Consider the following 57,671-nt stretch of genomic DNA (forward strand, 5'->3'; position numbering starts at 1 on the left):
TTTTACCAATACACATCCAACCGGAGGATTCGGGCGACAAGCGGGAAGAGCTTGATGCGATAAGGCTAATGCGCGCTGCATAAAACCCATTTCTTGCGCTAAATCTGTCATAACACCCTTCACTTTCATAATCACTGAACGATTATTCTATACCGAAATCAAGCTTAACCGTTATGTTAACACCATGAATGATACATGAATTAACAGCTCACTCTCGATTCAGGTGCAATAGGATTAAATACCCTCTCTGAATAACATGAGGTTTTCATGAAACGATTAATCATGACATTAACATTATCACTAGCACTGCATTCATTATCAGCATTCGCATCAATGCCAAATACTAGTCCATTAGTCACACAGAATATGATTGAATATATCGATCATACCCATCAATTAACGACAACAGAAAAAGTCCAAACTGATGTGGTAAGCTCGATCAATAAAAATAATTATTTGCAAATAAACTCACATAAAGACGCGCATTTAGAACGACGCGAGATAGATCGACGCCCAAAGAAAAAATACACGTACATCGACTACAAACATACCCATGCTGACTCATAGTCATCATTCAAATAACAACCGTTATACTATTTATATTTAACAAGAAAGAGCCACGGTTCTTGCTATTATCCTCCCTCTCGTCCAGCTTAACTTTGATTTTCCTTGCTGGACGAAACTGCGACTTCTACTCAACTGACAGATAAAATATCGCATAACAATCATTTGTATACTTTCTACACGTAATCACCGAAAAATTAAGCAAAAAAATTACTTGAAAGGTATTAATTCATTTAAGGTTCAGAAAAGTTATGTTTTCATACATATCGCTAAATAAGCCAAGTGCAAACGCACGCACTCATTAAAAACAAAAGAACTGACGAGCATTATGCCTACGTTTAAAACGACAGTACTAACTAATTTTGTAAACTACCGCCTTATCAGCCTTATTGGGCTATCTCTTATTACCACTGCTGCCGTATTCTCAATTAACACCACACCTTCAGCACACCATAAAGAGATACAGCTACCTCTAATTACAGCCCCTCACGTTGTATTAAAAACGCTCACACCTGCGGCGGTCATCAAAAATATTGTGTTGCCACCAACGTATGAATACCAAGTAAAAAAAGGTGATACACTCAGCGGAATATTTGCACAATTAAACTTACCACAAGCTGATGTGAAAGATATCATGGCAGCTGATTTAAATAGCTTACAAATCGATAACTTGCGCCCCAATGATATTTTACGTTTTTGGGTAGCAGATAGCGATCATCGGTTAAACAAAGTCCAATTACAATTTAATGTCGCGCATATGATTAACTATACGCGCGAGAAAAATAATGACTTTGCGGTTAAAGAAATCACTTTGCCGGGTATATGGCATGAAAAAGTCATCCGTGGTGAGATTCATGGCAGTTTTAGCTTATCTGCACAAAAAGCAGGGCTAAGTTACACTGATATTCATGAAATTATGGCTATTTTTAAAGATAAATTAAATTTTGATCGTGACTTAAAAACAGGTGATCGATTTGAAGTTGTTAGCAAAGAAAAATATGTCAATAATCAAGCCAGCGGTGATACTGAACTCCAAGCTATCCGTCTATATACCAATAACCAACAATTGTCGGCTTATTTAAGCAGTGATGGTAATTTTTATGACCAACATGGTGAAAGTTTACAACGGGCATTCTTACGTTACCCAACTGCAAAACGGTTCCGTATTAGTTCACCGTTTAATCCTCACCGTCGCCACCCAGTAACTGGACGCATTCAGCCACATAACGGGGTTGATTTTGCCGCACCAGTAGGAACGCCAGTGTTAGCAACAGGTGATGGCGTAGTAACACGTGTTACAAATCACCCATATGCAGGCCGTTATGTTGTTATTAAACACAGTGCCAATTACAGCACTCGTTATTTGCATAACAGCCGTATCCTCGTCAAAGTGGGTCAACGCGTGAAACGTGGACAAGAAATTGCATTATCAGGTAAAACAGGCCGTGTTACTGGGCCGCATATCCACTATGAATTATTAGTTCGTGGTAAGCCGGTTAATCCTTTGACAGCTAAGATCCCATTAGCGTCATCGGTTTCACATCAACAGAAAAAAGCTTTTGAGCTTGATGTGGTGCAATACAATCGCTTAATGAAACAACCATTAGTCCATAAAAATAGTAATATTCAGATAGTAAAAAACGAATCTAAAACCTCGTAATTATCAGTATCAAGGCACTGCTACATAATTGCAGTGCCTTTTCAAAACCCCACGCAATCCTTTACTCTCATACTTGATACAAATTGATACATTTCCGTTACTTTAAATCTAATTAAACGTGATATTGTTCTAGTTTTAAAATGGAATTTATGATTATTCTCAATATGTTATAACGTCATTATTATCTTTACGTAAACATAACTAATCATCATATTCCAATAGCCCATATACAGGACGTATTTATGGCCACAAAAAATACCCCATTTGAATTTGCAGATTTAATGGTTGAACCAGGAAACCATGCTAATTGCGAACTCGAAATTGCTCGTCTTTATACTCACTCCCCTTTATCGGTGTCCGTTGATATTCTGCATGGAAAACACCCAGGCCCCGTATTACTGATCAATGCGGCTATTCATGGTGATGAGCTCAATGGCATTGAAGTTGTCCGTCAAGTTATTGAAAAAATAGATTTATCAAAACTTCACGGCACCATCATTGCAGTACCTGTGGTTAACGTGTTTGGTTTTATTCATAAATCACGTTATTTACCTGATCGTCGTGATTTAAACCGTTGCTTCCCAGGAGCAGAGCGTGGCTCTATCGCTGGACGCATGGCTTATCAATATTTTAATCACGTTGTACGCCGCGCGACACACGTGGTCGATTTACATACTGCTGCCATTTATCGCACTAACTTGCCACAAATTCGCGCTAACCTTGATAACCCACAAGCAAAAGCAATGGCGATGGCGTTTGGCTCTCCCGTTGTGGTTGATGCCAGCTTACGTGAAGGTTCACTGCGTGCTGCCGCTGAAGAGTTTAATATTCCGGTGATCACTTTTGAAGCAGGTGAAGCCCTGCGCCTTGATCCCCATGCCGTTGGTTCTGGCGTACAAGGGGTATTAAAAGTGATGCAGCATTTAGAAATGGTGCGCACTAGCCGCAGTAAAAAAGTCATTGAGCCAATGGTGCCAAAAGCAACACGTTGGGTACGTGCTGACTCTGATGGCTTACTACGTTCACACGTTGCATTAGGTGAAAAAGTCGATAAAAACCAAGTCATTGCGACTATCAGTGATCCTGCTGGCAGCAATCAAGTAACGGTAATTGCGCCACAAGGGGGCATTGTCATTGGTCAGCAAACATTACCGCTAGTAAACGAAGGTGATGCTATTTTCCATATCGCTTTCTTTGAAGAACCTGACGGCTTAGTCGAAGAGCAAGTTGAATCTTATCTTTACGATGCCATTGAAGAGCTTGATGATGATTTAAAATGGGGCATGACCAGTTAAGTTAGCTTTATTATTAAATTAAACCAAACATAACAAAAAAGAGAAGTTTTTAGCTTCTCTTTTTTTATGGAGTTTATTTTAAGACCGGCTATTTATGGGTCTGAATTAATTGCTGATACTTTTCCGGGGTATCAATATCATGATAAATACCACTCGCAGCGTTTAGCTGTAGGTAATGTTCAGTGCCTGTTTGTAATACTTGCTTCATTTTAGCAGTAATGGGTAAGGCTAAAATTTGAGGAATTAACGCGGCATCAATCAACACCGGATGCCCTGTTTGATGTTTGTTACCAGGAAATATCACTCGCGTATGATCTACTTGCAATAACATCCTAAATACCTGCGGATCAATACACGGCATATCAGCATGAGTGATAAAAAACCGTGAACTGGTTACCGCTTCAATGCCCTTTTGAATTGAGCTTAACATCCCCTGCTGATAGTCAGGATTCACCACCACCATAATATGTGGCTGATGCTGATATCGCTGTACCAATTCATCGGCTCGATAACCCGCAACCACTATCACTTTTGAACAAAACAGTAATGCATGTTCGATTGCGACATCTAATAATGTACTGCCTTGATAGGCTAACATCGGTTTCCACGTTCCCATCCGTGATGACAATCCCGCTGCAGGTATCACACAATCAACCATGGCGATAATGCCATGAATCACATCTAATCCCATTTTTAGTCGCAATAACCTCAGCCATAATAGCGATAGCAATTTCAATCGGGGTTTTACTGCCAATAGCCACCCCAATCGGGGCATGCAGTCGTGATAACTGCTGTGGTGTATATTCACCAATCCGCATTAATCGTTCTCGACGACGATCACTGTTAGCTTGTGAGCCTAAAGCGCCGACATAAAAAGCAGAAGACTCTAATGCTCCCATTAATCCTAAATCATCAACCCGAGGATCATGTGCTAATGCTAATACCGCCGTATAATCATTGGCATAACGCTCAACAAAATCATCGGCACAACACCACTCAACATCAATACCACCATCAGCAGCTGTCCAACGCCAGTTTTGTTGATAATTATCACGCATATCACACAATCGAACCGTAAACCCAGCTCTTACTGCTAGCCGCGCAACTTCTTCACTAACCTGACTAATTCCCAGTAATAATAGCTGCCAATGTTGTTGATAATGAATAGTTAACCAAGGTGTAATAAAAGGATGATCATCAACATCAGTCGCGATACAACGCTGTTCTAATTCAATATTGACGGCACGTACAAAGGCATTGTTTGTCATGGTAATCGTCAACCATTCATCAAGCCAATGATGGTCAGCATCCGGTTGTAAATATTCAATCAACAATGAAATATGACCACCACACGGCAATTCATATCGACTACCATCAATGGCTAAATGACTACCATAATCAAATATCTGCATCGGTTTATCTAACTGATGTTGTTGAATCAAAGAGATAAAAGCATCTTCAATACAACCCCCAGAAACGGAGCCAGAACGAATATGTCCTTCTGTCGCAAATAATGACCCAACCGGACGTGGTGCTGATCCATACGTGGATAAAATAGTGCATAGCCATACAGCTTTCCCTTGCTGTAACCATGCCTGACAATCTAACAATACCTGTTTATCTAATGCGTTCATAATTCATCTATCACTTTGTTTACTATGACAACAATAGCGAAATTAGCCTGTAATAATACAGGCTAATTCCATGATCAATCGTTAGCCAGTTGCTTTTTAATATCAGCGACTTGCTTCGCGGTTGTGGTCGTCATCTGTGTAGAAAAACTCTTTTGTAAATAGGTAATCAAATCAGCCATTTGTTGATTGTCTAAGCTGTCTTTATAAGCAGGCATCGCATAATAAGATTGCTCCTGACTGTAACTCTGGCGCTTAATACCATTATTCAATATTGCTACTGTATTGAAAATATTACTGTTTCCAATGGTGGCATTATCTTTTAACGCAGGGGCAACATTCGGGATCCCTTGTCCACTTTGACCATGACAGCCTGAGCATTTATTCATATACGTACCGTACCCTGACAACGTAGTATCAAATTGTGATGCTGCTAATGATGTCAACGTAGATTGTGGTTCAACATGTTGAGATGGTTGGGATTGATCTAATAAATAGCTGGTGATGGCAGCAACATCATGATCATTAAGGTGCGTTAAACTGTGCTTTTCAACAATATACATGTCATCAAACGCAGTACCTTTCGATGATTGACCTGTTTTTAAGAACTGGGCTAGATCATGGAATGTCCAATGCGTTTGCGTCAAATGTTTTGCTGTAATATTAGGCGCATTAAGGTAGTTAACCACCGCACCTTCAAGTGCATGATCTTGCTCGGTTGCCATCATAAAATTACGCGGTGTATGGCATTCACCACAGTGGCCTAGCCCTTGAACTAAATATTTACCACGATTCCATAATGGGCTTTTATCGGCATTTGGCGTAAAGGTCGCTTTATCAAACGCCACTAAATTCCATACTTTTAAACCCATACGAATATTGAAAGGAAAACCAATCCCATTTTCTCGATTGGGCTGTGTCGCGGGTTTTGTGTGCATGAAATACGCATACAACGCTTGCATATCATGGTCGTTAATACGGTGATAAGACGCATAAGGCATTGCGGGATATAAATTACCTTTAGGTGCCACGCCATTACGTACCGCATCAACAAATTGCTGATAGCTATACTTACCAATACCGTGTTGTTTATCACTACTAATATTGGTTGAATATAAGGTGCCAAACGGTGTTGCGAATGCACGCCCACCACCATAAACTTGCCCACTCTCAATCGTATGACAACCACTACAATCGCCAGCAGCCGCTAAATATTTACCTTGCGCGATTAATTGTGCCATATTTTCGGGTGATGGCGCTTGCGCAGAAGCTGATGGTGCTTGCGCATAAGCCGCACTGGTACTCAATAATAAGCCACAAATAGCACTGATTTTTACACTCGGTTTCATTTGACTAACCCCGGTTGTGACAACACTAAATCACGTAAACCAACATAATATTTACGGTAACCAGAACAACGGCAGATGTGTTTTTTTAATGCGTTTTCAATCACATCTTCAACCTGTGCTTTATCAATAGGTTGTTTAGTAAGTTGCTCAACTAACACTGTGGACTCATTAACAAACCCTGATGTACACCATCCACATTGAAATGAAAAGTGATCAACAAATGTTTGTTGTACCGGGCTTAATGCGGTGATTTGTCCCATTAAATTACGTTTAGCGTGACCTTCGACTGTGCGCAGTTTTTTACCGTTAAAATCGCCCACCCCGTTGATACAAGTACGCTCAGTGTGTGAGCCACCATCGGCATCATCAACAATAATGGTACACGCATGACAAACACCAACACCACAACCAAACTTAGTACCTGTTAACCCTTGATATTCATGCAAAAAATCAATCATTTTCACTGTTTCGTCGATCTCAACCGGACCTACAATATTGCCATTAATTGTCATTTTTACAGTGATCATGCGAGTGCTTCCTTAATATCAGTGGCGGTTACGGGTAAATGGTAAAAACGTTTATGGGTTATTTGGTAAAGGGCTTCGGTGACAGCAGCGACAATTGGGATCATCACCACTTCCGCAATGCCTTTACGTTGATCTGAGTTATTAAATGGCGGCAAAATAGTATGATTCATCTGCCATACACCAACGTCAGTTGCTAAGGGCACCTGATAGCGATTCAGGTTCCACGTACCATTACCCGGACCTTCTTCACCTGGTGGTAAGTATTCGTGCAATACATGCCCGATACCCATCACTAAACCACCTTCAATTTGACCTTCAACTAACTCTTTGACGATCACTTTACCCGCATCGAGCCAAGTTTGAGTCGCGACAATTTCAACCTTGCCGGAGCCTTCTTCAACCGCTAATTCAACCAATACCGCACAAGGAGCGTAATACACCACCATCGCATTATTCAGTACCGTTGCAGGATAATTAACATTATTACGATCCAATAAATGCCAGCCACTGCTGGTCATTAATTTTTTCTTATTCGCATCAGCGCCATGACCATATTTCACCGCCATTGCATCTAATTGATAGGTTTGTGTCTGCCCCTCAACGGTAAATTCAGCATCCACCCAACCCCAACGGTTAAATGTATGTACCATTGCTGCGGTCACTAACCCTTTTTGATGGACATGCTGCGCTAACATATCAAGAGGTAATGGTTCCATGCCTTTAGCACTTAACTTACCCTCAACCCAGACGGCATCTTCCATTGCGCCAAAATCCATCGCAGCCAGATCACCGCTGTAGTACAACTTACTCCAAATCGCTTTTGCAGCAGGCCATAAGCCATATTCAAAAATAACTTTGGCTGCATTTTCAGTCGCTTTTGATTGAAAGTAAGCCGATGTCGATGCAGATGATGCATAGGGAATGGTCGGTGTCCAACGCGGATTTTGTTGCATTTTATCTTGGTAGGCTTGGCTCATCGTAAACGGTGATTGAGTATTGATCATTTGGAGCGGATCCCAACCATGCACTTCAGCAAGGTTAATGGTATCGGCTGGACGACCAAAGTAATCAGCTAAAACAGCAGCTTGAGAGGTTTGTGCACCAGTGCCAATTTCAACAGCAGAGATCCCCATCACTAACCGACCACTTTTATCCATCTCAATATAAGTTGAAGGTGCATCATCACCCGCACCATAATCTTTAGTACAGATGGCAAAACCAGTACCAAAGCGTTTATTAGGATGTTTTGCTTCATAGGTTTTGCGACGTTGCTCACGCTGGGTCCACATCTCATGCTGCTGCGCTTGTTTTAATATTTCAGCATAATGTTCAGTACTGGTTGGTACCGCACCTTGGGTATTAAGTTGCCCCGTTTTAATCGCATTGCGCAGTCTTAAATCAATCGGATCAATATTGAGTAATTGCGCCGCTTCATTGACCATCATTTCCATGGCTGACATGGTTTGTAGAGTGCCAAAACCACGCATTGAACCTGAAGCTGGATTTTCAGATACATTAGCAACCGCAGTAATATCGTTTTTAGGGAAATAATAAATTGACTGCAATGCACTTGCGCCCACTTCAGCCACTACAGAGCTGAAGTTTTCACGACCGCCACCATCAAGGATCATGTCACTCACAATACCTTGGAATTTACCGGTAGTTTTATCAATTGCTAACTGATTGTGCATGTTAAAGGGGTGACGTTTTAAACCTGATTGAAATTGTTGAAAGCGATCATTCGCCATCCGTACAGGATGTTTGCTGTACATCACCGCTAGTAAGCCGTAGAAAGGCAATATAGAGTGATCTTTACCACCAAAACCACCACCAATAAAAGGTGAATGCACCACTAAGTTTTTGACTTTTCCAGCAAGAGGCCCATTGTTAAGCATCATGGTTGCAAAACCAAAGAAATTACTTGGTGATTGTGAAGAAGGGATCGTGTGCATGGTCTGTGTTTTAGGATCAAACCAACCATTAAAGCATTCAGGCTCTAAGAACATCGGATCAATAAATTGGGTTTGATAAGTACGATCTAATACAAAATTATTATCATCATGTAAGCTGGCTTTAATATCATTCGCAACTGCCATTTGTTGCTCTAATGCTGAACCTAAAGGATTAGACTGTGGCCAAAATGGTTTATGGTCAACATAGTTAGGGAAGTTAACCCCATTTTTTAGTGGGCTGTATTTATCAGGCAATACACCTTCAGCATTGCCTTGCTCACGCGTAATTCGCCACACACCCCAAGGGTCTTTCTCTGCAGCAACTAAAGGTTGTTGCTTGCCATATTTAATAATTTCACGATTAAATTGCAACGTATTTTTAGCGCGATGATAAGTGAGAAAATCATCAAAAATAAGTAACATCACCGCCTGACCGATATAATCAGGCATTGCGCCCTCAGCCACTAACATATTGGTGCCATAAAATTGCGGTAATTCAATTTTATCTTTGATCAAGGTTGCTGCGGTAACAATATTACTTGGCTGAGCATTCGCCGCTAATAAACTTAAATCAACACCTTGATAAATACGATCAGCGCGATCGGCTCGAATATAAAAAGCCCATGATTGCTCACTTGGCCAACCATCAATATCCGTTGATCGCAAATCACGCCCATAAACTTTTTCGCCAGTCACTTTTGCAATAGCGTCACTACGAAAACGTACTTTAAAATCAGATTTCCAAGATGCGGCTAATTCCGGAGCGACTAAACTATTACTACCATCTAAATTAAGATTAAATCGGGCTAAAGCGGGAACGGTATAAACACAAATACCAGCGATGATACCATGCTTAATAAAACTCCTTCGCGAAAGTTCCATTGACATGATTAACTCCTTTTGATTTTAATTATATTTTTTATAAGTTATTTCAAGACAATAGTTATGTTTATTAGATACACCCCTTAATTAATAACAGGAACATAAAATAACGATAATATTGCCAAAAAACAGCGACTCACACACAACAAACATGCTTTACATTCGTCATTTTATACCCACGCCAAATATAAACAATAACCTATTAAGAACGCGTCAGAGAATATCTATTCAAATAAAAATAACACCAAAGGAAAAACAGTCAAAAACTAACACAATCAAGACAATGCAATTCATATAAGGTATTTTTTCTTATTATTTTAACCCTGAAATTTTCATATTTACAAATACCATGAGATCTTCCTCACAAAAATAAAATAACCTTTATTAATATTGATTTATAAGTTATCAACTTAATCGATGAGAATGGTTCTTTCAATCACGCTTAAATGATAGATAATAAAAAAGGATAAGTGATTAAACTTATCCTTTTTTATTATTTATAAACGAAACAATGACATTCTATCTCGAGATATCAATGACGGTATGATTCATAAAGGAACCAGACACGGCGTTCGGTTTCATCAATCCAATTATCAATCATACTCACTGAAGAAAAATCATTACGTTCATCACATAAAATGTGTGCAGCACGAAGTTCAGCGGCTAACTGTTTATTATCTTCACACAATTCAGCAAGCATATCAGCAGGTTCAACATAATCGGCATCATTATCTAAAATACGCTGCATCCGTGATATTTCACCAATTGATCGTATTGTTCGACCGCCAATTTTACGTGCACGTTCAGCAATGTCATCAGTCATCGCAAATAATTGTGCACTTTGTTCATCTAACATTAAATGGTAATCGCGGAAATGCGCGCCACTCATATGCCAATGGAAATTCTTGGTCTTCATGTAAATAGCAAACACATCAGCTAAAATTGCGGTCAATGCACCACTGATCTCTTTAGTCGCGTCTACACATAAATCGGTAGGTGTGGCTAGAGGACGAGTAAGGTGCTGTTTTGCATCTTCAATTTGAACGTCATTCAAGATTGTAGTACTCATCGTCTTTTCCTTAGTAATAAATTTGTGAACATCATTACTATAGGCCGTTATATTTGTATGACAATAACCTTTGACAGCAGATTAATGCAACATAAATTTACTATCTTACCGCTTAATCAACCGCCACATCCTTCAGTATAATTGTTAATTTATCTATTTCTGTGACCCAATGATTAGATTATATTTGCTTAAATATAATCATCTGTTTACCCTCTAAAAATAAACAAATCAATAACAATGAATAGGTACAGCAATGGATAATTCAGTTGAATACGTAATTGGTACGCCTGGAATAAAATGGGGCGCAACAGAAAAAGCTGCATGGCTAGCACAGACGACCATTAAACGTAGCTATCTCGAGCAAGTTGTCGCCAAAGTTCACGCGTTAAGTGAAAAATTCGATGTTGAACAATATGGTGCATTATCTTATGCGTCAGAAAAATACCCACTGTTTGCGATTAAAACCCATAATTGGGATAAAACTAAACCCACAGTACTTGTTACTGGTGGTATTCATGGTTATGAAACCAGTGGTGTTCATGGCGCATTAGCTTTTCTAGCACTCAAAGCCGAACAATACAGTGCTGACTTTAATATTCTCGTTGTGCCTTGTGTTAGTCCATGGGGATATGAAACGATTAATCGTTGGAACCCAAATGCAGTCGATCCTAACCGCTCATTTTATGCGAATAGCCCAGCAGAAGAATCGGCAGCATTAATGAAGCTCGTTCAAGCTCAGAATACACATTTCCTGGCTCACCTTGATTTACATGAAACTACAGACAGCGATGAAAGTGAGTTTAGGCCTGCACTTGCAGCTCGTGATGGTCAAGAATATATAGCAGATATCGTACCTGATGGTTTTTATGGCGTTGGCGATACTGAAAACCCTCAAGATGATTTTCAAAAAGCCATTATTGATTCGGTACGTCATGTTACTCATATTGCGCCAGCAGATAGTGACGGTAATATTATTGGTGAGCCGATCACTCAAGAAGGGGTTATTAATTATCCACTAAAAGCATTAGGGCTATGCGCTAGCGTAACGGATGCTGAATACACCTCGACGACCGAAGTCTACCCTGATAGCCCTCGCGTTACCGATAATGAATGTAATTTAGCCCAAGTTGCTGCGATCGTCGGGGCACTTGAGTATTTAAAACTGCACCAGTCGTAAGCTCTTTTTATCCATTTTTAAACGCGCTAGACTGACTATTTAGTGTAGCGCGAAGGTTTTTATTATGTGCATTTACTTCCATACGATGGATTCACCCATTGGATGCTTAACACTGTACGCTACTGACCATGCGTTAACAGCTATCCTCTATCAAGATCAAACACCACAACCTGAAACAGCAACTTACATGCCACAACACCCATTATTAGTTGAATGTAAACAACAATTACAACAATATTTCGCAGGGACTCGCCAACAATTTGATTTACCCTTAGCACCTAAAGGTACTGATTTTCAGCAACGAGTATGGCAATCGTTAGGCACAATCCCATATGGTGTGTGTTGGAGTTATCAGCAACTCGCTATCTCAATTGGTAATATTAAAGCTTGCCAAGCGGTTGGAATGGCAAACAGTAAAAATCCATTATCTATCATTATTCCCTGTCATCGAGTGATTGGGAAAAATGGAAAATTAACTGGTTATGCTGGCGGTTTAGATAAAAAACAAACATTACTAGAACTTGAAAAAAATAATGTTTAATTCCAACCAATCAGCCATGTTTGATCGTCTTTTAAATCTTGCCACTCAATATCATAAAGTCGATTGGTCATTATTGCTTGAATAACACACTTTTCGACTTGTTGATTATCATTAAATAATACCGTGACTATCTCAAAATGCTTTTCTTTATTATCCACAACCACTTTCGTCCATTTGCTATGAAGTAATGCTTTTGGGTTCACTGGATTAGCCATCATTAATTTCCTGACTGGATACAAGACTCTACCCTATCATGCTCTTGCGACAACAGATATGCTTGTTCACGTAAAATCTGTGTCAAGCCACCTAACCGTTGAACCACCATTGAGGCTTGCAGAGTAAATGGTAAATCTTCACCATTGGTCACTAAACACGATGGCATATTAGCGCGAAAAGCCGCATCTAAATCATAAACATAATCACCAACATAGAGTATATTTTGCGGTGCTAATTGCCATTGTTTAGCAATATCGAGGAGTGCATCAGGAGCGGGTTTAGGGGGAAACTCTTCACGTGAAACAATACGTTCAAATTGCAGTTGATGATGATTTATTTTCAACATTGCAGCTTGCGCGCAATTACGTGTTACAACGGCAGTGGGGATTTTTTGTTGGTGCAGATAAGCCAGTAAGCTTTTACATTCAGGCATAATCGTTGATTGACGGGCATCGGCTAATTCATGCTCAATCACTTTATTTTCGAGCTGTGTTCGTAATGAAAGATCAGAGATATCATCAATATACCCTAATAAATCAGTATCAGCTGTACAGCCTAATTGCTGACGTAACCAATCAAAATCTAATGCGGAACTCACCAGAGTATTATCTAAATCAAAAATAACACCATTAATCATATTACAAGGGATAGGCGTGTACATCTCATTCTCCATCATCAACAAAACAACCCTAACCAGTGTAAGAGCATATGCACTTAATGGCAACGTTGAGCAGTGAATTCAGCGAGTACGATCACGTCTTCTGTTATACATCAAGCTACTTTATAAAACAGTAGCTTGACGTTAAAGTTATCACCAGATTAATCGATAATACTCACATCCGATTGCTCATAACGTAACATATACACTTTCGATTGTGGTTTACCCGTGGCATTTTCTCCACCGACCATTAACACCCCAGCAGGAGTAGAGAAAGATGCGCCATATGCTAACCCTTGTGGTAATTTTGTGGACGCTAACGCCCATTTATCACCACGATAAGTATAAATATCTTCACTCCAATGTTTACTTAAACCATCATGTGCAAACCAATCACCTTGCTCGGCTTTTCCTCTGGCACCAATAAAGTTTGCGCCACCTGCGACAATCAATGCGCCTTCATTTTTACCAGCATAAGCACCCGCAACACCTTCTTGTAATTGACCATTAGCCGCATCAGGTAATGATGCTAACTGTTGCCAATCGACTTGTGAGCCTTTAATGGTTACCGCTTTCACCATTGGCGTACGTAAGCCTGGTTTAATTTCACCGCTAATTAAAGTAATGCGCTCCCCTTCCCCAACTAATGCAGCACCACAATTAGCTAAATAAGGGCTATTACCTTTTGTTGACCAATTATTAGTATCGGTATTATAAATCTGAATTGCTTGATTCCATTGATAATCTTCTGGTGCTCGTTGCATAAAATCAGTGACTGTTTGTTGCCATTTCTGTGGTTCAGTGTCTTTATCAATGGTTGAAACAGCATGTAAATATTGATCAAATTGCTGCTTATTATAGCCACCAAAAATTGCAATTTCTGTTTGATTTAAAGGATAAGCTGACGCTCCTAATAACCCAACGGGAGTACGGGTGTTTTGTTTGCTCCACGTATTGTTATTAATATCGTAAACATAGACACTATCAAAAATAACCGGGGCTTTATCTGTTGACTCAACTTTTCCAGATCCAGAAAATACATAAATCTTCCCTGCCACAGCAGCAGCCGTTGCCTGATCAGGAACCGGACCGATAAAATCAGCCAATTTTTTCCATTGCGGTTTACTGCTAGCGGTATCCATCGCATAGAATGACTGACCCGCAGCACCTAAACCGACAAAAACCATATTATCAGTCTGGGCGCTGATACCGTTCTTAATCGGTTGCGGTAAATCAGGCCATAACTGCTCAGCCATAACGCTAGTTGATAAAGATAATAAGGAACACACCATTGCGAATCGAGTACATGACTTTTTCATAACATCTCCAATAAATGCAAATAATCATTACAATCACAGCAACACACGGCTTAACTACAAACAATCTTTATGGATTTTAATGACCACCTTCTTTATCGCCGTCGGGGCTGTAATCACGCAACCAGGTTTATGTGGCTGTTGCGGGAAAATAGCTAAAAACATTCCCGGCTTTAATAACAAAGAACTGGTGTTTGGCATCGTCTCAACTAATGCAAAATCATTATCGATGTCATAATCCGTTGCCGGTACACATCCCACTAAATTTAATGACACATCGATGCGTTCTTCACCACTGATTAAATATTGAAAATCGATATATTGTTGGTGTACTTCGCCTTGTTTATTAGCCGCGGCTTGGGTTTCAAAACTCATCACATTGGCAAACATACGCTCACCATCAATTTCATAACGGCCGTTTGCTAATGCCGCTAGATCATGACTATTAATAAACGCTATCGCTTGCTGAAATGCGCTAGGAAACATGGCTAGCGGTTGTTTAATATCACCAAAAATCATTGTGTTATCCTTTTTGAAAGCGGAAAAGTATCAATCTTCTCCGCTTTGTTTTAAGTTTATTGTTAACCGCTCCAGCATTATTCAGTAACTAATGCTAATTCTTCAGCTGATTTATTTTTAAATAATGGTGCAGTTATAAAGCCCACTACTACCACCATCAGCGTACCAATCACGCCATAGAAGAAGAAGTTCAGGTCAGTAAAGCCACGTACAATCAACACAGCACCCACTGCTGCAATTACACCACATAACGCACTACCTGCATTGGCACGGCGGACAAAAATACCCAGCATAAACAGACCCGTCATTGGACCACCCATTAGACCTAGTAAGCTATTGAATGCATCCCATAATTGGCTTTCATTACTTTTAATTAAGTAAACAGAAGCGGCAACACCTAAGACACCGGCAACAACAGTCACGATACGTGCGGTATTAAAGCTTTGCTGCATATTTTTTTCTTCACCAAAACGGTTATAAATATCCATGGTGAAACAAGCTGAAATACTGTTTAAGCTACTTGAAATACTTGATTGCGAAGCAGCAAAGATAGCCGCAATAATTAACCCTGCAATCCCTGCTGGCATTTGTGAAATAACATAGAAAGGTAAGATACCGCCAGTATTAAAATTCTCAGGAATTAACTGTGGATTTTGGGTATAAAAAGCATATAACGCCGAACCAATAGCAAAGAAGAAGATAGGCACACAAGCGACTAATTTCGCATTAGTGATCAAGGTCTTTTTCGTTTCTTCAATAGAGTCAGTAACGATATAACGCTGTACAACATCTTGGCTGGCAGTGAATTGCTGTAAGTTAGCAAATAAGAAACCAATCATTAATACTGGTAAGGTACTATTCGTCCAGCTCCATTCAAAACTTGAACTTGGAAAATATTTATCTTGTTCAGCACTGAGGCGGAAGACTTCGGTAACACCACCATCAACTTGGAAACAAATAGTGATAAAGATAAGAACCGCAGCAACTGACAACATAATACCTTGAATAACGTCAGTCCAAATAACCCCTTCAATACCGCCAAGGAAAGTATAAACAATACATAAAACACCAATTAAAAATACAATGGTTAATGGATCAATATTGACAAAAGGCATTAATGCTAGAGCGGTTAAATAAGTAATAATCGCAATACGTCCGATATGGAATAACATAAATGACATACTCGCGAACAAGCGCATCTTAATATCAAAACGACGCTCTAAATATTCATATACTGAGGTTAAATTAAGCTTTCTAAAGAATGGGATATAAAAATAAAACACTAATGGCAAAATAAGAATAGCTAAATATTGCCCAACAAGGAAAGTCCAATCCGATGTGTAAGCCTTGGCAGGAATAGACATAAAGGTAATTGAACTTAATGTAGTAGCAAACACACTAATACCCGCCGCCCAACCCGGTATGCGTCCCCCAGCTTTAAAATAATCATCTGCCGATTTCTGACGGCGAGCAAAATAAACACCGACTAGCATGACACCAATTAAATATGCGAACAGAACAATATAATTTATCGTACCAAATGCTTGAATTTCCATATAAGCCTCACCATCTAGGAGTTGGGATAAAAAAGAGTATGTAATAACTATTAATAATTTTCTTGTGATGCAAACCAACTGGCTGCACCTAATAACCCTGCATTTGATCCTGCTTGAGCAGACACAATACAAGGTCGGTAATATTCTGGTTTTTCATTAATATATTGTTGAATGTAATCACAATAATGTGGCGCAAGACCGACACTACCGCCAATAACAACCACATCAAGATCTAAGGTGATCGTCAGGTTGGCAATTAATTCAGCCACCGCAGACGCTGAAGAATGAATAATATTGAGGGCATCACTATCGCCTTCAAGTGATTGTTGATAAACGTCTTGCCCGCTACATACACGGTTAAATAAAGACGTTCCAGCCATACCAATAGCAGTACCCGATGCGACTTTTTCAATACAACCTTGACGACCACAACCACACATTGATCCATTCATATCAACAACAGTGTGTCCAATATGACCACTAATACCACGAGTACCCGTTTGTAATTGTCGGTTAAGTACTAATCCACCACCAATGCCCGTTGATATGGTAATAAACAACATATTGGTGGCACTATTATTAGAATTAAGTGAAATAAATTCATACCATGCCGCAGCTTGAGCATCATTAATGGCATGGGTTGGCAATTGTGTGATGCGTTGAATATCATCAACTAATTCAAATCTATTTAGGCCGCCTAAATTATCAGGATTCAGCGCTGTTAAAATACCGTGATTAATAATGCCCGTAGAGGCAACTGCAACAAAATCTGCTTGCGGTGCTAAAGGCATTAATAATGATGTTAACGCCGTAGAAAAAATCGCCGGCTGTTGAGATTGAGGGGTCGCAATTTGATGACGCTCAATAATATGATTAGTCGTACAATCCACTAATGCCGCCGCTATTTTTGTACCACCAATATCAACCGCTAAACAAATACTCATGCGATATCCTTCGTCGGTAATGCGTGAGCAATTGATGCAGTGGTCACTGCTTCTTTAAACCACTGACAAATATATTCAATACGGGTAATCGCTGAACCAACCGTGACGCAATTAGCACCAGCGGCTATCGCTTGAGCTGCCAATTCCGGTGAGTTATAACGCCCTTCAGCCATCACAAAATAGCCACGTTGATGCAAAGCCATCACTAAGGCTAAATCAGGCTGAATCGGAACCTTCCCTCCGGTGTACCCCGATAATGTTGAACCAATAATATCGGCACCCAGCTGATGACACATATCACCATCCGCTAAACTCGCGCAATCCGCCATCACCAAACAGCCATGCTGATGAATCGCATTAATTAAGTTTGCCACGGTTTCAGGCCGTTGGCGTTGAGTACCATCGATAGCGATAATGTCAGCCCCCGCAGCGGCAAGATCGGCAACATCTTGTAAATATGGGGTAATTCTTACATCTGAATCAGTTAAATCTCGCTTAACAATCCCGATAATAGGCACATCAACATAAGGACGTGTTGCACATAAATTTGCAATCCCCTCTATACGTAGACCGGCAGCCCCACCTAAAACGGATGATTGCGCCATTGCTGATACCATCTCAGGCTGATCCATCGGGCTATCATCAATAGGCTGACAAGAAGAAATAAAACCATTATTGATGCGTGCAAGAAGGACTTGTGAATGCTGAACCATGATTGTTCGCTCCAAAAATATCAACGAGGTGAAGTTTGACTCCATACTGTCGTTATCATCGGAGTGATGCAACAATGAACTTTTTAAATAGCGATATATTGCACATTTTTTGTCTAAAATAGCATCAGAATGGCGATATTAATCACACCAAAAACTAACTTTATTACTCAGCATATAACTCAAAAAACATGAAAATATATCAATAAAAAAAGGCCACATCGAAATGTGGCCTCTTTATTATGGTTATATATAAATATGGTTATATTAATCTAATGCTTGGGTTGTTTTATACTTCTGCTGACGTGTATGCTCAGGATTATCACGTACCAATAAAGTATAAAGCATATCTAATACAAATAGTTGCGTTATTTTCGTGCCAATAGAATCACCTTGTAATTGACCCTGCCTATTACCATTAATTAATACATGATCTGACAATTCGGCTAGCGGTGATAATGGGTTATGCGTCAGGGCAACCGTTATTGCGCCACACGCTTTGGCTAATGCTAACGCTTTAATGGTTTCTTTTGATGTCCCTGAATGACTAATACCAATCGCAATATCTTCACCGCTCAATAGTGACGCTTTCATATACATAAAATGATTATTGGTTAACGCATCAACATCCAAACCAATACGCATTAATTTATTCTTAGCATCTTCTGCTGTAATACCCGATGAACCGACCCCAAAAAAATAAATCCGTTTTTGCTGTTGAAAAGCACGAGCAACCGCTTCTAATTCAGAAAAATCTAATAAATTTAATGTCTCACCTAATACATTATTGATCGTCTGCTGCAGTTTTCGACCTATATGTTCGGCGTTATCATCAGCCGTTAATTCAGTATCAAGCATATGCTTTTCAACATCATTAGGCGTTGCCACTTCAATCGCCAACTTCATTTTAAGATCTTGAAAACCTTTAAAATTAAGCACACGACAAAAGCGAATAATACTGGCTTCACCGACTTTGGCTTGTTGAGATAGTTCGGCAATTGAGAGTTCCGTAACACGCTGAGGTTGCGCTAATACATAATCAGCTATTCGACGCGCTGATGGTGTCAAACTATCGCGCAAACTGCCTAATGTATCTAAAATTTTACCCACTTGAATCGCGTCTATTGCTGTATTCATAGGTTATCCTTGCAATTCTTCAGCTTCGGTGACGATCTTTATCGTATTATCATTATGAAGTTTCACTCCAAAATCCAATCCAATGATCATTTCAACCTAAAATAGCGATAAAAAAATATTTTATAAATTTCAACTATCAATTAATAGCAATAGATCACAGTTTCCATTAAAAGCCCTAAAAGTCATTTGTTTTTTATTGCCAACCTAAATATCACTTCGTATGATACATCAACTCCAAAAATATTTATATTTGGAAGTAAAACTTCACAATAAGGATCTGAGACATGGAAAAGCTAACAGGTTTAATTGCAGCCCCTCATACGCCATTTTTAGCCAATGGTGAAATTGATTACGTCGCTATTGATGCAATTGCTCAGCATTTAATTGCCACCAATATTGTCGGTGCTTACGTCTTAGGAACAACTGGCGAAGGTATTCATTGTTCAGTTGCTGAACGTAAAACGGTTGCAGAACGTTGGGTACAAGCAAGTGCTGGTAAATTAAAGTTAATTATTCATACGGGTGCTTTAAGTATTGCCGATACCCTAGAATTAACCCGCCATGCTGATCAATTAGACATTTATGCGACTTCTGCTATTGGACCTTGTTTCTTTAAACCTAATAATGTTACCGATCTAGTTAACTATTGCAAAGCGGTCGCTGAAGCTGCGCCATCAAAAGGGTTTTATTACTACCATTCAGAAATGAGTGGCGTAACCGTTGATATGGAACAATTCTTAATTGCTGCTGATAAAGTGATTCCTAACTTATACGGGGTGAAATTTAATAGCACGAATTTATATGAATACCAGCGCTGTTTACGTGTTTGTGATAGTAAGTTTGATGTACCGTGGGGCGTTGATGAGCATTTCCCTGGCGCATTAGCGGTTGGCGCAATCAGTGCTGTGGGTAGTACTTATAATTATGCTGCACCACTTTATCACGACATGATTGATGCTTTCGCTAAAGGCGATCACCAAACTGTAATCAATAAAATGGACAATGTGATTGCACTGATTCGTGTATTAGTTGAATACGGCGGTGTTGCGGCAGGTAAAACAGCAATGATGTTACATGATATTGATGCTGGCAATCCTCGTTTACCATTACGCACATTAACAACAGAACAAAAACAAGATGTTATCTGTAAAATGCGGGATGCTATTTTAGCAGCTTAAAAGCTATCGCGAACAAAAAAAGCCAGCAATTGTTTTGCTGGCTTTGTTATTATTTACAGTGTGAATCGATACGCGTGATTACAATTCAGTATCAATCGGCGTTGAGCGGTGACTATGCTCAATATAAAGCAATGTAATTGCAATTAAAGTGGTTAATGCTAATGGTAGTAATAATGAATATTGAGGTATGGTCTGCATAATAATCCCTCCTATTACTGCTCCACTGATTAATGAGCCCCACAAACACAGATATTGCATCAAGCGCTTTGGTTCGCCTTTACCTACAATCGCCAATGCTAATAATCGACCAATATTGACTAAATACCCAGTGGCATAAGTCAATGGTATCGCTTTTTCAATGGTTAAGCGCAAGGCAATATTTTGCATTCCCATGCCATAGCAAATAATAAAATTAACCACCAAAAAAGGCACATAGTATTGCATGATAGTCGCAAATAGCAGCACAATTGATACCGAGACCATAACCACACCACGGTAGAATCGATGACTGGATAATGCAATTAACTCGCCTGACATTGCCCCAATAATAAAGATACCTAATATGGCAATATAAACAGAAGCACGTGGGTAATCATGATAACTGAGCATCATCCCCATGTGGGTCGAGTTACCACTCATAAAAGAAGCAAACACCCCATCTTTAAGGTGTAAAAAACCAACCGAATCAACAACACCTGCTATAAACAATAACAAATATGGCATTAGTGATAAAAAGAACCGCCTTTCATTTAACATTTATTATTTATATCCGACTATATTTCCATATTATTACTATCAGTAACCCCTTAGCACTCTATCTATCGACACAGGCTATTTACTGTTATTACGCGCCATTGTAACCAAATATTTCAGCATGGCTAGCAACTTTAAATGATGAATAAAAATTACATTAAAAATGACAAATAGCGATAATTGATATTCTTATTAGTAATATAAATAATCTATTTTCATTATGTTAATTTTTTTTACCTTATAAACAATAAGTTAAAACAATCACTTTCATAGAGTTAACAAATATTAGATCAAGCTATTATTTTAAAAATAAGAGAATAAATAGAGATAAAATGCAGAACAAAAAGAAGAAAATAACTATTGGGATATATAAACAATAATAAAGGTGGAATAACAAAATGTTAATTCACTGCTATTACACCTTTATATTTAACTAATTACGCATTCAACATATCAAGCGCAATCGCTTCGGCAACTTTAATGCCATCAATACCCGCAGATAAAATACCACCAGCATAACCTGCACCTTCACCACCAGGGTATAAACCTTTGGTGTTAATGCTTTGGTAATCTTTACCACGTTTAATTTGTACCGGTGACGAAGTACGTGTCTCAACACCCGTTAGCATGCTATCGGCGTTTGAGAAACCTTTGATCTTTTTATTAAACGCTGGCAATGCTTCACGGATCGCTTCAATTGCATAAGCAGGCAAACTGGTGCTTAAATCTGTCAGTTTAACATTTGGCTTATAAGACGGCTCAACATCACCCATCTGACTGATCGTTTTACCCGCTAAGAAATCACCAACACATTGTGCAGGTGCATCATAGCTGCTACCACCAAGAACATAAGCATTACGCTCTAACTGACGTTGCAGAGCAATACCTTGCATTGGATCGTTTGCAAAGTCTTCAGGTGAAATACCCACCACAATCGCGCTGTTAGCATTACGCTCACTACGTGAATACTGACTCATACCGTTGGTTACCACAGACTCAAGCTCTGATGTTGCGGCAACAACTACCCCACCAGGACACATACAGAAGCTATACACTGAACGACCATTTTTACAATGGTGAACCAGTTTATAATCCGCGGCACCAAGTAATGGATGACCTGCATTTTTACCAAAACGGGCTGCATCGATCATTGCTTGCTTATGTTCAATACGGAAACCAACCGAGAACGATTGAGCTTCTAAATGAACACCTTTATCGTGTAGCATCTTGAAAGTGTCACGCGCACTGTGACCAATGGCTAATGCCACATGCTTTGATGGAATCACTTCACCGGTTGATAATGTTACGCCAGTGACTTGATTATCATCAATATTAATTTCTTCAACGCGAGTTTCGAAACGAATTTCTCCGCCAAGTTCGATGATTTTACTGCGCATTTTTTCAACCATCGTCACCAGTTTATAGGTACCGATATGAGGCTTGCTAACATAAATAATTTCAGCTGGTGCGCCTGCTGCAACAAATTCTTGTTTAACTTTAAGGCCTAAGAAATGTGGATCTTTTACTTGGCTGTATAATTTACCGTCAGAGAACGTACCTGCGCCACCTTCACCAAATTGTACATTTGATTCTGTGTTTAGCTCACGTGTACGCCAAAAACGGAAAGTATCTTTGGCGCGCTCATGCACTGATTTTCCGCGCTCTAAGATAATAGGGTTAAAACCCATCTGCGCCAGAATAAGTCCAGTAAACAAACCACACGGGCCCATACCAATCACGATTGGACGTTCAGTTAAATCTTTAGGTGCTTGAGCAACATATTTATAGCTAGTATCTGGTGATGCTTTCACCTGATGATCGTTAGCAAATGTCGTTAATAATTGCTCTTCATCAACATCTTTCAAGGTGATGTCTAAAGTATAAATCAGATAGATATCATTCTTTTTACGGGCATCATAACCGCGTTTAAAAACGTGAATATCAACCAATTGATCTTTATTGATCGATAACTTGTTGATGACAAAATCATGTAAAGCGACTTCACTATGATCTAACGGTAATTTAACTTCATTAATACGTATCATTAAGTCCACTAACTCGATTGGGAATACAATAAAAAATATCTCGGAGAGAATAAATCCAGTCCTAATATGACTGATTTATACCTTAACTAAGTATTATCTCACAGACTTTAATGATTATCCCAATATTTGCAGTCATTCACGCTTAAAAGCTATCAATTAACAATAAAAACTATGTGTTTAAAATAAAAAAAGGCCTATACCGTATTGGCTAAATACGAGCATAAACCTTCTTTTATCCCTTAGGATTTTCTTTACTGACGGTTATTTAACTAAACGACACGTACCAAAGGTTTGTGGATTATGAAAGTTTGGCGTAGGTGTTTTTGGATCTACCCAAGTCATCCAGCCCATATCCAACTTACCGTCAGCTTGTTGAGTAAACTCAGCCCGCATTAATGCACATAGCAATTGTGTTTGTTGTTTATTTTGCCATAGCGATAAATCGGTCAATGTCTGCAGTGGCAGTTTACCTTCAACAACATAGCCGTTATCGGTTAAACTTGCTTTAGTTTCTAAGCCTTTCCAAGTCCAATTACTGTCTAATGATGCCCGTTTTTTATTGACCATGTCGTAACTGGCTTCTGCACTAAATACGCGCGCTTTAGGATCAATTTCCATGGTGTAATAACGGGATAAATTAGCATCTTTTGCGAGAAATATTTCAACCCGATCTGAATCTAAAATAGCACGCTCAGGATCAGTGCCAATCGCGACATTCGCATCCGTCACTGCGTATTGAAAATAGAGTGCATCTGCATTCCACACTGCTTTAAATGTTGTTGCTGGCGCAGGTGTATCACGCCAAGGAAAGGTAAAATCGGTTAACGCTTGGGCTGATGTCCACTCACCTTTATTAGCAACACCATCAATAACAGGAGCAACCTTGGCATGATTGATGTTATATACTGCAGCAACGGGTGTACCTACAACCGATACTGCTGTTTCAGCAACCACATGGTAGCTTGTCATACTTGCAGTCACAGCAGCAGCTATGATGACTAACTTATTCATTATAATATCCTTATTTATCGTTTTTAGTTAATCCACAATGAATCAAAAAAAAGCCGACCTGACGAGCAAATCGGCTTGAAGTTACCTAGCTTTCACCAACTTACATTGACGTTATTTTTTATTTATGACACTAAATCAGCAACAGCGGTGGCAGCTAATAAAAACGCCCCTGCACCGTAGTCAATATTATGTTCAAAGGCGACATCACGTGGGTTAAACGCAGGTAATTGTACCCAACCCATCATGCCGTTATCGTGAATACAGGTTTGTAATGCCGTCCATGAAGTCTCAACCACTGGCATGTAGATATCAGCGTCAAGGTGACCTTGCTTAATACCCCATGCTAAGCCGTAACAGAACAATGCCGTGGCACTGCTTTCTGGTGCAGGGAAATTTTCAGGGTCGAGTAAACTTGTACGCCAAAAACCATCCGCTTGTTGATATTTAATCACTTCAGCAGCCAGTGAGGTAAATAGCGCCAAATACTTTTCACGGTGTGGATAATCGGCAGGCATACGCGCTAATAAGCGTGGTATAGCGGCTAATACCCAGCCAATGCCACGGCTCCAAAAGACTTTATTGCCATTAGCTTCACGTAACTCGCCACCATTACCATCAGGAATATAGCGGTAATCACGGTAGAACAGACCCGTATCAGGGTCGAGTAGATGCTCAACAGAATCCCAAAATGCGGTGTTCATGTAATCAAGGTATTTAGCATCACCTGTGCGTTGGGTTAATGCCGCAAATGCTGGCGGTGCCATAAATAATGAGTCACACCACCACCAATCTTTACGACCCGCTTGTGGGCTCTCAACCATAAGATCTAACGCTTTAATGGTTGGCTCTAACGCTTCAATTTGATCAATTAATGGATAAACATCAAGGTAGGCTTGGCAGCAAATATGATCATCAGCAAAACGATCATTAGGCCCAGGGCGAAAACCAGTATGGAGGGTATAATTCATTACCCCATCAAGATATTCATTATCATCCGTTGCTAACCATGCCGCTGAAACACAAGACCAAAATACACCACGTTCCCAGTCAGTATCCTTAATAAAACGGGTTTTACCACTACGACGTACCACACTACGGGTTTGGTTTTGGGCTTGGTAACGATAAACACGTTTCATTGCCGTTAAAATCGTTTCTTTTGAACCTAATGCTGCCATGATCTGCTCTCCTTAGCGTGCTAACCAACCACCATCAACGGCGATGGTGTAACCATTAATGTAATCACTTGCACTTGATGCTAAAAAGACCGCAGGCCCTTCAAGATCAGACGGTAATCCCCAACGATTAGCAGGGATACGCTCTAAAATTGCCGCGTTACGATCAGCATCGGCACGCAACGCTTCAGTATTGTCAGTCGCCATATAACCAGGGGCAATCGCATTGACATTAATCTTATGCTCAGCTAATTCAGTCGCTAATGCGCGGGTTAGACCCATAACTGCTGATTTACTTGCGGTGTATGACGGTACGCGAATACCCCCTTGGAAAGATAACATTGAAGCAATATTGATGATCTTGCCGCCATTGCCTTGCTCAACAAAACGTTTAGCAACCGCTTGGGATAAGAAGAACAGTGTCTTTTGGTTAATGTTGATCACATCATCCCAATCACTTTCAGAGAATTTCAGCAGATCTTGACGACGAATAATGCCAGCATTGTTAATTAAAATATCAACATGCCCCATCACTTCTACCGCTTCTGCAACAATACTTTCAAGCTTATCTTGTTCCATTAAGTTAGCCGTAATGTAATGGAACTTACGTCCTAATGCTTCTACTTGTGCTTGGGTTTCAGGCGCTTCTTGATGACCAATACCCACGATATCAGCACCTGCTTTTGCAAGTCCTAGTGCCATGCCTTGGCCTAAACCTGTATTACAACCCGTCACAATCGCAACTTTACCGCTTAAATCAAACATATTCATTGAGTTCTATCCTTGTAAAGTAGCGCCAATGCTAGCGAGCACTACTTGCTAAATAAATTAACGCTTAACTGTCAAAAAGTAAGGCTTATTTAAGATCGCTCATCGCGACATGATCCATATCGTGGAAGGTTTGGTTTTCACCCACCATGCCCCAAATAAAGGTATAAGACGCTGTACCAACACCAGAGTGGATTGACCAACTTGGGCTGATCACCGCTTGTTCATTACGCACTACAATATGGCGCGTTTCTTGTGGCTCGCCCATGTAATGGAACACGATGTTGTCTTGGCTCATGTCAAAGTACAAATACACTTCCATACGACGTTCATGGGTATGACATGGCATGGTGTTCCACAAGCTACCCGCTGCCAGTTCCGTCATGCCCATTAATAGTTGGCAGGTTGGTAACACAGAAGGATGTAAGTATTTATAAATAGTGCGAACGTTACAGTTTTCTTGACTACCAATTTGCTCTGGAGAGGCTTCTTCACGGGTAATTTTACGGGTTGGGTAACTGTGATGAGCAGGGGCACAATTTAAGTAAAAACGTGCAGGTTGATCCGCAACCACACTTTCAAAACGAATATCTTGCGCGCCCATACCGACATAAATCGCTTCACGTGAACCAATTTCAAAGGTTTCACCATCAACAATCACTAAACCCGGTGCACCAATATTAATCACACCTAATTCACGACGTTGTAAGAAGTAATCAACCCCGATTTCTTTACCGCCTTCAAACACAATAGCCGCAGTAGTTGGTACGGCCGCACCAACAATAATCCGGTCGATATGACTGTAAGTAAGGTTGATTTGACCTGCTTGAAACATATTTTCAATTAAGAACTGCTCACGAAGACCCGCGGTATCTAATTGCTTGGCATGCTGACTATGAATTGGTTGACGAATTTCCATGAAAAACCTCTTAAATCATTACATTATTCACCACGCTTATATAAGGCGTGAATGATGACGAATTATTGTTGTTGATTCGATGATGGGTAATACCATTCACCGTCGATCACAGTTGCTTGAATTTCAAATTGACTATTAAGTACGGCAAAACTGGCGTTATACCCAGTTGCTATCGAACCTAATTGATGATCAATACCTAAATATTTTGCAGGCACCGCCGTTGCCATCTGAATAGCTTCCCATTCAGGAACATTGGCTAACAAAATCATATTGCGGATAGCTTGATCTAAACTGCAAGTGCTTCCCGCCAATGAACCATCATCAGTACGTGCTTCACCATTAGTGACGGTAACCATCTGCGCACCAAGTTGGTACTTACCATCATCAAGACCACCAGCACGCATGCAGTCGGTAATTAATGCCATGCCTTGGTAACCTTTGATGCGATAAGCCAATGCCATCATCACTGGGTGAACATGAATACCATCAGCAATCAGTTCAACTAACATATCGTGATAAAGCACTGCTCCTGCACAACCCGGTTCACGGTGATGTAAGCCACTCATACCGTTAAATAAATGCACCCCACAATCAGCACCATGGTGATGAGCTTGGGTCACTTGTTCAAAATTGGCATTAGTATGTGCAATCGAGGTTTTAATACCATTATCGGTTAACCATTGAATCGCTTCATTGGCACCATCATATTCAGGCGCAAGGGCTACACGCAATAATGAATCCGCCGCCACTTCTTTTAGTTCAGTTAAGGCTGCAATGGTTGGCGCGGTTAAATATTGGGTTGGGTGTGAACCACGGTGAGTCGCAGTGAAATAAGGTCCTTCAAGAAAGCTGCCTAATAACGTTGCGCCTTGTTGTTGTGGCTGCTCACAGTAATTACGCACCACCTGTAAAGCTGAAACAATATCCTGCCACGGTGCGGTAACGGTTGTTCCAACCCATGCCACTACGCCTGTAGCAGGCAATGCTTGGGCGATAGTTTGTAAAGCTGCTGGCGTTGCATCCATAACATCAGCGCCTGCACGGCCATGAATATGAATATCAATAAAGCCAGGGACTAATGTTTGACCGTCTAATTCAATCACTTCACAATCAGAAGGTCGGCTATCAATAACGCATTCAACCTTACCGTTATTCACCACCACATAATGGTTATAGCGAATTCCCGTTGGGGTGAATATACGTTGGGGATGAAGAGCAAAGCGCATAATTACAGTCCGTCTTCACATTCAAGTTCAGTCGATTGCGTCATCATGCTATTAAGCTCACGACGCATGTCTTTCATGCATGACATACCAATATCAAGCAGCGTATCAACAAGATCAGTTAAGTCAGCATCATCACGCTCAAAAGCAGCGTTAGCAATCATTGGTAAATTAGCACCACCAATCAATTCAACGTTAGGTGTATCCATCACTATTGCTAAGGCGCGATTAGCAGGAGAACCACCAGGGATATCAGTTAGAAACAACACCCCATCGCCACTATCCACATCTTTCACTGCTTGACGTAAAGCTTGTTCTAGTTCATCGGTAGACATGGTTTCAACAAAATCCACATATGTCATTTGCTCTTGCTCACCAGCAATAGCGCGAACAGCCGATTCCATCCCTGATGCAAAGTTAATATGACCTGAAACAACGATACCAATCATGATTCTTTCCTTGAAAATAAGGGGGAGCAATGTTCCCCCTTGATATTATTGATAGTGACAACCATCGCTATGAAACAATGGCTTTGTTACAAAAAACTTTATTACAAAACACCCATCATGTGACCAACAACACCTGCCGCTAGTGTGCTGAAAATCAACACTGGAGGCTTAGCCCAGAATCCTGTGCCTTTCACCATTTTGAGCATGAAGAACACCAACATCAGCGGCAGAATATTCGGCATCACCTTGTCAAATAATGCGGTTTGCAAGTCCACCACCTTGCCCCCCAGTTCGAGACTGAGGGTGGTCTGCACCTTAATAAAGGTCGCGGAGAGCGCACCAATCACAAAGATACCCATAATATTGGCGGCTTTTGCCAGTTTCTCGGTTGAATCACTCATGTTAACCATCGCGGCAGTACCCGCTTTGTAGCCCATGAACATCAAACCAAAGTAAACCGCAAAGTGAACAATTTGGTACAAGAAGAAGAATACAAATGGACCTGCAATAGAGCCTTCCATTGCAATTGACGCACCTAACGCAAGCGTTAATGGCATCAATGTCATGTGGTCGATAGCGTCACCGATACCACCTGTTGGTCCCATACCCGCCACTTTCATTACGTTAACCGTTGATGGCTTTTCTTTGTTCTCTTCCATCGCAATCGCTGTACCTAATAAGAAGGTAAACAGCTTAGGTGAGGCATTGAAAAACTGTAGATGGTTCTTTAATGCTTTCGCCAAATCCGCTTTGTTATCGCCATGAATTTTTTTCAGCGCTGGAATAATTGAGTAAGCAAAACCACCCGCCTGCATACGTTCGAAGTTAAAGTTACCTTCCATGAATAAACCACGGATTGCACACATCCATAGGTCTTTCTTGGTGATCACTTTATTTGGCGTGGTATCTTCATATGCATCGATATCATCAATCAAATTTACATGTTCTTGCGTGTTTTTATCGCGAAATGTTCCCGCTGTGATATCAGATGCCATCGTCAAATTCCCCAGGTTGGTTATTAGAGCCGCCGTTGTTTGAACCGCTAAAGAAGTAGTACAGTGCTGCAATTGAGGCGCCGATAATTGCGACAGCCATAATTGGTAGTTTTAAATAGGTCGTCATTACGAAGCCAATGAAGAACACACCTGCCACTTCTTTTGACCACATGATTTTCAACAACATTGCGAAACCAATCGCAGGAACCATCTTGGCACCAATACCTAAACCTGTTAGGAGTGCTTTCGGTGCATTTTCATCAATCCAAGTTGCCGCATGTTCGCCAAAGTAAACCGTCACAAAGGCAATCACGGCATATAACATCGCACGCAATAAAATGGTGATTATTAATAATTTGTCTATGCCTGCAGAGTCACCACGTTCAGCAAAGCGATCCGCTTTACCCATAGTGAATGATGTCATTGCGAAGAAACCGATAACCAACATCTGCATCATTACTGCAATCGGCATACCTACGCCCATTGCAACTTCTGCTGATTGACCCGTCATCACTGCAAACGCAACCGCAGCAATCGTACCCATCGTTACATCTGGTGGCTGAGCACCTGCGTTAGGCACTAAACCTAACCAAGCAAGTTCTAAGGTTGCACCTGCAATCAAACCAATTTGCATATCACCCATTATCAAGCCCACCACAGGACCCGTAATAAGTGGACGGTGGATATTCAATGCAACATCGTATTTATCGATACCACAGAAGAATGCCCAAACCGCTACTAACGCAGCTTCTAAAAACATGATCTATTCCTTTTTACACGTTTGGAGTAAGGCTAACGGTATGATTACGCCGCGCTTTTAGCCAGTTCAAGTACATCAATGGGTTTTTGATCTGGGGTGTTTTGAATCGTACAAGTCACCCCTTTAGCAACGATACGTTCGAAAGCATTAATATCTTTATCATCAACAGAAACGGTTTTATTAATCTGACGCTTACCTTCGTGGTAATGCATATTACCAACGTTGCAATGGGTAATTGGCACCCCTCCTTCCACTAAACGTGCAATATCGGTTGGGTTATTACACAGCACAAAAATCTTTTGTTGTGGTGAAGCTTTACCAATCACATCAATTGTTTTTTGAATTGAGAAGAAACGTACTGCGTACTCCCCTCCCGCTGATGCTTTCATACCTGCTTGCATAAAAGCCGCATTTGGACCTTCAGCTGCATCATCATTAGCCACTAAAATAAGGTTAGCGCCTGAATGTTTACCCCAAGTAATACGAATTTGACCATGTAACAAACGTTCATCAATTCGTGTCCATACAATGTTTGGCGTTGTCATGATTGTTCTACCTTGCGTAATTATTTCAATTAATTAGATAAATCGTGAATAGTAACTCCTTGTACTACACGGTTAACTTCACCAGTAGGACATGGGTTATCCGGTGTATTCCCTAGCGCAACTGCACGATGGAAAGAGTACATTTGCGCATACAGCATATAAGGGAACAATAATTCAATATCCGTCGCTGCTTCCATGCTAGGAATGCGAATAACATCAGCACGAGTTTCAATCTCATCCGCTTGTGCTGTAATCGCTACCACTCGAGCAGCAATATCATCGCGACAAATTTCAGCTAACAGATCAAGGTCATATTGACGGGTATATGGGTCATTACTAATAAACACCACAATCATAGTGCTTTGATTAACAATGGATTTTGGCCCATGGCGGAATCCTAATGGAGAGTCGTAAGTTGCTACAACTTTACCTGCAGTTAGCTCAAGTAATTTCAATGCAGATTCTTGGGCTAAACCTTGTAAACCACCACTGCCTAAATAAATAACCCGTTCTAGTGCCTGAGCAGCAGTATCCTTTATTTGAGTGTTTAAATCTTTGATCAAACCCACAGAACACTTACAAATGCTTTCGATTTCTTTCGTGTAATCGCTTCCATACATTAAAACCGAAAAAGCTGCTACCATCATTGATGAAAAACTTGATGTCATGGCAAAAGATTGGTCATTGGTTTCCGCAGGCATTAGAAATGCAAGTGATTGCTTATCATTACTGCAACACTTATATAACTTTCCATCAGCATTACAGGTCAACACTAAGTGGAAGCACTGAGTTAATGTTTGATTAGCAAGCTCAACCGCAGCCACACTTTCAGGGCTATTACCAGAGCGCGCAAATGACACTAATAACGTTGGAATATTTTCAGCGAAACATTGGCGAGGGTTTGACACAATATCAGTGGTTGAAATAGCATCCACACAACGCTGTAAACGCTGAGATAAACCTAACGCTAATGAACGTCCAGCAAACGCTGATGTCCCTGCGCCTGTTAACACAATACGTAGATTTTTATGGCTATATACATCATCCATAAAGGTTTTTATTTGATCATTACATTCATGAATAATCGCGGCTGTTTGCGCCCAACAATCAGGTTGTTGATTAATTTCTTTCGCTGTCCAATAACCAGATAAACGCTGTAATTCTGCTTCTGAATAACCTAAATACTGTTGCATGTGTTTAAACCTCTACGATTGATTTTTCAGTACATGCTTGAGAATAAGCACGTAAAACTTGACGAATAGTGTCTATTACCAATGCCTTAGGATCTGACGATATCAAACCTTCACGCAGGTGTTGGAATTGTTGTGGCATATATTGGCTAATAAGGGGCAATGGAATATCCACCCCTGATAAATTTCTAAATAACGTTGCTTGGGCTTGATTAATAACGCTATCAGGCCAGTAATAACGCATGCGGTCACTAAAACTGAAGCAGCGTGAAAAACGTTGTTCAGATTCATTACCGTGATAATATTTTTGCCAATGCTGTGGGGCTTCACACATTTGTGCTTCAATGCGTTCTCTTAAATTTGAGCAATACGCTTTAGGAATTATTTCCGCTTCAATTTCACATAAATTAAACAGTGCTTCACGCATCGCAAATGTCAGTGCAGGGCCGACTTTCAAAATAGCAAAATGATCCCGTACTAATTGACGGTAAGCTGCATGGGTTTGATAGTCAGTAGAATGTGCTTCAAACACCATATGAGGAAAATGATCAACCACACCACTTAACGTATTAGCTTTTTCTGAGCAATAATCAATGATGCCGGTATGATCAAACTCAACCCCTGGTTGCACCACAAGACCAATTACACGCGTCCAACAATCGCCAATATTCTCAGCTTCAAAAGCACAACGATGGGTTTCGATTGTTTTCATTGCGGCTTGTGGGGAAGTCACTTCAATAGTATTTAATGTTTCAGCAGCACCGCCTGGGACAGGAACTTCAGTCCCAATGACATACACTAAATCACTGTAGCCAAAGGTTGCTATCGCTGTTTTTTCAGCAATAGCTCCTAAACGTGCAGCACGTTTGGCAACAATGTCATCAGATAATGGGATAGGATCATCAGCACAAGACATACTACAATCGAGGTGAATTTTTTTAAAACCAGCAGCAACATAAGCCGCAATTAATTCATCGGCATTCAACATCGCAGCTTCAGCGGGTAGATGTTGCCAACGATTAGGGCCTAAATGATCGCCACCAAGAATAAGATTGTCGGTAGGAAATTTGAATTGTTCAGCCATTGCTAATACAAAGTGACGAAAATCAACGGGTGTCATTCCGGTGTAACCACCAAATTGATCAACTTGATTTGACGTCGCTTCGATTAATAAAACTGAGTTGTCGTCCAACGCCTGAGAAAATGCTGCTTCAATAACTAGCGGATGTGCAGAGCAAACAGCATAAATACCATTGTTGCCACCTGCTTTATGACGTTGAACGAGTGTTTGTAGGGTGTTCATTAATTAACTCCACAATCATAATCTGTGATGCGATTATGGAGTTAATCAGTCAGTGCTTTTTTTCGACAATAATAACTTCAACTTTCATTTCTCGAAGACCTACTAAATAGTCCTCAGGAATATCTGCATCTGTTACCAAGATATCAATATGCCCAAACTCACGGATCATGTGGCAGCTACGTTTACCAAATTTGGTCGAATCTGCCACAGCAATCACTTGTTCAGAAATTTCACACATTAAACGATTGAGGCTCGCCTCTTGTTCACTGTGTGTTGTGATACCTGCTCGCAAATCAAAACCATCAACGCCTAAAAACACCTTATCAAACCGATAGTTTTTTAGACCAGTTTCAGCTTGTGAGCCTGAAAAAGATAACGCCTCTTTACGAAGAACGCCACCTGACATTAACACTTCAACACCAGGTGCTGAAGCTAACTCCATTGCTACATCCAGACCATTGGTCATGACAACAACATTTTCCATGCTTTTTAAGCTGGCGGCGATTTCGCGGGTTGTTGTCCCAGAATCTAGAATAACGGTGTCACCATTATGAATAAGTTTGGCAGCGGCTTGGCCTAGGAGTGATTTAACTCCTGCGTTATGCCGACGCTTTTCATGAATCGTTAATTCTGCAATCACACCTGAGTTAGGAATCGCTGCGCCATGAGAGCGCACAACATAACCATTCTTTTCTAAAAAACTCAGATCACTGCGAATAGTGACACTTGATACATTAAATTTTTCAGCGAGATCTTCGACACGGGCTTTTCCTTCTAGATTCACCACGTTGACGATTTCCATTCGCCTTTCAATTGCACTTTTCACTTTTGTCTCCTTCTGAAATCAACCAAAATTGCTTTCACTTGATTTCGAAATAAGCTTACACCTAAAAAATAAAGCCACAATGCACAAGGATAAAACTTTTGATCTCTTTCACATTCTTTCGTTATCTTTCAATGATACTTATGCGAACTTGCGTAAGTCTTTATATCATACTAGAACGAAAGTAAATAAACCAAAGATTCATCCTTTGAATTTATAAAATAGCGCTAACTATCCATAATATTTACTGCAACAAAACAGGTAATTACATTATTTTACTTTCGATTTCTTTTATGTGATCGATTGCACAGCCAAAAAACTTTCATTAGCTTACGATCCGAAACAGTTCAAAGATTTATGCTCAGATAATATATTTTCAATTAATAAGGATTTGTTAATGTCTATATCGCGTAGAGGATTATTGAAAGGTATGGCTGCCAGTGGTGCCGTTGCTGCAACCTTATCTGCTGGCTATACCCAAGCAACAGCATCAACGGCAACCGCATCAACATTACGCTCAGAAAAATCATTAAAAAAACCAAATTTAGTCATCATCTTTCCTGATGAATTTCGCGCTCAAGCATTAGGTTTTATGCAGCAAGATCCATCAATGACGCCCAATCTTAATAAATTTGCGCGTCAAAGTGCGGTGTTACGTCAAGCGGTCTCTAATTTTCCGTTATGTACTCCTTTTCGCGGCATGTTAATGACCGGGCAATATCCTTATCGCAACGGCATTCAAGGTAATAGCCATACAGGTGTTGAAGGTCAATTTGGGGGGAAAGATTTCGGGATTGAACTGAAGAAAAACACCCTAACATGGTCTGATGTTCTAAAGAAACAAGGCTATAGCATGGGTTACATTGGTAAATGGCACCTTGATGCGCCACAAGCCCCTTTTGTGCCTAGCTACAATAACCCAGCAGAAGGACGGTACTGGAATGATTGGACAGCCCCAGATCGCCGCCATGGGTTTGATTTCTGGTATGCCTACGGTACTTACGATAAGCACATGACACCAATGTATTGGACCAATGATACTACCCGCGATAAACCGCTACGTATCAACCAATGGAGTCCTGAGCACGAAGCTGATATTGCGATTAAATATTTACGCAATGAAAACGGTCAGTATCGTAAGCAAGATCAGCCATTTACACTTGTAGTATCAATGAATCCGCCCCATTCACCTTATGATGAAGTACCACAAAAATATTTAGATCGCTTCAGCGGTAAAACATCACAACAATTAAATACCCGCCCCAATGTTAAATGGGATACCGCTTACCAAGAGGGCTATGGCCCACAATTCTTTAAAGAATATATGGCGATGGTTAACGGGGTTGATGAGCAGTTTGGACGCATTATCGATGAATTAGATCGCCTCAACCTTACCGAAGATACCTTAGTGGTGTTTTTCTCTGATCACGGTTGCTGTTTAGGATCTAACGGCCAACCGACTAAAAATGTTCATTATGAAGAAGCAATGCGTATTCCAATGATTTTCCGCTGGCCGGGAAAATTGAATCCACAACAAAACGACCTCTTGTTCTCTGCTCCTGATATTTACCCAACCATGCTGGGTTTAATGGGGATGGAAGATCTAATCCCAGATACTGTTGAAGGCACTAATTTTTCCAATACGCTACGAGGCATTGAGGGTGACATTCAACCAACATCACAATTTTATACCTTCATGCCATATGGCGGTCAGTCATATGGACGCCGCGGGATCCGTTCTCAACGTTATACCTTAATGATTGATAGAAAAATTGGTAAGCCACTGACTTATGTGTTGCACGACAATCAAATTGATCCTTATCAGATGGACAATATTGCTGCCGGCAACCCAATGCTTATCGACACATTAATCACTGAAGAATTAATCCCATGGCTTGAGCATACCGGAGATCCTTGGCGACCAACGACAGTACCGGCTCACAGTGCCAATGCTTATTTGTAATATTCAATAACACCATTATCGCAACACCATTAGCTACGGCACTTAGCTGTAACAATAACAATTAACGCTTGCTCTTGGTGATAGAGCAAGTGCAAAAAACTCATTATAATTAAGGACAATCAATGAACACTATTACTAAAGTAATCCTTGCGACCACCCTTTTTTCTGCAACAAGTTTTAGCTATGCCAATGATTACAAAACGACGATTGAATATCGTCATGAATACCGCGACGGCACCAACCGCCATGGCGATCGTATTAAAGCGTTTTTAGATACTGGTAAGAATATTGGTTTTGAATTAGACGCGCGTTATAACAATGACCAGCAAAATACCATGTTTGATGGCATGACAATGAATGGTTCTGAATTCGCCGCATTTTACTATAAGAAATTGACTGACAATATCATGGGTATTGGTGGTCTTTCGCTTGATTTCACGCCTGATGGACTCGTGTATGTACCTTACGCGCGTTTAAACTACCGTTTTGATAACGGCATTCGTTTACAAGGTCGTTATAAGTGGAAATTCTGGGACTACAATCAGCAAAATATCAATAAAGAAAACTATGTATCTAAAATTCAAGAAGTCGATTTCTGGTTAGGCTACAACACCAATAATTGGGACTACCAATATGAATTCCAAATTTGGAAAGAAATGGAAGGTAATGCACTGCCACAATTCGATAATAAAGATACTAACTACCTGCATAACTTCCGTTTAATGTACACCTACAAAACAGCTGAAGGCACAATGTGGCGTCCATTCGTCGAGGTCGGTAATGTTAGCCAAAGTCGTTACACGGATAACCGTCAAACCCGTTACCGCATGGGTATTAAATATACTTGGTAATAATGATTAATTATCAATAAATAAAAAATGCCCGCCATACACTTATTACGAGTGCATGGTAGGCATTTTCATTTTTATACTTACTTTAATAATAAATATTAGTGTGCTGACTTACCGCGTATTTTATTAATTAATGTAATAACTACCAGCACCGCTATTCCTGCAACGATACCGACAATGCCATTCAATAACGGTGGCACAATAGAATGAGCACCAGGAAAAGAAACTAACTGTGCGGCATGTTCAACCACACCATGCAACGGTGGGATGCTGTGTACCACAATACCGCCCCCGACTAAAAACATCGCGATAGTGCCAACCACTGCTAATGTTTTCATTAAATAAGGTGCAACATTGACCAATAATGATCCAAAACTGCGTTTTAAACCGGCACCTTTACTATGATTGACAAGATATAAGCCCGCATCATCAAGTTTAACAATACCAGCAACAACGCCATAAACCCCTGCAGTCATGACAATCGCAATTAAACTTACCACAATCGCTTGGGTTAAAAATGGGTGGTTTTGTACGGTACCTAACGCAATCACAATAATTTCAGCCGATAAAACAAAGTCGGTTCTTACTGCCCCTTTTATTTTTTCACGTTCATAGGCGACTAAATCAACCTCTTCAGTTAATCGCTGTTCAGTCTCGTGTTGAGCATCAACATCATGATGAAATAATTTTTCAGCAATTTTTTCTACGCCTTCAAAACAGAGAAATAAACCACCCAGTAATAACATCGGCATAATTAACCATGGTGCAACAGCACTGATTAATAATGCCGCAGGCACTAATATTAATTTATTTTTAAAAGAGCCTTTGGCTACTCCCCATACCACCGGTAATTCACGTTCTGCACGTACTCCCGATACTTGTTGAGCATTTAGTGCTAAATCATCACCCAATACACCTGCAGTTTTACGTGCTGCCACTTTGGTCATTAATGCAACATCATCAAGTACGGTTGCTATATCATCAAGCAATGTTAATAAACTTGCACCTGCCACAGACTACTCCTCACAATAAGAACTAATACGTTCCTAAATTAATAATTTCATATTTACAACTACATTAAATAGCTCAAATACATTATTTATACCTACGTATTATAATTAACCATTTCTTACTTTGTTTGCTTTTTCAATAACAAATCTTATTTTTACATTTGTTATTTTAATCATTTAGTGGCTAATTAGTTAAATATCATTATTACTAGATACGCAGTTATAATGCTTACTCTGTTAATGTTTATCCTTATCTTTAATCGTAACAATTATATTTAATCATAACGACAAATCTTTTTTGTTTGCGCTAAAAACAATTCAATTGTCTAATCGCAGCGCACCCAATTATTGGTTTGAGGTGTAGACTGAGATTGCATCGGGCATTCTTATTCCCTGTCATACTGTGCTTGTTGTAATAGCACTACCTTTAAGGGTAATGACAATGAAAACTCTCGCCGCATTATACTCGAGGGCTTTTTTTAGCCTCAATAAAGTATGCGACAACGCAGCAACTAAAGCCAAACCTCACCTACCAAGAAGAACACTACGTTTGTTCATGACTTGTAATGATGATGCCAGTTCAGGTAGTCCCAGTAGCTTGTAATTGAAAATGCTATAACGCCGACAGCGGCACAACTAGATTTCAATAACACGTACTTTTATTCTGACCATTATCGCGTCAGTCGCCATACTATTTTCGATATTTACTGCAGCCGCGCAGGGATGTTATGCATCTGTATTTTACAGGCTGGAGTATTTTCGCTCAGGAAGAGATTAAACAATGAGTGATTGGACAATTAATAATGCCCGTGACGTTTATAATACACCTTACTGGGGTCAAGGCTATTTTGATATAGCGCAAGACGGTTCAGTTGTTGCCCGTCCCGATGTCAATAACCCGACCAATACCGTTGGATTATCCCAACTTGCCGATGAATTGATTGCTGCAGGGGCATCATTGCCAGTATTGGTACGCTTTCCTGATATTCTTCACCACCGTGTTGATAGCTTATGCAGTGTGTTTAACCATGCTATCGAAAATTACGGTTACCAAGGTGATTATCTCGCGGTCTACCCAATCAAAGTTAACCAGCAACAAGAAGTGGTTAGTGAGATATTAAAAAGCCAATATGCTAAGCAACAACGTCAATTAGGCTTAGAAGCTGGCAGTAAACCCGAACTGATGGCTGTGCTTGCCATGGCACAAGAAGCAAGCTCAGTGATTGTCTGTAACGGTTATAAAGATAGAGAATATATTCGCCTAGCATTAATTGGTGAAAAATTGGGTCACGAAGTGTATATCGTGCTGGAAAAACTCTCTGAGCTAAAAATCATCTTACAAGAAGCGGCTGAACTTGGCGTGACACCACGCTTAGGATTACGCGCTCGCCTCGCCTCTCAGGGTAAGGGTAAATGGCAAGCCAGTGGCGGTGAAAAATCTAAATTTGGTTTATCTGCCTCACAAGTGCTAACGGTAGTCGAAGAATTACGTCAGCGTGACATGCTTGATTGCTTACAGTTATTGCATTTTCACTTAGGCTCACAAATTGCCAATATTCGTGATGTACGTAATGGTGTTGGTGAAGCCGGCCGTGTTTATGCTGAACTTAAAAAACTGGGTGCAGGCATTACTACTGTTGATGTGGGTGGCGGTTTAGCGGTTGATTACGAAGGCACACGTAGCCAAAGCAGCTGTTCTATGAACTACAGCATCAATGAATATGCCAATAATGTGGTTTATGTTTTAGGTGATATTTGTAAAGAATACTCAATGCCTATGCCGCGCATTATTTCAGAATCAGGCCGTAACTTAACCGCTCATCACGCTGTATTAATTACGGATGTTGTGGGCGTGGAAAGTTATAAAGTAGAAACTATCACTGCACCCGCTGAGAATGCACCGAATATTTTGCATAACATGTGGCGTTCTTGGAAAGAGCTAACTGAACATACCGATCATCGGTCATTGGTTGAGCTTTACCACGATAACCAAAGTGATTTAGCCGAAGTTCACGCCTTATTTGCGGTTGGGATGATCAGCTTTATTGATAGAGCATGGGCAGAACAAGTCAGCTTACGATTATGCCATGAACTAGAAACAAAATTATCAACTAAAAATCGCGCTCACCGCCCGTTATTAGATGAGTTGCACGAACGTCTGGCTGATAAGTTTTTTGTCAATTTTTCATTGTTTCAGTCATTACCCGATGCATGGGGTATTGATCAGGTGTTCCCTATTCTGCCATTGAGCAATTTAGATAAAGCCCCTGAGCGTCGCGCTATTATTTTAGATATCACCTGTGATTCAGATGGTGCTATTGATCAATATGTTGAGAATCAAGGCATAGAAAGCACGCTGCCCGTTCCGATGTGGAGTGATGAGCAACCGTACCGTATCGGTTTCTTTATGGTCGGTGCTTACCAAGAAATTTTAGGCGATATGCATAATTTATTTGGTGATACCGATACCGCGGTTGTGCGCTGTACTGCTGACGGCGGTTATCACATCGAAAATATTGATCGTGGGGATAACGTGGGTGATGTGTTGCGTTATGTACACTTAGATTCCAATGAATTTTTACATCAATATCAGTTAATGGCAGAGCAACACCTTGCAGAAAATGAACGTGAGAGTATTCTCAAAGAACTAGCTGATGGGCTTGAAGGGTATACCTACCTAGAAGATGTTCGCGCAATTTAAGACTAATAAATTAGTCTCCCTATTTTAGAACTTCCTATCACTACCATAAAAGCAGTGATAGGACTTTTAGTGGGCCTTTGCCCTACAATATTGTTGTTGGAGAACCCCATGACAACACTAGCTAATTACCCAGATTATTCTTTATACGCCAATGCCTTTGGCTTTTTACGTCAACCGTTAAACTTCTCACCAATGGAGTCAGACGCTGATGTTATTATTACTGGGGTGCCATTTGATATGGCAACGACGGGCCGTTCAGGCAGTCGTATGGGTCCTGGGGCTATTCGCCAAATCTCAACCAATCTTGCGTGGGAAGGTAAACGTTGGCCGTGGGATTTTAGCCTTTTAAAATCAATCAAAATCGCTGATTGTGGTGATTTAGTGTTTGATTGTGGTGATGCGGGTCAAATGTGTGAACGCTTAGAAGCGCATGCAACAGGTTTATTAGAACAAGGGAAAACTCTGCTTACTTTTGGTGGTGATCACTTCGTTACGCTACCGTTATTACGCGCCCATGCAAAAAAATTCGGTAAAATGGCACTCATTCACTTTGATGCTCATACTGACACTTACGATCAAGGCAGTAAATTTGATCACGGTACAATGTTCTATCATGCGCCGAAAGAAGGTTTAATTGACCCGACGCATTCAGTACAAATTGGTATTCGTACTGAACATAGCGATAAATTAGGTTTTAATGTTATCTCTGCCGACACAGCGAATGATTGGAGTGTGGCACAGATTGTTGAAAACATTAAAGCGACGGTCGGTGATATGCCGGTTTACTTAACATTTGATATCGATTGTTTAGACCCTGCTTACGCGCCGGGTACAGGGACGCCTGTTTGTGGTGGTATCACCTCAGATAAAGCACTCAAAATCATTCGAGGCTTACAAGGCATTAATCTTATTGGTATGGATGTGGTTGAAGTTGCACCCGCTTATGATCATGCCGATATTACTGCGCTTGCAGCGGCGACGATTGCAACGGATTTATTGCACCTTTGGGCAACCCAGAAACTATAATTACCGTATGATAACAAAACTTACTATTTGTTAGCGGCACTAAAAAACGCCAGTATTTTCATCACTAAAAATACTGGCGTTAATTAACAACGTCTTACATTGCGATAATCATTATTACAAAAATAAGATACTGCCCCAAGTGATCACCACTAAAGCCAGCGCAACAAATACCGCAGCAGAGCCAATATCTTTAGCACGACCACTCAATTCATGGTGCTCAGGCCCGATACGATCAACCACCGCTTCAATAGCTGAATTAATCAACTCAACAATAACAACAATAAATAATGATCCAATCATCATTAATCGCTCAACTTTTGTCACTGGCATAAAAAATGAAACAATTGTCATCACAACTAATAAAATGCTTTCTTGACGAAAAGCAGCTTCATTAATCCATGCTGCTTTTAGCCCTTGCAGCGAATATCCAGTGGCATTAATAATGCGTTTTAAGCCCGTGGCACCAGGTTTCATGGTTTTCTCTCTGTATGATTTTAATTAATTAGTTAGTTAGTTAGTTAGTTAGTTTATGATTAGATCATACCTTTTAGGCAATGAAATAAAAGTAAAAGAGGACTTATACCATTAAAAGCCCTCTTTTATTTTTTATAACCTTATAATCTTACTGTCGACACTGAGCAAATATATCTAATTTAGGATCATAAACCTTGGTTTTAACGTCCATCATCCCCAATAAAGAATGAAATAAATTATCTTGTGAATAACCACCAGCAACAGCTTCACGCTGTAAACATTGGCGGTTTATATGTTGGCTGTGCTGATAAGCAGGCGATAGCCATAAAATCAATGGTACGGTTGTTTGCTCTTTTGGGGCAATTGAATACGGTAATCCATGCAAATAGACCCCATCTTCACCCAGTGATTCACCATGATCAGCCATATAAATCATCGCTGTATTCGCCTTATGATCATCACTTTTAAGCATATCAATCACACTACTTAAAATATGATCGGTGTATAAAATGGTATTGTCATACGTGTTAGTTACCTGCTCACGACTACATTCTTGTAAATTACTGGTATTACAGGTTGGCTTAAACACCTTAAATTTCGCGGGGTAACGATCGTTATAAGTCGGACCATGGCTACCGATAATATGCAGTACAATAAATGTATCTTGCTTCGCATCATCAATTTGAGCCTGTAAGTTTTTAAGCAACACCGCATCGTAACAGGTACCATCGTGACACAGTTTAGGATCCACATCAGCGTTAATGACAATATGCTTCACCCTATCGCAGACCCCTTTACAACCACTGTCATTATCTTTCCAAGAAACATCGATACCTGCTCGCTGCAAAATATCCACAGCGGTATCTTGATGACGAGCAGTTATAGCGTCATAGTTCGCTTTGGTCATTACTGAAAACATACACGGTAACGAAACAGCAGTGGCGGTTCCGCATGACTTAACATTTAAAAAACTAATCACATTCCGTTTTGCTAATTCAGGATTGGTATCACGATCATAACCATTTAACGAATAGTTCATAGAACGTGACGCTTCCCCAACTACCATGACTACCACATTATACTTATCGCCTTTATGGACATCTTTAGCGTCTATTCCTAGCTTGGTAAATGACATATTCGCTTCAATTAATTGATATTTTGCGTAGCGGAAAGAAGCTGAAATATAATTAGTAGGATTAATTAGTGCTTTAATTTCTGAGTGATTGCGCACCAATGAGGCGTAATCTTTATAATAACCAGCGGCAATCACCACAATAACCAGTACGGAGATTAAAATACTCACGCTGCGCGCAATTAACTCTCTTACCACAGAGCGATAAACAACCTTGATCCGCCACAATAGGGTGATCGGAATAATCGCAATGGCAACTATCCACACCATACCTGCAATAGAGAAATAACTTCCTGCTTCTGCTGGGTTAGTTTCAAATACATTTACAATCATCCCGTAGTCAAAATAGACCCCATAGCTATACATCGCATAGGTAACTAAACTTGAGATAAAGATCAGAATCGCAACTAATGGCCGCTGTAGCCATGGCCAAAGCAGTAAATTAAAAATAATATTAAGTGCGGCGATAATAAATAATGGGATCGTAGCAATAAAAATACCATTATTGGTGGTATTTTCAGCAAACAATTCACTTAAATGCTTCCACAAAGCGATGTTTTGAATTGCTGCAAAAAATACAGCAACTAATAATATATAAGAAGTACTCGTTAAGCGGAATTTCATTACACCGTATTCCTTAGTTAAAGATAAAGTAAACTTTAACCATCAATGACCTATAAGGGCTGATGATTATGCCTATGAACATATTCAATAGACATGGATCTATATAAATTGACCCGCAACACAAATGCAAACATAGATTGAAATAATGATAGTCACTTTTTTTATCTTTGCTGAAACTGTTACACTATTGACAGTAAAGGAGACTACTGTGAATACACCTCAATCTATTGATAAACTTGCTTGGCTTCATATTGAACAACGAAAACTGCTCGGCGCACGCTCATATGGAAAAACCGCTTATTATATTCCAGGGGGTAAACGAGATGCTGGCGAAACAGACACTCAAGCCTTAGTCCGTGAAATACAAGAAGAGCTATCGGTTGATCTTATTCCTACATCACTGTGCTATGCGGGCAGCTTTCAGGCTCAAGCCCATGGCAAAGCGGCTGGAACAATGGTTAAAATGACCTGTTACTATGCAGAATATAATGGTGATTTATTACCTGCATCTGAAATTGAAGAAATTCGATGGCTTACTAGTAGTGATACTGACATTAGCTCAAGTGCCACATTAATGATCTTAGCCCAATTAAAAGCGCAAGATTTAATTGACTAAAAAAACGCCAATACAAGGCTACACATTCAATAGAACAAGTAGATTTGCATTGGCGTGATTTTAAACGGGTACAAGGGGAAAAGTACCCGCTAACAGCGTTATAAACGATAGACTCAATAATCTATCGTTTCAAAACTATTTTAGAAAGTCATTATAAAGCATGTATAAATGTGCTGAACTCCAAGAGAAGTTATTGGCACCTTGTACTGCCCCTGTTTCTGGGTTGTAGTTCTCTTGGATTGGACGATCAAGGGTTAAACCTTCGGCATTTTTAAATAATTTATTAACCATCTCATTAGCTTGCTCGGTATAACCGTAATTCGCCATCCCTTTAACACCGAAGTAGAATTGATCAACCCACACCCGGCCACGCCAATAGATATCAGCACCATAAGCTGGGTTATCAGCTGCAGCTGTTCCTAACGGTACTGTGGTATTAAATTTGCTCGGGTCCATCATATTCTTAACCACTGCCGCTGCAGTAATACGATTAGCCGCGCCATTAAACAGTGGCGACCACCCTTCAGCGCCCATACCACGCTCAACAATCGGATTACCTGCACAGCCATTATTTAATGAGCGCGCTTGATTGGCATCGATATTAATGTCGTAGTAGAAACCAGTCTCGCGATCAAACATACATTGGTTGATATAATCTTTAGTTTCAGCAGCCTTAGCGGTAAAATCAGCCGCTTGTGCGTTGTAGCCCAAGACCGTCGCTATTTGTGCTAAATATGTATTATCGCTATACCAATATGATGCTTGGTCAACAGATTCTTGCATCAGTGAGTAACCAATAACCTCACCAGAAGCATCTTTGTTCTCACTAAATTTGACCTGCCAGTCTTTCTTAGCCTTATTCAGTAACTCATTATTAATAAGACTTTCATCAGTATATTTTACAACTGACTCGCCTTTACTGTTCTTGGTAATTGTTACTTTATTATTAAACTGATATTTTTCATTTGCATAGCGCCCAAGCTGATCAATTACTTTTGCTTGCTCAGAAGTAAGATCTATTACACCTTGTGCATCAGCAATGGTATCAATAAAGCCAAAGACAGCGGCGTCATCACGTCCTGATTCCCACGATGCTGCGGTTTGTGCAGGACTACTGATATCAACATAATTACCAGATTCTAATAACGCATTGTATTTATCAATCCCATAATCAACTTGCCATTCGGTATCACCTTCTAGCTTGTACTTATAAATAAGCAGGCCATCTTTAGTATGTTCCGGATCAACTGCTGCGCCGTACTCAGGGATACCATTTTGGTTAGTATCACGTGCTGTTAACCACCAATTATGATATTCCACCAGCTGAGGATACATTTCTTGTAGCCAAGCTTGTGCTTCATCGGCGCGGTTATATTTATCTTTGAGGGTTGTGTAAACTTCCCACACTGCCCACGACGCCAATGATGGTTTGGTATTACGCTCATTCCATGTTTGAGCATCATTAAATTCTGTTGAACCCAGTGCATTACCACGCTGCTCAGACATATTCATGCCAACCACATCAAGCAAATAACCCTTATCGTATGGACGTAACACGTCATCAGCTTTAACTTGATGCTCAAATACAGTGCGAATATTTGCCATCGCTAAATCAGGGTTAAAATGCGCCATTGCATACGCTTGTTTCCATGTATCCCACGGCCAGGTTAAGTTACCCGAGAACCAACGTGCAGTTACCGATGGTGTCACCGTATCATAACTCACCATACCAGCGGGGCTACGCCAGTTACCAGTTAGGGTTTCCATCGCTTTTACGGCAACACGCTCTTGTGCTGGGGTTGCATTTTTATTAACGAGGCCATTCGTTAGGTAATTTTCCCAACGGGTTGTGCTCGCGTTGATATAATGGATTGGATTAGCCAAAATATCTTTAACAATTGGCTGCTCTTGTTGCCATTCATTAGCGGTTAGCGTGTGAGTAAATACGGTATAAATAGTTTTAGCCGCAACAGTACCGATATTAGCGACTGATTGATATTCTAAGCCATTGACATGGGTCTCAGTGGTGATGCTACGCTGAATATTAAATGCCGAATCGCCACGAGTACGTACCCACCATGAATCACGCTCTGCACCAAATTGAAGCTCAATATTACCGTTATTATCAGCGGTCATATCACGCGTTAAATTCGGCAGCTTTTCAGCAACGGTTTCAGGATTTGCAACTCCATCTTTAGCATAATAGCCGTCAACCAGTTTACCATTCCAAACTAGCGCTATATCAGCACCAGTATCATTGCTAATCATGGTTTCAACAATCGAAGAACGTGAAGAAACAAACTGTAACTTCATTTCTACTGTAATACCGTCAGCGGTCATGGTTTGAATTAAAGCGCCAGGAATACTGTATGCGTTGGCTGTAAAATTAACAGGTTGACCATCTTTTAAAATCGAAAGCTTATCAAAGTACTCTGCAACCGAAGTGTTATATTCTTCAGCGATTGCCGTTACACCAAAACCGCCTTTATTCTCAGGATACGCTTTTAGATCCGGTAATAAATGCCCATGCCACGCACCATCATCGTGCAATGGCGTATAAGCCATATGATTACCCGCCCCCACCTCGGCTAAATGCAAAGGAGTTCCGGTGCGATCTAAAATATTTTCAAACTTAGCAGCAAGTTGTGGCTTTTGCTTCGTTTCACTGCTTGAATTGATATTATCATCATTATTACAACCCACAGTGAACATTAACGAGCTCACGGCAATCGCTAGTAAGGTTTTGTTTGCCAACATCTGTTGCTTGATCATTATAAAATCCCCCGATATTTAATGATGTGCTGTATCTTATTATTTTTTGTACAGCTATTTTTATTGTCAGAATACGACCAAGTACTCTGTGATTGCGGAGGATAATAAAGGTAAAAAAGATAAGTAAAATTGAGATAAATCACGTTTATTATTTTACTAAAACTACGTAAAAAACATATTCGTTACATTTAGAAACATTCACATCAAAATAATCAGATGTTACATGGAGGAATATCACATTATAACAATGCACTCTAAAAGGAATATATAAAACATCTATTGATAAATCTATAAAATAAAGAAAATCACACTTTTTTTCACAACACTCGATGTGATATTAATACCAAAACTTCATCGCTAAATAAAAAACAATGCGACTTTCTATCCAAAAATAAAAGATAGTGTCAAAAATAGCCCCTATGTAACTTTTGTAACTGCTTTTAGTGGGTAACGTAACGCTTAATTGTCGTTATTTTTAATCAAACCGTGAACTTCATCACGCGCTTATTGGGGATAAAAAAGCACCATCACGGTGCTTTTTGTATTTTAGTTAAGATTTACTGATTATCACCGTTAATCAGTTTCTTTCACTAACGCGATAATGGTCCACCCCGCTTTGGCTTCTACGGTTGAGGCCTCTGTAAATAGATGAATATTTTGCTTGAGATCGACACCAAACAACGGAATCAGTGATACACCTTTATATTGCTGATAATAATCATCAAGAGTGAAATTATCACTTAACTTAGTATGTTTAATTTCTGCGCCTTGATTAATTAAACTGGCCAATTCTTTATAGCTAATATCATCGCCAAAAAGTACCGCACTACTATGCGCTTGAGTCGCAGAATGTTTTTCTAAGCCACTATTATGACGACGACCATTTAAGCGAAAGATATTACGCGATCCAAAGTCAGTTTCGTAATGATTCGCGACGACCGCATTAAAATGTTTATCTGGCGTAAGTGCTAATAAATGCCCAACCCCAATTAAGTCTAAATATTCATCAGCATGACTAGAAACCGCATTACCATAATAAGTCTCTAAACCCGCCATTCGTGCTGCACGAATATAATCCCAGTTAGAATCGGTCATCACCACGCGACAGTCATATTTTTGAAGGGCAAGTCCAATTTGTCGAGCGACATCATTCGCACCAACCACTAAAAAGCCTTTCGGTGACGGTTCGGCAACCCCTAATAATCGAGCAATAGGACGCGCACTTAAACTTTGTAATACCACCGTACCGATAATCACCATAAAGGTCAGCGGAACTAATAATTGCGCGCCAGCAACACCATCATCTATTAATTTAAGCGCAAATAATGCTGAAATTGCCGCGGCCACAATACCTCTTGGCGCGACCCAAGCTAAAAATAACTTTTCCTTAAACGCTAACTGACTAAACATCGTTGAGATAAAAATAGAAGCAGGTCGAGCCACTAATTGAATAACCACAAATAAGGTAATAGCTCCCCACCCTAATGCATGGAAATCAGCCAATTGAATACGGGATGCTAGAATTAAAAATAAGCCTGAAATTAATAAAATAGTCAGGTTTTCTTTAAAATGAAGAATATGACGAATATCGACATCTTTTGCATTCGCTAGCCACATCCCCATCACCGTTACTGCTAATAATCCGGCTTCAGATTCAAGTGCATTCGATCCTGCAAACACACCGAGTACAACGACTAACACTGCAAAGGGTTGTAAATATTCAGGTATAAGGTGATTACGTAGCACATAAGCAATCAGCCACCCAGCAACAGCACCAATCACTAACCCTACTAATAGCATTAAGCCAAACACTTCTAAGCTGTGCATTTTACTGCTAGACACAATAAACTCATACACGATCACCACAAAGATAGCCCCAATCGGATCGATCAGAATCCCTTCCCAGCGCAAAATATTGGCAAGTTTTGCTTGTGGTCTTACGGTGCGTAATAACGGCACGATCACCGTAGGCCCTGTCACAACGGTCATCGAACCAAATAAGAACGCCAATGACCAGCTAAAATCTAATAAATAATGGGTGGCAACACTGGTAATAATCCACGTAATAATGGCACCAATAGTGACAATACTTTTAACGTTTTTCCGCACCGTTTTTATTTCAGCAAAGTTAAGCGTTAAACTACCTTCAAATAAAATCACCGCTACAGCTAATGAAATCAGCGGAAACAATAAATCACCAAACAGGATATTCGGATTAAAGATACCGGCAACAGGACCAATAACTAAGCCTGCAATCAACAATAATAAAATCGCGGGTAATTTCATACGCCATGCAAGCCATTGACATCCAAGACCTAATACTCCAAGGCCTGCAATCGTCAATCCAATCAATTCTTGATGCATAGATGGATACTCTTGTTAAAATATAAGACAGATAGCAACACGATGTCATTACCTTAAATCATTCACTTAATAATGCTCATTTATATACGAAACAGGTACATTTAACACTGTAAAGTTACAATCATTCTACAAAATAACCCTGTTAGCGATATCAAATACAACACTAAAAAACTCTGGTTGAATACGGTCATCACCATATTACAGTGACAAAAAAGCCGATGGGGCGCTGTAAAGCACACCATCGGCATAGTAGAACGATTATAAGGTGATTATATTTCGGTTAGCGCAATTGACGCGAACGGAAATTACGACCTTTAATACGGCCTTTTTCTAATTTTTGTAATGCTTCACGTGCAACATCACGCTTAACCGCAACGTACGCACAATGGTCAAATACATTGATTTTACCAACCGCAGCACCAGCAATACCATTATCGCCCGTTAGTGCACCTAAGATATCGCCTGGGCGTACTTTTTGCTTCTTACCGCCATCAATCATTAATGTGGTCATTTCAGGACGGAAAGTCGGTTGTTCTAACAAATCGCCACTCGGTAACGGCTCGCCTTCAATTTCGCGATCAAGGTAATCTTCAAGTAATTTAACTTTGTAATGCTCTTTATCACTGAATAATGAACAAGCAATACCTTTACTGCCCGCACGGCCTGTACGACCAATACGGTGTACGTGTACTTCAGTGTCACGTGCTAGGTGGTAGTTAATCACCATATCAAGATTATCGATATCCAAGCCACGCGCTGCAACGTCAGTCGCCACTAAGATTGATTTACTCTTGTTAGAGAACAACACTAAGGTACGATCACGTTCACGTTGTTCTAAATCACCATGGAGCGCAATAGAACTAAAGCCAAAGTCTTCTAAATCATCAGACATCTCTTGTGCTTCACGTTTAGTATTACAGAAAATCACACACGACTCAGGACGGTGTTGATTCAATAATAAACGTACAGCATCTAAACGCGCTTCATTACCACTTACTTTATAAAAATGCTGTGAAATACTGCTGTTATCATGGCTAGATTCTACTTTCACTTGCACTGGATTTTTCATGATACGTTTTGCAATAGATGCAATTTGATCAGGGAAAGTCGCACTAAATAGCAACGTTTGACGATCACTTGGTGCTGCATCAATGATCACATCTAATGAATCTTGAAAACCCATTTCTAGCATACGGTCTGCTTCATCAAGCACTAGCGTATTTAATTCATCAAGGCGTAAAAAACCTTTATGAACGTGTTCTTCAATACGACCCGGTGTACCCACAATAATATGTGCGCCATGCTCTAATGAACCGATTTGAGGTCCAAATGGCATACCACCACACAAAGTCAGCACTTTAATGTTGTGAATAGCACGTGCTAAACGACGAATTTCTTTAGCAACTTGGTCGGCAAGTTCACGGGTTGGACATAAAACTAATGTCTGCACGCGGAAACGTTTTACATTCAGGTTGTTTAATAATCCTAAGCCAAACGCTGCGGTTTTACCTGATCCTGTTTTACCTTGAGCAATGACATCCTTGCCATCAATAATAAGCGGAAGACTCTGAGCTTGAATAGGTGTCATAGCTTCATAACCTAGTGAGTCTAAATTGCTCAATAGATCAGAATGAAGGTTTAAGGTAGAAAATGCCGTCTGACTCAAAATGATGTCCTGTAAACGTCAACATATCACTATCACCACGCGATAAAAGTCGGTGTGGATATGCTGTTTAATATAAGGTTGCACGCGGTAACACATGCATAAGGGATGCGACACTAACAGCTAATGACTACGCTGACAATGCTATAAATCAACTCACCTATTTTAGCAAACATCCTTTGTTTTTGAAAACGCGACCACAACGGCACAGATCAACACTGACAGTCCGCGAATAACCGCCCTTTATTTAGCAGGCTTATTCCCTGTAGGGATTATAAAACTGACGCACACATATACTTGACTGTTTTACTCAGGTATACTGATTTGCATAAACTAAATTTGTTATTAGTCCCAATAAAAACAAGGAAATATCATGAGTCAGTATGTTGTTTGCGCTCTGTATAAATTTGTAGAGCTAAAGCATTATCTTGCGTTGCGCCAACCCTTGCAGGATCTAATGGAAAAGCATCACATTCGAGGCACCCTATTACTGGCAAGTGAAGGCATTAACGGTACCGTTGCGGCAGATCGTAAAGGAATTGATACATTATTAACGTGGTTAAATGCCGATACTGCTCTCAAAGGCATTGTTCATAAAGAGTCACTTTCCGATTCTCAGCCGTTTAACCGTACTAAAGTAAAGCTCAAAAAAGAGATCGTAACCCTTGGTATTGAAGGTATCGATCCGCGCCATGTGGTTGGCACTTACGTTAAACCCGCAGCATGGAATGATCTGATTGCTGATCCTGAAGTTTTAGTCGTAGATACCCGTAATGATTATGAAATTGAAATAGGTACGTTTAAAGGTGCCATTAATCCCAACACGGATACTTTCAGAGAATTCCCTGATTACGTTAAAAACAATATGGATCCGACCAAACATAAAAAAGTCGCGATGTTTTGTACTGGCGGTATTCGTTGTGAAAAATCCACCGCATATATGAAACAGCAAGGCTTTGAAGAAGTTTATCACCTTGAAGGTGGCATTCTAAAATACCTCGAAGAAGTCCCACAACAAGACAGTCTATGGCAAGGTGACTGTTATGTCTTTGATGGTCGTGTTGCTGTTAATCATCAATTAGAACAAGCCGATTATGCTATTTGTAATGCGTGTCGATTACCGATTACCGCTGCAGATAAGCAGTCAGATTTATATGAGCAAGGCGTTAGTTGTCCTAAATGTCATGGTCAACACTCGCCACTACAACTGGCACGCTTTCGTGAACGTGAAAAGCAAATAACATTAGCACTCTCACGGGGTGAACAACATATTGGCGAAGAAAGTACCCAACAAAGAGCAACACGACGGGCAGAGAAACTTGCCAAGAAAAAAGACCAACGAAACCAACGCTAACCTTATTTAGTGCAAGTTAAGTTCGCTTTGTGAACAATTGCACAAGCTACGCTGCTGTGCGATCATAATATTATCGATTTAGAAACCTGTTGCTCAATATCACTTGTTATTAATGAGTGGAGCAACAATGATCCCTTTTTATATCAGGAAGTAATATTAATGAGTCAACCAGACAATGACCTCATCAAAGCCAGTGAAAGTGACTCAATAAATGAATTTAAAACACCACAAGTTCAGATAGCACGTTTATTGAGTATTACATTCAATGTGATATTAATTTTGGCGCAAATAAAGTTATTAAAAAATCACGATATCGATATAAAAACCTATGGTGTGTTCATTTTTTGTAATATCAGTATCTTAGTAAATATTTTTGCACCAAAAATGACCAAATTAACACTTAAACAAGCCACGAAATACAGTGTTATTCCAATGGTCACCAGTGTGTTTTTATTTATCAGTCAGATATTCGCATAATCAACATCCAGCAACCCATTAATCACTTATAAATTAAGTTTTTAATGGGCTGTTGAGCAACAATAAATAACAATGAAAAAGTCACAACCCCCCATTTCACGACCGCTATCAATACGCTTTTATGTCAAATTTCAATAACATTCGAGGCAACACATCATCAAGATTCTGCACATCATTATCATTGAGTTCAATTAAATGAAATCCATATTTCAGATACAGATCTTGTTTTATTTTCTTACGATGAGCATATTTAGGATCATCTTCTAACCCCCAAAACTCGATATAAACTTTACCCGTCGGCAGATAAAAATCACAATAGAGATCTTCTTCAATCGGTAACTTACGTTCATAAGCATGCACAATACCCGCCATATAGAGCCAATTATCAATCAGCATTTCAGCTTTAGAACGAACATAATGACCATCAGCTGCGCGGTGTTTAGCTTCAAATTTTTGTCTAAAGTTTGATACTGAATTATCAGTACTTTTAACTTCAGCATTAATACCAGTAATTTCATTAACAGAGTGCTGTAAGCTGCCATTTTTTAGCACCGTTTCATCCCATATCACATAGGGGACGCCAGTACGTGAGTCTTCTTTTTGAACGCCACCTAATCGAGAACCCGATTGACTGACTTTCCAACCTTTGACCGCTTTATTGATCCAGCCTAACTCATCGAGGATTTGATTTATCTTTTGAGAAGATAATTTAAAATGGACACTTATTTGGGTTGCTGATAATTTTTTCCCATCAAACGATGGTGCTGCAATAATCTCTAATTCTTTAGGCCATACAATATACTGTCCAAACTGAGGTGATTGTTTATATTCACCTTCCGCAATCTTGCCAATATCCGTTAACAGCCATTCGTTATTATCACGGGTAATATAGCCAACTTCAGCAAGTTCATTAAATAAATTCTTCGCAACAAGCCCCCTTGCTTTGGCTAACTGCGACGTTGATATTTTAGATGTCATCATATTAATCACTATGTTAAAACATCTAATAATATTAACTTTAGTGACCGATGGTTATAAGTAAAAAGAACGGGCAGGCATGACTAACTGCATTATTTTTTTATAAATTTAGATGCATATCAAATAAATCAGTATAAATTTAAAATTGAGTGACTTAAAGACATCAAAAAACCGAGTGCTTTTACTTATTACAAGTATAAGACACTCAGCTTGTTAATTTAACAGCTCAGTTGTGCGCCAAAGGCCACTTTTTAACCTTTATAATTCATTATTTTACTTTAACCCACACATCAGCCTTACCCGGCTCATCACCTTTTGTCCACCATTTGGCTTCCCATGTTACATCCATATGGGTTGTCGTATCACCAGTGCTATAAGTAATATTTATATCCCAGCCAAGTTGAACATCACTAAGCAATTTCCATGCATCATTAGTCGGTGTTGGTTCACTACCTTGGTTCCACCATTGTGACTGATAAATAAGCCCGTTATGAGTTACTGTTTCAGTTGTATAAATGGTTTTGCTATCCCATGCTGGAAATTTATTTTCTTCTTCAGGCTCAACAATGTCACCACCTTGTACGGTATACACAGGCTCTAGTTTTGGCGCATCAATGACTTGAGTATCAAGTACCTTCTCATCACAAATAACAGAAGCGGTTATTGGCTTATCTGACGTTGCGACGTTAACGTGAAACTTATTCATATGATCAGCATCACGACGATTATTTTTCAGTGAATATTTCAAAACTGAACCAGAACTCGTTTCTACTTCTAACGCACATTGATTCGTAATAAGACTTGTCGAATCATCAGCATACACATAACCAAATGAACCATGCAATGCCGGATAAATATAGCTATCCAACTTAGCTTGTGGATCGTAGTAACCCACTAATGTCGTTACTGGGACGCCAAACTTCTCAGGACGAGCCGTTTTATACTGTTCAAATATACCATCTTTAATCCACGTTTTACCATCAGAAACAAAGGTTAAACGACTACGGTAAGGGACGGTCATCTCTTCACCGTTTATTTCTAAATATGAAGTAAATTCTGAATCTGAATTGAAAGTAAATATCTTACCTTTATTTAAAGCAGACGCTAACGGTACCGACATATTACGTTCAAAATAACCATTCCAAGTCGATAAATCTACCTTATCGAAATCATTAAATAGCATTGCAATATGGACAGAATTTGCATCCTTTGGCACAACAGTAGTCACTTCCATATGATCGACATGGTGAGTATATTCAACCATAGTTTGACTGTTCTCATCCCATTTTCTAAAACCAGTAGAAGAGGTCTGATCGAACACAACTTTGCTTTCTAAATTCTTCTGAATAATATGCATTGAGTATGGAGTATGTAAAGTAAAGCGCTGATCGCCATACATCGCCCAACCGCCAGCCATTGCATCTTTACCAAACATAAACATGTTATTAAATGCCGGAACACATTCTCCCTCATAACACATATCAGAATTAGAATTAATGGGCTCAAAGTTAGGAATAAAGACATTATTCGTTGAGTCCCAACCCCACGTTGAGTTTGGCATATCTGCTGGTCGATGGATCGATCCCGCAGCGCCGCCAGGGAAATGACCTAGCCCATAATTATGTCCAACCTCATGGCTAAACTCATTACCAATTGAGCTATCAAGCGTTACTATTCCACCACCACCTGAACCACCGTGAACTTGAACACCGTTGTTATACATACCACGTGAATTATGGGCCGTTAACTGTGCTGCAATGTAAGGATGTTCGTTTTCACCAGTACCTACGGTTGAATGAATACCATAATTGGCATTATTAACACCAATCGAAATTAATTCTTTACCAATACGCTGTCGCATCGTACCCGCATGCCAACCACCATCACTAGGATCGATATCAGTCAGCAAGGTACCGTTTGGTAACATAACTTCAGTTAAATGTAATGGCTCATATTCACTAACGATCATTTTGCTTACAGGCACAGTTTCAAAATATTCACGTTGTGATTCTTTATCTTTCTGAAAATCAAATTGCTAACGAGGCTCAACGAGCATACCCACATCTATCGTATGGATCAGTAGTTCTGTTGGAGCCCCGACTTTGATATTATTCAACGTGCCTTTTTCGACGTTATTATCAAACGTTAATGATAAACCTGGCTTAATCCATTCTTTTGGTAAATCAGCAGACCAATAACCATCGGCATAACTAATATTATTGAATATTAAATCTTCTTCTAAGATCCACGCACCATTAATATTTTTAAATACGGTTGTTGAGCCATTAGCAATTGTTTTACTACGATCTTTATAATAAGAAACGTGAGAAAGATACCCAGCATCAGATTTAAAAACAAATGTCTTACCATCCAAATTAGGGTTATTCTGTTCTAAAGAAAATACGCGGTTAAAATATCCATCTTTCGTATGCAAAAGAACAACATCATGCTCAGCTAATGCTGCTGCAATTGCCTCCGTCGTTGGCGCATTTGCATTAACAACCTTATCGACATCGTAACTAAAATCGATATTCGTATCTTTAATTTCAGGTATAGCTAAAATATTGGGTGCTAACTGGCTTGGGGGAAGCATCTCTAATTCACCCAGCTGATTTCCTGTTTTATTTTTGGCAATAACCGTTACTGTCGCATCGCCATCAAATGCAACTTCTGGTTTAAACATAACTTTCGTCTTACGAGCACCAACTAAGTGCATACGTGATTCTTGTTCGTTCGTCGTTGCTGGAATAATATGAGCCTGAGCAAAAAGCACAGCACCATTTAATTCACCAGATAAATCATTTTTAACATCATTAATATTAAAAAATA

Annotated in this window: 50 protein-coding genes and 1 pseudogene (2 of these 51 only partly in view); 13 read left to right on the forward strand and 38 right to left on the reverse strand. The window is 39.9% G+C overall.

The genetic code is table 11. From position 1 onward, the window contains the following. A protein-coding gene (locus BTO21_RS16015) for a bifunctional diaminohydroxyphosphoribosylaminopyrimidine deaminase/5-amino-6-(5-phosphoribosylamino)uracil reductase RibD (protein ID WP_045028291.1) crosses the window boundary here: on the reverse strand, positions 1 to 111 show its 5' portion. The gene continues 330 nt to the left of window position 1, outside the view; the window shows 111 of its 441 coding nt (coding positions 1-111); it begins with the start codon at positions 109 to 111; its stop codon lies beyond the left edge, outside the window. A gap of 156 nt (positions 112 to 267) precedes the next feature. On the opposite strand from BTO21_RS16015, the gene BTO21_RS16020 reads away from it, so the two are divergent. From BTO21_RS16020 to BTO21_RS16030, 3 genes are all read left to right on the forward strand, one after another. Continuing rightward, positions 268 to 567 (forward strand): hypothetical protein, encoded by a 300-nt coding sequence (locus BTO21_RS16020; protein ID WP_045028290.1) that lies wholly within the window; start codon positions 268 to 270, stop codon positions 565 to 567. Positions 568 to 892: 325 nt separating this feature from the next. After that, a complete protein-coding gene (locus tag BTO21_RS16025; protein ID WP_045028288.1) occupies positions 893 to 2,224 on the forward strand; it encodes a peptidoglycan DD-metalloendopeptidase family protein in 1,332 nt (443 codons plus the stop codon). 242 nt (positions 2,225 to 2,466) lie between these two features. Next, positions 2,467 to 3,519 carry a succinylglutamate desuccinylase/aspartoacylase family protein gene (locus BTO21_RS16030; RefSeq protein ID WP_045028286.1) on the forward strand — a complete coding sequence of 351 codons (1,053 nt, stop codon included), beginning with the start codon at positions 2,467 to 2,469 and terminating at the stop codon, positions 3,517 to 3,519. 88 nt (positions 3,520 to 3,607) lie between these two features. Here the strand turns inward: BTO21_RS16030 and BTO21_RS16035 are convergent, their stop codons facing one another. The 6 genes from BTO21_RS16035 to BTO21_RS16060 all read right to left on the reverse strand — a co-directional run bounded on the left by BTO21_RS16035 (position 3,608) and on the right by BTO21_RS16060 (position 10,929). Further along, complete coding sequence (locus BTO21_RS16035) at positions 3,608 to 4,198, reverse strand: NTP transferase domain-containing protein (RefSeq protein WP_239997948.1); 591 nt, start codon at positions 4,196 to 4,198, stop codon at positions 3,608 to 3,610. Next, on the reverse strand, positions 4,170 to 5,153 hold the full coding sequence (locus BTO21_RS16040) for an XdhC family protein (protein WP_045028283.1): 984 nt from the start codon (positions 5,151 to 5,153) through the stop codon (positions 4,170 to 4,172). Before BTO21_RS16040 ends, BTO21_RS16035 begins: the two co-directional genes overlap by 29 nt. 74 nt (positions 5,154 to 5,227) lie before the next feature. After that, the gene (locus BTO21_RS16045) at positions 5,228 to 6,499 is read right to left on the reverse strand and encodes a cytochrome c (RefSeq protein WP_045028282.1); all 1,272 of its coding nucleotides are present in this window, start codon (positions 6,497 to 6,499) and stop codon (positions 5,228 to 5,230) included. After that, positions 6,496 to 7,026 carry a (2Fe-2S)-binding protein gene (locus BTO21_RS16050; protein ID WP_045028280.1) on the reverse strand — a complete coding sequence of 177 codons (531 nt, stop codon included), beginning with the start codon at positions 7,024 to 7,026 and terminating at the stop codon, positions 6,496 to 6,498. Before BTO21_RS16050 ends, BTO21_RS16045 begins: the two co-directional genes overlap by 4 nt. Continuing rightward, positions 7,023 to 9,866 carry a xanthine dehydrogenase family protein molybdopterin-binding subunit gene (locus BTO21_RS16055; RefSeq protein ID WP_052672618.1) on the reverse strand — a complete coding sequence of 948 codons (2,844 nt, stop codon included), beginning with the start codon at positions 9,864 to 9,866 and terminating at the stop codon, positions 7,023 to 7,025. Before BTO21_RS16055 ends, BTO21_RS16050 begins: the two co-directional genes overlap by 4 nt. Positions 9,867 to 10,392: 526 nt before the next feature. Beyond that, positions 10,393 to 10,929 (reverse strand): Dps family protein, encoded by a 537-nt coding sequence (locus tag BTO21_RS16060; protein WP_045028277.1) that lies wholly within the window; start codon positions 10,927 to 10,929, stop codon positions 10,393 to 10,395. 253 nt (positions 10,930 to 11,182) lie between these two features. Here BTO21_RS16060 and BTO21_RS16065 point away from each other — a divergent pair, with 253 nt between their 5' ends. Both BTO21_RS16065 and BTO21_RS16070 read left to right on the forward strand, forming a co-directional pair. Further along, positions 11,183 to 12,106: a M14 family metallopeptidase gene (locus BTO21_RS16065; RefSeq protein WP_045028276.1), complete on the forward strand. Its 924-nt coding sequence runs from the start codon at positions 11,183 to 11,185 to the stop codon at positions 12,104 to 12,106. A 64-nt stretch (positions 12,107 to 12,170) separates the two neighbouring features. Continuing rightward, complete coding sequence (locus tag BTO21_RS16070) at positions 12,171 to 12,647, forward strand: methylated-DNA--[protein]-cysteine S-methyltransferase (protein WP_045028274.1); 477 nt, start codon at positions 12,171 to 12,173, stop codon at positions 12,645 to 12,647. Here BTO21_RS16070 and BTO21_RS16075 read toward each other — a convergent pair. The 8 genes from BTO21_RS16075 to BTO21_RS16110 form a co-directional block, all read right to left on the reverse strand. Next, positions 12,644 to 12,862 (reverse strand): TIGR02450 family Trp-rich protein, encoded by a 219-nt coding sequence (locus BTO21_RS16075; RefSeq protein WP_045028272.1) that lies wholly within the window; start codon positions 12,860 to 12,862, stop codon positions 12,644 to 12,646. The two genes, BTO21_RS16070 and BTO21_RS16075, sit on opposite strands and share 4 nt — an antisense overlap. Positions 12,863 to 12,864: 2 nt before the next feature. Then, complete coding sequence (locus BTO21_RS16080) at positions 12,865 to 13,524, reverse strand: HAD family hydrolase (RefSeq protein WP_045028271.1); 660 nt, start codon at positions 13,522 to 13,524, stop codon at positions 12,865 to 12,867. 158 nt (positions 13,525 to 13,682) lie between these two features. Beyond that, entirely contained in the window at positions 13,683 to 14,840 is a 1,158-nt protein-coding gene (locus BTO21_RS16085) for an N-acetylneuraminate epimerase (protein ID WP_045028269.1), read from the reverse strand. Positions 14,841 to 14,894: 54 nt separating this feature from the next. Beyond that, on the reverse strand, positions 14,895 to 15,356 hold the full coding sequence (gene nanQ, locus BTO21_RS16090; RefSeq protein WP_045028268.1) for an N-acetylneuraminate anomerase: 462 nt from the start codon (positions 15,354 to 15,356) through the stop codon (positions 14,895 to 14,897). A 77-nt stretch (positions 15,357 to 15,433) separates the two neighbouring features. Then, positions 15,434 to 16,912, reverse strand: coding sequence for a sodium:solute symporter family protein (locus BTO21_RS16095; protein WP_065194431.1), 1,479 nt, complete (start codon positions 16,910 to 16,912; stop codon positions 15,434 to 15,436). A gap of 50 nt (positions 16,913 to 16,962) precedes the next feature. Beyond that, complete coding sequence (locus BTO21_RS16100) at positions 16,963 to 17,856, reverse strand: N-acetylmannosamine kinase (RefSeq protein ID WP_045028266.1); 894 nt, start codon at positions 17,854 to 17,856, stop codon at positions 16,963 to 16,965. Then, on the reverse strand, positions 17,853 to 18,569 hold the full coding sequence (locus tag BTO21_RS16105) for an N-acetylmannosamine-6-phosphate 2-epimerase (RefSeq protein WP_045028265.1): 717 nt from the start codon (positions 18,567 to 18,569) through the stop codon (positions 17,853 to 17,855). The genes BTO21_RS16100 and BTO21_RS16105 overlap by 4 nt, the downstream gene beginning before the upstream one ends. A gap of 264 nt (positions 18,570 to 18,833) precedes the next feature. Next, positions 18,834 to 19,703: a MurR/RpiR family transcriptional regulator gene (locus BTO21_RS16110; RefSeq protein ID WP_045028263.1), complete on the reverse strand. Its 870-nt coding sequence runs from the start codon at positions 19,701 to 19,703 to the stop codon at positions 18,834 to 18,836. Positions 19,704 to 19,987: 284 nt separating this feature from the next. On the opposite strand from BTO21_RS16110, the gene BTO21_RS16115 reads away from it, so the two are divergent. After that, on the forward strand, positions 19,988 to 20,881 hold the full coding sequence (locus tag BTO21_RS16115) for a dihydrodipicolinate synthase family protein (RefSeq protein WP_045028262.1): 894 nt from the start codon (positions 19,988 to 19,990) through the stop codon (positions 20,879 to 20,881). A 78-nt stretch (positions 20,882 to 20,959) separates the two neighbouring features. Here BTO21_RS16115 and BTO21_RS16120 read toward each other — a convergent pair whose 3' ends face one another. The 14 genes from BTO21_RS16120 to agaR form a co-directional block, all read right to left on the reverse strand. After that, entirely contained in the window at positions 20,960 to 21,637 is a 678-nt protein-coding gene (locus BTO21_RS16120) for a YoaK family protein (RefSeq protein WP_045028260.1), read from the reverse strand. A 434-nt stretch (positions 21,638 to 22,071) separates the two neighbouring features. Then, a complete protein-coding gene (locus BTO21_RS16125) occupies positions 22,072 to 23,679 on the reverse strand; it encodes an NAD(P)/FAD-dependent oxidoreductase (protein ID WP_045028259.1) in 1,608 nt (535 codons plus the stop codon). A 261-nt stretch (positions 23,680 to 23,940) separates the two neighbouring features. Beyond that, positions 23,941 to 24,690, reverse strand: a complete 750-nt coding sequence (locus BTO21_RS16130) for a carbohydrate-binding family 9-like protein (protein WP_045028257.1) — start codon at positions 24,688 to 24,690, stop codon at positions 23,941 to 23,943. A 122-nt stretch (positions 24,691 to 24,812) separates the two neighbouring features. After that, positions 24,813 to 25,865, reverse strand: a complete 1,053-nt coding sequence (locus BTO21_RS16135; RefSeq protein WP_045028256.1) for a glycoside hydrolase family 88/105 protein — start codon at positions 25,863 to 25,865, stop codon at positions 24,813 to 24,815. A 12-nt stretch (positions 25,866 to 25,877) separates the two neighbouring features. After that, entirely contained in the window at positions 25,878 to 26,633 is a 756-nt protein-coding gene (gene kduD / locus BTO21_RS16140; RefSeq protein WP_045028254.1) for a 2-dehydro-3-deoxy-D-gluconate 5-dehydrogenase KduD, read from the reverse strand. A gap of 85 nt (positions 26,634 to 26,718) precedes the next feature. Continuing rightward, positions 26,719 to 27,549: a 5-dehydro-4-deoxy-D-glucuronate isomerase gene (gene kduI, locus BTO21_RS16145; protein ID WP_045028253.1), complete on the reverse strand. Its 831-nt coding sequence runs from the start codon at positions 27,547 to 27,549 to the stop codon at positions 26,719 to 26,721. Between the two features lie 62 nt (positions 27,550 to 27,611). Next, the gene (gene nagA / locus BTO21_RS16150; protein WP_045028251.1) at positions 27,612 to 28,775 is read right to left on the reverse strand and encodes an N-acetylglucosamine-6-phosphate deacetylase; all 1,164 of its coding nucleotides are present in this window, start codon (positions 28,773 to 28,775) and stop codon (positions 27,612 to 27,614) included. 2 nt (positions 28,776 to 28,777) lie between these two features. Beyond that, positions 28,778 to 29,221 (reverse strand): PTS galactosamine/N-acetylgalactosamine transporter subunit IIA, encoded by a 444-nt coding sequence (gene agaF, locus BTO21_RS16155; protein WP_045028249.1) that lies wholly within the window; start codon positions 29,219 to 29,221, stop codon positions 28,778 to 28,780. A gap of 101 nt (positions 29,222 to 29,322) precedes the next feature. Next, positions 29,323 to 30,216 (reverse strand): PTS system mannose/fructose/sorbose family transporter subunit IID, encoded by an 894-nt coding sequence (locus BTO21_RS16160; protein WP_045028248.1) that lies wholly within the window; start codon positions 30,214 to 30,216, stop codon positions 29,323 to 29,325. After that, the gene (gene agaW / locus BTO21_RS16165) at positions 30,206 to 30,976 is read right to left on the reverse strand and encodes a PTS N-acetylgalactosamine transporter subunit IIC (protein WP_045028246.1); all 771 of its coding nucleotides are present in this window, start codon (positions 30,974 to 30,976) and stop codon (positions 30,206 to 30,208) included. Before agaW ends, BTO21_RS16160 begins: the two co-directional genes overlap by 11 nt. A gap of 44 nt (positions 30,977 to 31,020) precedes the next feature. Then, positions 31,021 to 31,521 (reverse strand): PTS N-acetylgalactosamine transporter subunit IIB, encoded by a 501-nt coding sequence (gene agaV, locus BTO21_RS16170; protein WP_045028244.1) that lies wholly within the window; start codon positions 31,519 to 31,521, stop codon positions 31,021 to 31,023. Positions 31,522 to 31,550: 29 nt separating this feature from the next. Next, complete coding sequence (locus BTO21_RS16175; protein WP_045028243.1) at positions 31,551 to 32,714, reverse strand: SIS domain-containing protein; 1,164 nt, start codon at positions 32,712 to 32,714, stop codon at positions 31,551 to 31,553. Positions 32,715 to 32,718: 4 nt separating this feature from the next. Next, positions 32,719 to 34,014 carry a tagatose-bisphosphate aldolase subunit KbaZ gene (gene kbaZ / locus BTO21_RS16180; RefSeq protein ID WP_045028241.1) on the reverse strand — a complete coding sequence of 432 codons (1,296 nt, stop codon included), beginning with the start codon at positions 34,012 to 34,014 and terminating at the stop codon, positions 32,719 to 32,721. Positions 34,015 to 34,063: 49 nt separating this feature from the next. Continuing rightward, a complete protein-coding gene (gene agaR, locus BTO21_RS16185; protein ID WP_105026911.1) occupies positions 34,064 to 34,840 on the reverse strand; it encodes a transcriptional repressor AgaR in 777 nt (258 codons plus the stop codon). 394 nt (positions 34,841 to 35,234) lie between these two features. On the opposite strand from agaR, the gene BTO21_RS16190 reads away from it, so the two are divergent. Together BTO21_RS16190 and BTO21_RS16195 are read left to right on the forward strand one after the other, a co-directional pair. Beyond that, on the forward strand, positions 35,235 to 36,800 hold the full coding sequence (locus tag BTO21_RS16190; protein WP_045028240.1) for a sulfatase family protein: 1,566 nt from the start codon (positions 35,235 to 35,237) through the stop codon (positions 36,798 to 36,800). 122 nt (positions 36,801 to 36,922) lie between these two features. Beyond that, positions 36,923 to 37,651 carry an oligogalacturonate-specific porin KdgM family protein gene (locus BTO21_RS16195; RefSeq protein WP_045028238.1) on the forward strand — a complete coding sequence of 243 codons (729 nt, stop codon included), beginning with the start codon at positions 36,923 to 36,925 and terminating at the stop codon, positions 37,649 to 37,651. A gap of 98 nt (positions 37,652 to 37,749) precedes the next feature. Here the strand turns inward: BTO21_RS16195 and BTO21_RS16200 are convergent, their stop codons facing one another. After that, positions 37,750 to 38,664: a DUF808 domain-containing protein gene (locus tag BTO21_RS16200; protein ID WP_045028237.1), complete on the reverse strand. Its 915-nt coding sequence runs from the start codon at positions 38,662 to 38,664 to the stop codon at positions 37,750 to 37,752. Between the two features lie 778 nt (positions 38,665 to 39,442). On the opposite strand from BTO21_RS16200, the gene speA reads away from it, so the two are divergent. Together speA and speB are read left to right on the forward strand one after the other, a co-directional pair. Then, a complete protein-coding gene (speA, locus tag BTO21_RS16205; protein WP_045028235.1) occupies positions 39,443 to 41,362 on the forward strand; it encodes a biosynthetic arginine decarboxylase in 1,920 nt (639 codons plus the stop codon). 108 nt (positions 41,363 to 41,470) lie between these two features. After that, positions 41,471 to 42,388, forward strand: coding sequence for an agmatinase (gene speB / locus BTO21_RS16210; protein WP_045028233.1), 918 nt, complete (start codon positions 41,471 to 41,473; stop codon positions 42,386 to 42,388). 114 nt (positions 42,389 to 42,502) lie between these two features. Here speB and BTO21_RS16215 read toward each other — a convergent pair whose 3' ends face one another. Together BTO21_RS16215 and eptA are read right to left on the reverse strand one after the other, a co-directional pair. After that, the gene (locus tag BTO21_RS16215) at positions 42,503 to 42,862 is read right to left on the reverse strand and encodes a diacylglycerol kinase (RefSeq protein WP_045028231.1); all 360 of its coding nucleotides are present in this window, start codon (positions 42,860 to 42,862) and stop codon (positions 42,503 to 42,505) included. 148 nt (positions 42,863 to 43,010) lie between these two features. Then, positions 43,011 to 44,618 carry a phosphoethanolamine transferase EptA gene (eptA, locus tag BTO21_RS16220; protein WP_045028228.1) on the reverse strand — a complete coding sequence of 536 codons (1,608 nt, stop codon included), beginning with the start codon at positions 44,616 to 44,618 and terminating at the stop codon, positions 43,011 to 43,013. Positions 44,619 to 44,826: 208 nt separating this feature from the next. Here eptA and BTO21_RS16225 point away from each other — a divergent pair, with 208 nt between their 5' ends. After that, positions 44,827 to 45,234 (forward strand): NUDIX hydrolase, encoded by a 408-nt coding sequence (locus BTO21_RS16225; RefSeq protein ID WP_045028226.1) that lies wholly within the window; start codon positions 44,827 to 44,829, stop codon positions 45,232 to 45,234. A 135-nt stretch (positions 45,235 to 45,369) separates the two neighbouring features. On the opposite strand, the gene ygjK is transcribed toward BTO21_RS16225, so the two are convergent. From ygjK to dbpA, 3 genes are all read right to left on the reverse strand, one after another. Then, on the reverse strand, positions 45,370 to 48,006 hold the full coding sequence (gene ygjK / locus BTO21_RS16230) for an alpha-glucosidase (RefSeq protein WP_082056811.1): 2,637 nt from the start codon (positions 48,004 to 48,006) through the stop codon (positions 45,370 to 45,372). 573 nt (positions 48,007 to 48,579) lie between these two features. Continuing rightward, positions 48,580 to 50,370 (reverse strand): cation:proton antiporter, encoded by a 1,791-nt coding sequence (locus BTO21_RS16235; RefSeq protein WP_045028224.1) that lies wholly within the window; start codon positions 50,368 to 50,370, stop codon positions 48,580 to 48,582. A 280-nt stretch (positions 50,371 to 50,650) separates the two neighbouring features. Then, a complete protein-coding gene (gene dbpA / locus BTO21_RS16240) occupies positions 50,651 to 52,036 on the reverse strand; it encodes an ATP-dependent RNA helicase DbpA (RefSeq protein WP_045028222.1) in 1,386 nt (461 codons plus the stop codon). 370 nt (positions 52,037 to 52,406) lie between these two features. On the opposite strand from dbpA, the gene trhO reads away from it, so the two are divergent. Together trhO and BTO21_RS16250 are read left to right on the forward strand one after the other, a co-directional pair. Next, positions 52,407 to 53,387 (forward strand): oxygen-dependent tRNA uridine(34) hydroxylase TrhO, encoded by a 981-nt coding sequence (trhO, locus tag BTO21_RS16245; RefSeq protein WP_045028219.1) that lies wholly within the window; start codon positions 52,407 to 52,409, stop codon positions 53,385 to 53,387. 159 nt (positions 53,388 to 53,546) lie between these two features. Continuing rightward, positions 53,547 to 53,864 (forward strand): hypothetical protein, encoded by a 318-nt coding sequence (locus BTO21_RS16250; RefSeq protein WP_045028217.1) that lies wholly within the window; start codon positions 53,547 to 53,549, stop codon positions 53,862 to 53,864. 108 nt (positions 53,865 to 53,972) lie between these two features. Here the strand turns inward: BTO21_RS16250 and BTO21_RS16255 are convergent, their stop codons facing one another. The 3 genes and pseudogenes from BTO21_RS16255 to BTO21_RS20385 all read right to left on the reverse strand — a co-directional run. Continuing rightward, entirely contained in the window at positions 53,973 to 54,842 is an 870-nt protein-coding gene (locus BTO21_RS16255; RefSeq protein WP_105026961.1) for a glycerol kinase, read from the reverse strand. 268 nt (positions 54,843 to 55,110) lie between these two features. Continuing rightward, positions 55,111 to 56,199, reverse strand: coding sequence for a TagA domain-containing protein (locus tag BTO21_RS20285; RefSeq protein WP_338091010.1), 1,089 nt, complete (start codon positions 56,197 to 56,199; stop codon positions 55,111 to 55,113). Beyond that, positions 56,176 to 57,671, reverse strand: a pseudogene (locus tag BTO21_RS20385) (M66 family metalloprotease); its annotated part runs 469 nt beyond the window's last position; the annotation flags it as partial. The pseudogene BTO21_RS20385 and the gene BTO21_RS20285, both read right to left, overlap by 24 nt.

This window comes from Photobacterium phosphoreum, assembly GCF_002954725.1.
GTDB lineage: Bacteria > Pseudomonadota > Gammaproteobacteria > Enterobacterales > Vibrionaceae > Photobacterium > Photobacterium phosphoreum.

Bases quoted from the DNA above. Each gene is read 5' to 3' on its own strand.
- BTO21_RS16025 (WP_045028288.1), top strand. From the start codon at position 893: ATGCCTACGTTTAAAACGACAGTACTAACTAATTTTGTAAACTACCGC.
- BTO21_RS16190 (WP_045028240.1), top strand. From the start codon at position 35,235: ATGTCTATATCGCGTAGAGGATTATTGAAAGGTATGGCTGCCAGTGGT.
- BTO21_RS16020 (WP_045028290.1), top strand. From the start codon at position 268: ATGAAACGATTAATCATGACATTAACATTATCACTAGCACTGCATTCA.
- trhO (WP_045028219.1), top strand. From the start codon at position 52,407: ATGAGTCAGTATGTTGTTTGCGCTCTGTATAAATTTGTAGAGCTAAAG.
- BTO21_RS16255 (WP_105026961.1), bottom strand. From the start codon at position 54,842: ATGACATCTAAAATATCAACGTCGCAGTTAGCCAAAGCAAGGGGGCTT.
- agaV (WP_045028244.1), bottom strand. From the start codon at position 31,521: ATGACAACGCCAAACATTGTATGGACACGAATTGATGAACGTTTGTTA.
- BTO21_RS16045 (WP_045028282.1), bottom strand. From the start codon at position 6,499: ATGAAACCGAGTGTAAAAATCAGTGCTATTTGTGGCTTATTATTGAGT.
- nagA (WP_045028251.1), bottom strand. From the start codon at position 28,775: ATGCGCTTTGCTCTTCATCCCCAACGTATATTCACCCCAACGGGAATT.
- BTO21_RS16095 (WP_065194431.1), bottom strand. From the start codon at position 16,912: ATGGAAATTCAAGCATTTGGTACGATAAATTATATTGTTCTGTTCGCA.
- kduI (WP_045028253.1), bottom strand. From the start codon at position 27,549: ATGGAAATTCGTCAACCAATTCATAGTCAGCATGCCAAGCAATTAGAT.
- BTO21_RS20285 (WP_338091010.1), bottom strand. From the start codon at position 56,199: ATGCATATTATTCAGAAGAATTTAGAAAGCAAAGTTGTGTTCGATCAG.
- BTO21_RS16110 (WP_045028263.1), bottom strand. From the start codon at position 19,703: ATGAATACAGCAATAGACGCGATTCAAGTGGGTAAAATTTTAGATACA.
- BTO21_RS16115 (WP_045028262.1), top strand. From the start codon at position 19,988: ATGGAAAAGCTAACAGGTTTAATTGCAGCCCCTCATACGCCATTTTTA.
- BTO21_RS16130 (WP_045028257.1), bottom strand. From the start codon at position 24,690: ATGAATAAGTTAGTCATCATAGCTGCTGCTGTGACTGCAAGTATGACA.
- BTO21_RS16080 (WP_045028271.1), bottom strand. From the start codon at position 13,524: ATGTACACGCCTATCCCTTGTAATATGATTAATGGTGTTATTTTTGAT.
- BTO21_RS16215 (WP_045028231.1), bottom strand. From the start codon at position 42,862: ATGAAACCTGGTGCCACGGGCTTAAAACGCATTATTAATGCCACTGGA.
- BTO21_RS16085 (WP_045028269.1), bottom strand. From the start codon at position 14,840: ATGAAAAAGTCATGTACTCGATTCGCAATGGTGTGTTCCTTATTATCT.
- BTO21_RS16125 (WP_045028259.1), bottom strand. From the start codon at position 23,679: ATGATACGTATTAATGAAGTTAAATTACCGTTAGATCATAGTGAAGTC.
- speA (WP_045028235.1), top strand. From the start codon at position 39,443: ATGAGTGATTGGACAATTAATAATGCCCGTGACGTTTATAATACACCT.
- agaW (WP_045028246.1), bottom strand. From the start codon at position 30,976: ATGTTTTTAGAAGCTGCGTTAGTAGCGGTTTGGGCATTCTTCTGTGGT.
- kbaZ (WP_045028241.1), bottom strand. From the start codon at position 34,014: ATGAACACCCTACAAACACTCGTTCAACGTCATAAAGCAGGTGGCAAC.
- BTO21_RS16120 (WP_045028260.1), bottom strand. From the start codon at position 21,637: ATGTTAAATGAAAGGCGGTTCTTTTTATCACTAATGCCATATTTGTTA.
- BTO21_RS16060 (WP_045028277.1), bottom strand. From the start codon at position 10,929: ATGAGTACTACAATCTTGAATGACGTTCAAATTGAAGATGCAAAACAG.
- BTO21_RS16135 (WP_045028256.1), bottom strand. From the start codon at position 25,865: ATGGCAGCATTAGGTTCAAAAGAAACGATTTTAACGGCAATGAAACGT.
- BTO21_RS16030 (WP_045028286.1), top strand. From the start codon at position 2,467: ATGGCCACAAAAAATACCCCATTTGAATTTGCAGATTTAATGGTTGAA.
- BTO21_RS16105 (WP_045028265.1), bottom strand. From the start codon at position 18,569: ATGGTTCAGCATTCACAAGTCCTTCTTGCACGCATCAATAATGGTTTT.
- BTO21_RS16250 (WP_045028217.1), top strand. From the start codon at position 53,547: ATGAGTCAACCAGACAATGACCTCATCAAAGCCAGTGAAAGTGACTCA.
- BTO21_RS16050 (WP_045028280.1), bottom strand. From the start codon at position 7,026: ATGATCACTGTAAAAATGACAATTAATGGCAATATTGTAGGTCCGGTT.
- kduD (WP_045028254.1), bottom strand. From the start codon at position 26,633: ATGAATATGTTTGATTTAAGCGGTAAAGTTGCGATTGTGACGGGTTGT.
- ygjK (WP_082056811.1), bottom strand. From the start codon at position 48,006: ATGATCAAGCAACAGATGTTGGCAAACAAAACCTTACTAGCGATTGCC.
- BTO21_RS16070 (WP_045028274.1), top strand. From the start codon at position 12,171: ATGTGCATTTACTTCCATACGATGGATTCACCCATTGGATGCTTAACA.
- BTO21_RS16040 (WP_045028283.1), bottom strand. From the start codon at position 5,153: ATGAACGCATTAGATAAACAGGTATTGTTAGATTGTCAGGCATGGTTA.
- BTO21_RS16100 (WP_045028266.1), bottom strand. From the start codon at position 17,856: ATGAGTATTTGTTTAGCGGTTGATATTGGTGGTACAAAAATAGCGGCG.
- BTO21_RS16195 (WP_045028238.1), top strand. From the start codon at position 36,923: ATGAACACTATTACTAAAGTAATCCTTGCGACCACCCTTTTTTCTGCA.
- eptA (WP_045028228.1), bottom strand. From the start codon at position 44,618: ATGAAATTCCGCTTAACGAGTACTTCTTATATATTATTAGTTGCTGTA.
- BTO21_RS16235 (WP_045028224.1), bottom strand. From the start codon at position 50,370: ATGCATCAAGAATTGATTGGATTGACGATTGCAGGCCTTGGAGTATTA.
- nanQ (WP_045028268.1), bottom strand. From the start codon at position 15,356: ATGATTTTTGGTGATATTAAACAACCGCTAGCCATGTTTCCTAGCGCA.
- BTO21_RS16160 (WP_045028248.1), bottom strand. From the start codon at position 30,216: ATGGCATCTGATATCACAGCGGGAACATTTCGCGATAAAAACACGCAA.
- BTO21_RS16055 (WP_052672618.1), bottom strand. From the start codon at position 9,866: ATGTCAATGGAACTTTCGCGAAGGAGTTTTATTAAGCATGGTATCATC.
- BTO21_RS16065 (WP_045028276.1), top strand. From the start codon at position 11,183: ATGGATAATTCAGTTGAATACGTAATTGGTACGCCTGGAATAAAATGG.
- BTO21_RS16175 (WP_045028243.1), bottom strand. From the start codon at position 32,714: ATGCAACAGTATTTAGGTTATTCAGAAGCAGAATTACAGCGTTTATCT.
- speB (WP_045028233.1), top strand. From the start codon at position 41,471: ATGACAACACTAGCTAATTACCCAGATTATTCTTTATACGCCAATGCC.
- agaF (WP_045028249.1), bottom strand. From the start codon at position 29,221: ATGATTGGTATCGTTGTTTCAGGTCATATTAACTTTGCATCAGGGATG.
- BTO21_RS16075 (WP_045028272.1), bottom strand. From the start codon at position 12,862: ATGGCTAATCCAGTGAACCCAAAAGCATTACTTCATAGCAAATGGACG.